Origin of the sequence: Nonomuraea maritima, from assembly GCF_900100395.1 — a bacterium.
GTDB classification, from domain to species: domain Bacteria; phylum Actinomycetota; class Actinomycetes; order Streptosporangiales; family Streptosporangiaceae; genus Nonomuraea; species Nonomuraea maritima.
The window spans coordinates 168,411-225,464 of sequence record NZ_FNFB01000004.1; the positions used below are offsets into that span (position 1 = coordinate 168,411).

48 protein-coding genes and 3 tRNA genes (2 of these 51 running past the window's edge) are annotated in these 57,054 nt (G+C 72.2%); 23 read left to right on the forward strand and 28 right to left on the reverse strand.

From position 1 onward, the window contains the following. The 4 genes from BLR04_RS09610 to BLR04_RS09625 form a co-directional block, all read right to left on the reverse strand. A protein-coding gene (locus BLR04_RS09610) for a carbohydrate ABC transporter permease (protein ID WP_090761863.1) crosses the window boundary here: on the reverse strand, positions 1 to 419 show its 5' portion. The gene continues 400 nt to the left of window position 1, outside the view; 419 of the gene's 819 nt are visible here — the first part of the coding sequence; the start codon lies at positions 417 to 419; its stop codon lies beyond the left edge, outside the window. Then, complete coding sequence (locus tag BLR04_RS09615; protein ID WP_218128796.1) at positions 419 to 1,321, reverse strand: carbohydrate ABC transporter permease; 903 nt, start codon at positions 1,319 to 1,321, stop codon at positions 419 to 421. Before BLR04_RS09615 ends, BLR04_RS09610 begins: the two co-directional genes overlap by 1 nt. Then, positions 1,318 to 2,361, reverse strand: coding sequence for a LacI family DNA-binding transcriptional regulator (locus tag BLR04_RS09620; RefSeq protein WP_218128797.1), 1,044 nt, complete (start codon positions 2,359 to 2,361; stop codon positions 1,318 to 1,320). Before BLR04_RS09620 ends, BLR04_RS09615 begins: the two co-directional genes overlap by 4 nt. Before the next feature lie 194 nt (positions 2,362 to 2,555). Then, entirely contained in the window at positions 2,556 to 3,785 is a 1,230-nt protein-coding gene (locus BLR04_RS09625; protein WP_245740135.1) for an MFS transporter, read from the reverse strand. 23 nt (positions 3,786 to 3,808) lie between these two features. Between BLR04_RS09625 and BLR04_RS09630 the strand changes: the two genes are divergently transcribed. The 3 genes from BLR04_RS09630 to mihF all read left to right on the forward strand — a co-directional run bounded on the left by BLR04_RS09630 (position 3,809) and on the right by mihF (position 5,962). Beyond that, positions 3,809 to 5,041 carry an ROK family protein gene (locus tag BLR04_RS09630; protein ID WP_090761870.1) on the forward strand — a complete coding sequence of 411 codons (1,233 nt, stop codon included), beginning with the start codon at positions 3,809 to 3,811 and terminating at the stop codon, positions 5,039 to 5,041. A gap of 107 nt (positions 5,042 to 5,148) precedes the next feature. Then, on the forward strand, positions 5,149 to 5,553 hold the full coding sequence (locus BLR04_RS09635) for a GlcG/HbpS family heme-binding protein (protein ID WP_090761872.1): 405 nt from the start codon (positions 5,149 to 5,151) through the stop codon (positions 5,551 to 5,553). A gap of 103 nt (positions 5,554 to 5,656) precedes the next feature. After that, the gene (mihF, locus tag BLR04_RS09640; RefSeq protein ID WP_090761874.1) at positions 5,657 to 5,962 is read left to right on the forward strand and encodes an integration host factor, actinobacterial type; all 306 of its coding nucleotides are present in this window, start codon (positions 5,657 to 5,659) and stop codon (positions 5,960 to 5,962) included. Positions 5,963 to 6,179: 217 nt separating this feature from the next. Here the strand turns inward: mihF and BLR04_RS09645 are convergent, their stop codons facing one another. Continuing rightward, on the reverse strand, positions 6,180 to 6,827 hold the full coding sequence (locus tag BLR04_RS09645) for a response regulator transcription factor (RefSeq protein ID WP_090761876.1): 648 nt from the start codon (positions 6,825 to 6,827) through the stop codon (positions 6,180 to 6,182). Beyond that, the gene (locus BLR04_RS09650; protein WP_090761878.1) at positions 6,818 to 8,065 is read right to left on the reverse strand and encodes a sensor histidine kinase; all 1,248 of its coding nucleotides are present in this window, start codon (positions 8,063 to 8,065) and stop codon (positions 6,818 to 6,820) included. Before BLR04_RS09650 ends, BLR04_RS09645 begins: the two co-directional genes overlap by 10 nt. A 186-nt stretch (positions 8,066 to 8,251) precedes the next feature. On the opposite strand from BLR04_RS09650, the gene BLR04_RS09655 reads away from it, so the two are divergent. From BLR04_RS09655 to BLR04_RS09670, 4 genes are all read left to right on the forward strand, one after another. After that, positions 8,252 to 9,517 (forward strand): acyltransferase family protein, encoded by a 1,266-nt coding sequence (locus BLR04_RS09655; protein ID WP_090761880.1) that lies wholly within the window; start codon positions 8,252 to 8,254, stop codon positions 9,515 to 9,517. Between the two features lie 6 nt (positions 9,518 to 9,523). Further along, positions 9,524 to 10,021 (forward strand): GNAT family N-acetyltransferase, encoded by a 498-nt coding sequence (locus BLR04_RS09660; RefSeq protein ID WP_090761882.1) that lies wholly within the window; start codon positions 9,524 to 9,526, stop codon positions 10,019 to 10,021. Positions 10,022 to 10,083: 62 nt separating this feature from the next. Next, on the forward strand, positions 10,084 to 12,591 hold the full coding sequence (locus BLR04_RS09665; protein WP_090762268.1) for a DEAD/DEAH box helicase: 2,508 nt from the start codon (positions 10,084 to 10,086) through the stop codon (positions 12,589 to 12,591). 47 nt (positions 12,592 to 12,638) lie between these two features. Further along, positions 12,639 to 13,145 carry a DUF2087 domain-containing protein gene (locus tag BLR04_RS09670; protein WP_245740136.1) on the forward strand — a complete coding sequence of 169 codons (507 nt, stop codon included), beginning with the start codon at positions 12,639 to 12,641 and terminating at the stop codon, positions 13,143 to 13,145. A 53-nt stretch (positions 13,146 to 13,198) separates the two neighbouring features. Here the strand turns inward: BLR04_RS09670 and BLR04_RS09675 are convergent, their stop codons facing one another. Next, positions 13,199 to 14,185, reverse strand: a complete 987-nt coding sequence (locus BLR04_RS09675) for an AraC family transcriptional regulator (RefSeq protein WP_218128798.1) — start codon at positions 14,183 to 14,185, stop codon at positions 13,199 to 13,201. A gap of 41 nt (positions 14,186 to 14,226) precedes the next feature. Between BLR04_RS09675 and BLR04_RS09680 the strand changes: the two genes are divergently transcribed. Continuing rightward, entirely contained in the window at positions 14,227 to 15,006 is a 780-nt protein-coding gene (locus BLR04_RS09680; RefSeq protein ID WP_090761884.1) for a phytanoyl-CoA dioxygenase family protein, read from the forward strand. 8 nt (positions 15,007 to 15,014) lie between these two features. Here the strand turns inward: BLR04_RS09680 and dusB are convergent, their stop codons facing one another. Further along, entirely contained in the window at positions 15,015 to 16,124 is a 1,110-nt protein-coding gene (gene dusB / locus BLR04_RS09685) for a tRNA dihydrouridine synthase DusB (RefSeq protein ID WP_245740137.1), read from the reverse strand. Positions 16,125 to 16,206: 82 nt separating this feature from the next. Here dusB and BLR04_RS09690 point away from each other — a divergent pair, with 82 nt between their 5' ends. The 4 genes from BLR04_RS09690 (at position 16,207) to BLR04_RS09705 (ending at position 17,186) form a co-directional block, all read left to right on the forward strand. Next, the gene (locus BLR04_RS09690) at positions 16,207 to 16,869 is read left to right on the forward strand and encodes an ACT domain-containing protein (RefSeq protein ID WP_090761888.1); all 663 of its coding nucleotides are present in this window, start codon (positions 16,207 to 16,209) and stop codon (positions 16,867 to 16,869) included. 75 nt (positions 16,870 to 16,944) lie between these two features. Further along, a tRNA-Gly gene (locus BLR04_RS09695) sits at positions 16,945 to 17,016 on the forward strand. A 20-nt stretch (positions 17,017 to 17,036) separates the two neighbouring features. Then, positions 17,037 to 17,110, forward strand: a tRNA-Cys gene (locus BLR04_RS09700). Position 17,111: 1 nt separating this feature from the next. Then, positions 17,112 to 17,186, forward strand: a tRNA-Val gene (locus BLR04_RS09705). A gap of 51 nt (positions 17,187 to 17,237) precedes the next feature. On the opposite strand, the gene BLR04_RS09710 is transcribed toward BLR04_RS09705, so the two are convergent. The 3 genes from BLR04_RS09710 to BLR04_RS09720 are packed head-to-tail and all read right to left on the reverse strand — an operon-like array spanning position 17,238 to position 20,319. After that, positions 17,238 to 18,071 (reverse strand): carbohydrate ABC transporter permease, encoded by an 834-nt coding sequence (locus BLR04_RS09710; protein ID WP_218128799.1) that lies wholly within the window; start codon positions 18,069 to 18,071, stop codon positions 17,238 to 17,240. After that, entirely contained in the window at positions 18,068 to 18,988 is a 921-nt protein-coding gene (locus BLR04_RS09715; protein WP_090761890.1) for a carbohydrate ABC transporter permease, read from the reverse strand. Before BLR04_RS09715 ends, BLR04_RS09710 begins: the two co-directional genes overlap by 4 nt. Then, positions 18,988 to 20,319, reverse strand: a complete 1,332-nt coding sequence (locus tag BLR04_RS09720; RefSeq protein ID WP_245740138.1) for an extracellular solute-binding protein — start codon at positions 20,317 to 20,319, stop codon at positions 18,988 to 18,990. The genes BLR04_RS09715 and BLR04_RS09720 overlap by 1 nt, the downstream gene beginning before the upstream one ends. A gap of 299 nt (positions 20,320 to 20,618) precedes the next feature. Between BLR04_RS09720 and arfA the strand changes: the two genes are divergently transcribed. Further along, positions 20,619 to 22,109, forward strand: a complete 1,491-nt coding sequence (arfA, locus tag BLR04_RS09725; protein ID WP_090761893.1) for an arabinosylfuranosidase ArfA — start codon at positions 20,619 to 20,621, stop codon at positions 22,107 to 22,109. Here arfA and BLR04_RS09730 read toward each other — a convergent pair. Then, complete coding sequence (locus BLR04_RS09730) at positions 22,096 to 23,106, reverse strand: LacI family DNA-binding transcriptional regulator (protein WP_090761895.1); 1,011 nt, start codon at positions 23,104 to 23,106, stop codon at positions 22,096 to 22,098. The genes arfA and BLR04_RS09730 overlap by 14 nt on opposite strands. A gap of 26 nt (positions 23,107 to 23,132) precedes the next feature. Continuing rightward, complete coding sequence (locus BLR04_RS09735; RefSeq protein ID WP_090761897.1) at positions 23,133 to 23,849, reverse strand: DUF6348 family protein; 717 nt, start codon at positions 23,847 to 23,849, stop codon at positions 23,133 to 23,135. Between the two features lie 273 nt (positions 23,850 to 24,122). Between BLR04_RS09735 and BLR04_RS09740 the strand changes: the two genes are divergently transcribed. Continuing rightward, positions 24,123 to 25,013, forward strand: a complete 891-nt coding sequence (locus tag BLR04_RS09740; protein ID WP_090761899.1) for a D-alanyl-D-alanine carboxypeptidase family protein — start codon at positions 24,123 to 24,125, stop codon at positions 25,011 to 25,013. Between the two features lie 75 nt (positions 25,014 to 25,088). Then, positions 25,089 to 26,243 (forward strand): MFS transporter, encoded by a 1,155-nt coding sequence (locus tag BLR04_RS09745; protein WP_245740140.1) that lies wholly within the window; start codon positions 25,089 to 25,091, stop codon positions 26,241 to 26,243. A 24-nt stretch (positions 26,244 to 26,267) separates the two neighbouring features. On the opposite strand, the gene BLR04_RS09750 is transcribed toward BLR04_RS09745, so the two are convergent. From BLR04_RS09750 to BLR04_RS09775, 6 genes are all read right to left on the reverse strand, one after another. Further along, positions 26,268 to 26,804 (reverse strand): CGNR zinc finger domain-containing protein, encoded by a 537-nt coding sequence (locus tag BLR04_RS09750; RefSeq protein ID WP_245740141.1) that lies wholly within the window; start codon positions 26,802 to 26,804, stop codon positions 26,268 to 26,270. Between the two features lie 36 nt (positions 26,805 to 26,840). Beyond that, positions 26,841 to 27,341 (reverse strand): SRPBCC domain-containing protein, encoded by a 501-nt coding sequence (locus BLR04_RS09755; RefSeq protein WP_090761903.1) that lies wholly within the window; start codon positions 27,339 to 27,341, stop codon positions 26,841 to 26,843. Next, positions 27,334 to 27,681 (reverse strand): ArsR/SmtB family transcription factor, encoded by a 348-nt coding sequence (locus BLR04_RS09760; RefSeq protein WP_090761905.1) that lies wholly within the window; start codon positions 27,679 to 27,681, stop codon positions 27,334 to 27,336. Before BLR04_RS09760 ends, BLR04_RS09755 begins: the two co-directional genes overlap by 8 nt. A 46-nt stretch (positions 27,682 to 27,727) precedes the next feature. After that, the gene (locus tag BLR04_RS09765) at positions 27,728 to 28,477 is read right to left on the reverse strand and encodes an SDR family NAD(P)-dependent oxidoreductase (protein WP_090761907.1); all 750 of its coding nucleotides are present in this window, start codon (positions 28,475 to 28,477) and stop codon (positions 27,728 to 27,730) included. Positions 28,478 to 28,555: 78 nt separating this feature from the next. Continuing rightward, the gene (locus BLR04_RS09770) at positions 28,556 to 28,915 is read right to left on the reverse strand and encodes a DUF2203 domain-containing protein (protein WP_090761909.1); all 360 of its coding nucleotides are present in this window, start codon (positions 28,913 to 28,915) and stop codon (positions 28,556 to 28,558) included. A gap of 9 nt (positions 28,916 to 28,924) precedes the next feature. After that, positions 28,925 to 29,608, reverse strand: a complete 684-nt coding sequence (locus tag BLR04_RS09775; protein ID WP_090761911.1) for a GntR family transcriptional regulator — start codon at positions 29,606 to 29,608, stop codon at positions 28,925 to 28,927. 90 nt (positions 29,609 to 29,698) lie between these two features. Between BLR04_RS09775 and BLR04_RS09780 the strand changes: the two genes are divergently transcribed. The 3 genes from BLR04_RS09780 to BLR04_RS09790 all read left to right on the forward strand — a co-directional run bounded on the left by BLR04_RS09780 (position 29,699) and on the right by BLR04_RS09790 (position 32,643). Beyond that, the gene (locus BLR04_RS09780) at positions 29,699 to 31,033 is read left to right on the forward strand and encodes an MFS transporter (protein WP_176903014.1); all 1,335 of its coding nucleotides are present in this window, start codon (positions 29,699 to 29,701) and stop codon (positions 31,031 to 31,033) included. 271 nt (positions 31,034 to 31,304) lie between these two features. After that, positions 31,305 to 32,012: a sirohydrochlorin chelatase gene (locus tag BLR04_RS09785; protein ID WP_245740142.1), complete on the forward strand. Its 708-nt coding sequence runs from the start codon at positions 31,305 to 31,307 to the stop codon at positions 32,010 to 32,012. A gap of 136 nt (positions 32,013 to 32,148) precedes the next feature. Continuing rightward, positions 32,149 to 32,643: a hypothetical protein gene (locus BLR04_RS09790; protein WP_090761916.1), complete on the forward strand. Its 495-nt coding sequence runs from the start codon at positions 32,149 to 32,151 to the stop codon at positions 32,641 to 32,643. 42 nt (positions 32,644 to 32,685) lie between these two features. On the opposite strand, the gene BLR04_RS09795 is transcribed toward BLR04_RS09790, so the two are convergent. Next, on the reverse strand, positions 32,686 to 39,459 hold the full coding sequence (locus tag BLR04_RS09795) for a CHAT domain-containing tetratricopeptide repeat protein (RefSeq protein ID WP_090761918.1): 6,774 nt from the start codon (positions 39,457 to 39,459) through the stop codon (positions 32,686 to 32,688). Between the two features lie 98 nt (positions 39,460 to 39,557). Between BLR04_RS09795 and BLR04_RS09800 the strand changes: the two genes are divergently transcribed. Next, entirely contained in the window at positions 39,558 to 39,962 is a 405-nt protein-coding gene (locus BLR04_RS09800) for a nitroreductase family deazaflavin-dependent oxidoreductase (protein ID WP_090762280.1), read from the forward strand. 49 nt (positions 39,963 to 40,011) lie between these two features. On the opposite strand, the gene BLR04_RS09805 is transcribed toward BLR04_RS09800, so the two are convergent. Together BLR04_RS09805 and glgA are read right to left on the reverse strand one after the other, a co-directional pair. After that, complete coding sequence (locus BLR04_RS09805; protein WP_143022000.1) at positions 40,012 to 43,341, reverse strand: S8 family serine peptidase; 3,330 nt, start codon at positions 43,339 to 43,341, stop codon at positions 40,012 to 40,014. 90 nt (positions 43,342 to 43,431) lie between these two features. Then, on the reverse strand, positions 43,432 to 44,604 hold the full coding sequence (gene glgA / locus BLR04_RS09810) for a glycogen synthase (RefSeq protein WP_090761922.1): 1,173 nt from the start codon (positions 44,602 to 44,604) through the stop codon (positions 43,432 to 43,434). 154 nt (positions 44,605 to 44,758) lie between these two features. Between glgA and glgC the strand changes: the two genes are divergently transcribed. Both glgC and BLR04_RS09820 read left to right on the forward strand, forming a co-directional pair. Beyond that, the gene (gene glgC, locus BLR04_RS09815; protein WP_090761925.1) at positions 44,759 to 45,994 is read left to right on the forward strand and encodes a glucose-1-phosphate adenylyltransferase; all 1,236 of its coding nucleotides are present in this window, start codon (positions 44,759 to 44,761) and stop codon (positions 45,992 to 45,994) included. Positions 45,995 to 46,088: 94 nt separating this feature from the next. Continuing rightward, entirely contained in the window at positions 46,089 to 47,567 is a 1,479-nt protein-coding gene (locus tag BLR04_RS09820) for an Nramp family divalent metal transporter (protein ID WP_090761927.1), read from the forward strand. Positions 47,568 to 47,642: 75 nt separating this feature from the next. Here BLR04_RS09820 and BLR04_RS09825 read toward each other — a convergent pair whose 3' ends face one another. Together BLR04_RS09825 and BLR04_RS09830 are read right to left on the reverse strand one after the other, a co-directional pair. Continuing rightward, a complete protein-coding gene (locus BLR04_RS09825) occupies positions 47,643 to 48,623 on the reverse strand; it encodes a sporulation protein (RefSeq protein WP_090761929.1) in 981 nt (326 codons plus the stop codon). Between the two features lie 122 nt (positions 48,624 to 48,745). Next, positions 48,746 to 50,128, reverse strand: coding sequence for a GH39 family glycosyl hydrolase (locus BLR04_RS09830; protein ID WP_090761931.1), 1,383 nt, complete (start codon positions 50,126 to 50,128; stop codon positions 48,746 to 48,748). A 360-nt stretch (positions 50,129 to 50,488) separates the two neighbouring features. On the opposite strand from BLR04_RS09830, the gene BLR04_RS09835 reads away from it, so the two are divergent. After that, a complete protein-coding gene (locus BLR04_RS09835; RefSeq protein ID WP_245740143.1) occupies positions 50,489 to 52,570 on the forward strand; it encodes a SpoIIE family protein phosphatase in 2,082 nt (693 codons plus the stop codon). Here the strand turns inward: BLR04_RS09835 and BLR04_RS09840 are convergent. Further along, on the reverse strand, positions 52,561 to 52,923 hold the full coding sequence (locus tag BLR04_RS09840; protein WP_090761935.1) for a hypothetical protein: 363 nt from the start codon (positions 52,921 to 52,923) through the stop codon (positions 52,561 to 52,563). The genes BLR04_RS09835 and BLR04_RS09840 overlap by 10 nt on opposite strands. A gap of 108 nt (positions 52,924 to 53,031) precedes the next feature. Between BLR04_RS09840 and BLR04_RS09845 the strand changes: the two genes are divergently transcribed. Continuing rightward, the gene (locus BLR04_RS09845; RefSeq protein WP_090761937.1) at positions 53,032 to 53,766 is read left to right on the forward strand and encodes a YqjF family protein; all 735 of its coding nucleotides are present in this window, start codon (positions 53,032 to 53,034) and stop codon (positions 53,764 to 53,766) included. On the opposite strand, the gene BLR04_RS09850 is transcribed toward BLR04_RS09845, so the two are convergent. The 3 genes from BLR04_RS09850 to secD all read right to left on the reverse strand — a co-directional run. Further along, positions 53,767 to 54,453: a response regulator transcription factor gene (locus tag BLR04_RS09850; RefSeq protein ID WP_090761939.1), complete on the reverse strand. Its 687-nt coding sequence runs from the start codon at positions 54,451 to 54,453 to the stop codon at positions 53,767 to 53,769. It lies immediately after the preceding gene. A 93-nt stretch (positions 54,454 to 54,546) separates the two neighbouring features. Further along, positions 54,547 to 54,933, reverse strand: a complete 387-nt coding sequence (locus BLR04_RS09855) for a VOC family protein (RefSeq protein WP_090761941.1) — start codon at positions 54,931 to 54,933, stop codon at positions 54,547 to 54,549. Between the two features lie 79 nt (positions 54,934 to 55,012). Then, positions 55,013 to 57,054: the 3' portion of a protein translocase subunit SecD gene (gene secD / locus BLR04_RS09860; RefSeq protein ID WP_090761942.1), read on the reverse strand. 202 nt of this gene lie beyond the right edge of the window; the window shows 2,042 of its 2,244 coding nt (coding positions 203-2,244); its start codon lies beyond the right edge, outside the window; it ends in the stop codon at positions 55,013 to 55,015.

Here is a 57,054-nt window from a genome sequence, read left to right on the forward strand (position 1 = left end):
TGCACGGCCACCAGGCCGGGCAGCGTGTTCACCAGCTCCAGGTCACGCATGATCAGGAAGAGCGGGATGACGATCAGGATGAACGGGAACACCTGGCTGACCAGCACCCACCCGACCGCGATCCGGCTCACCAGGCTGCGGTAGCGGGCCATCGCGTACGCCGCCGGCAGCGAGATCAGCACCGTGATCAGGCTGCTGGACAGCGCCACGACGAGGCTGCGCAGCGCGGCGCCCACGAGGTCCTGCTCGCCGAACGCGTCGGCGAAGTTGGCCAGCGTCGGCTCGCGGGGGATCCACGTCGGGCTCGTCAGCGCCATCTCCTGCGGCGTCTTCAGCGCCGTGGACAGCAGCCACAGCAGCGGGAACGCGAGAAAGACGACGTACGCGAACAACGCGAGGTACGGCGGGACGCGCCTCATCACCTGGCCTCCCTCATCTGGCGCCACAGGTAGAGCCCGAGCACCGCGAGCACGACGATCGCCATGGCGAGGCCGAGCATCGAGGCGTAACCGGCGGCCCGGTAGCGGAACGCCTCCTCGTAGGCGAACAGCATCGGCAGCCGCGTGCGGCCGCCGGGCCCGCCCTGCGTGAGCACGTAGACCAGGCCGAACTGGTTGAAGTTCCACACGAAGTCGAGTGAGGTGATCGCCACGATCACCGGGCGCAGCTGCGGCAGCGTGATGTTCCAGAACCGCCGCCAGCGGCCCGCGCCGTCGACCTCGACCGCCTCGTACAGCTCCTTCGGGACGTTCTGCAGGCCGGCGAGCAGCACCACCGTGGTCTGCGGCATGCCGGTCCAGACGCCCACGACGATGATGGCGGGCAGCGCGAGCGAGAAGTCGGCGAGCCAGTTCACGTCGGTGCCGAGCAGGTCGTTCAGGATGCCGGCGTCGGGGTGGTAGACGAGCTTCCACATCAGGCCGATGACCACCGGAGGCATCGCCCACGGCACCACGGCCAGCACCCGCGCCACGCTCCTGAAGCGCAGGTTCATGTTGAGCAGCAGCGCGAGGCCGAGCGCGGCCAGGAACTGCAGCGCGGTCACGGTGACCGACCAGATCGCGCCGATCTGGAACGACGACCAGAACTGCTCGTCGGCGAGCATCCTGGTGAAGTTCTCCAGGCCGACGAAGCTCGTCTGGTGGACGCGGGTGTTGCGGGCGTCGGTGAACGCCAGGCCGATGCCGTACAGCAGCGGCCCCACGCTGAACAGCAGCACCGGCACCATGGCCGGAAGCATCAGCAGCCACATCTCGCGCCGCTGTCGCGACGTCTCACGCCGGCTCGCGCGCGGCGCCGGTTGTGTCACGGTCGCCGTCACACCCCGCCCTCCTTCCTGTCGTACGGGCCGTCCGCCCGGTTCCCCGCCGTGGAGGCCCGCACCACGAGCCGGGGCGGGACGGTGACCAGCCGGGGCGCGCTGTCGTCGCCCCGCAGCCGCTGCAGGAGCAGCTCCGCGGCGGCCTTGCCGCGTTCGGCCGACCCCAGCGAGACGCTGGTCAGCGACGGCCACGAGGCGGCCGCGAGGTCGGTGTCGTCCATGCCGACCACCGCCACGTCGTCGGGCACCCGGCGGCCGGACGCGCGCAGCACGTCGAGCGCGCCGAGGGCGATCAGGTCGTTGGCGCACATGAGCGCGTCCACGTCGGGCACCCGGGCGAGCAGCTCGGCCACCGCTCTGGCGCCCTCCGCCCGGTAGAAGTCGCCGATCTGGACGAGGTCGTCGTCGTAGGGCAGGCCCAGCTCCTCCAGAGCCTCCCGGTAGGCCGCACCACGGGCCGCGCCCGGCACGGTGTCGAGGGGGCCGTTGACCATGGCGATGCGGCGCCGGCCGAGCGCGTGGAGGTGGTCGACCGCGAGCCGGACGCCCGTGCGGGAGTCGGCGCGGACGTTGTCGGCCCTGGTGCCCTCGGGGACCGAGCCGATGACGACGACGGGGGTTCTGGCGGCGGCCAGCGACTCCAGGTGGGCGTCGGTGACCCGCAGCGGGCTCATGATCAGCCCGTCCACGTAGCGCTCGCCGAGGCTGTGCAGGACGTCGATCTCGTCGGCGACGACGGCGTCGGTCGAGTGCAGGACGAGCCGGTACCCGGCCGCCTTCAGTACCGGCTGGATCTCGCGCAGCATGGCCAGGTAGGCGGGGTTGCCGATGTCGGCCATGGCGAAGGCGACCTGGTGGGTGCGGCGCGACTTGAGCGAGCGCGCCACGGCGTTGCGCACGTAGCCGAGCTCCTCCGCCGCCGCCAGCACCTTGCGCTCGGTCTCCCGTCGGGTCGGCAGGCCGTTCAGCACCCGCGAGACCGAGGCGATCGAGACGCCGGCGCGCTCGGCGATCGTGTTGATCGTGGGTCCGTCGCCCAAGGGGGTCCCTTCCATCGCTGCTGTAAACGTTTACAGGCAAGCCGTCTGTAAACGTTTACGGGTTTACGGGTTGCGGCTATGAAACCTGCACGTAACCTGCCGGTCAAGTCACGATCGCGTAACGCGCGCTCGAAGGTCGGTGCCACCGGGGCTCGGACTCGGGTGTGCCCACAGCCGGAGCCCCGGGGCGCGGGTCAGTCCCTGGCGGGTTCCGGCTCGGGGGTGGGGGCCGTGCCGGTGGCATGGTGGTGGAGGGCGCGGACGGCCGGCACCCCGGTGAGGGCGACCACGGCGGCGAGGATCCCGGGAATGACGAGCGCGACCGGCAGCGACCACGACTCGGCCACGTAGCCGAGGACGGCGGGCCCGAGGAGCAGGCCGCTGTAGCCGAAGGCGGTCACCATGGCGAGCGCCCGCCCCACCGGGCCGCCCGCCGCGCCGACCGCGCTGAACAGGACCGGGATCACCGTGGCCAGCCCCACCCCGGCCAGCCCCCACCCGGTCCACGCGCACGCGACCCGCAGCGGCTCCCCCACCAGCGGCGACACCAGCACGAGGACGTACCCGGCGGTGGCCAGCGCCCCGGCCAGCCCGATCGTGCGCACGGAGCCGAGCCGCGCCCTGATCGTGTCGCCGAGCAGCCGGATGATCGTCATGGCCGCCGAGAAGATCGTGTACGCGAGCGGCGCGAGAGCCGGCCCGGTCTCCAGCACCCAGCGGGCGTGCAGCGCGGACCAGTCGATGGCCGCCCCCTCACTCAGGTGCCCCGCGAACGCCGCCACCCCGAGCAGCGCGATCAGCCCCCAGCGCAGCGACCCGCCGGACGCCGTCCCCGAACCGTCCGACGCGTGCCGCGGCGGGTCCGGCAGCAGCAGCCGCGCCGCGGGCACGTACAGGAACGGCACCACGACGGCAGCCGTGACCAGCAGCATCTGGGCGTCGAGGCCGGCGTGCAGGGCCGCGGAGGTGAGCCCGCCGCCGACCGCCCCGCCGAGGCTCCACGTGCCGTGGAAGGCGGAGATGATCGGACGGCCGTAGCGGCGCTCGACCTCGACGGAGTGGGCGTTCATGGCGACCTCGGTGACGCCGAGCCCGAGCCCGAACAGCACCGCGAGCGCCACGAGGGCGCCGTACGAGGGCGCGAGCGCGGGGCCGAGCAGCACGAGGCCGGAGAAAGGCCCGCCGATCCAGCAGACCCGGCGGCTGGAGTACCGGTCGACCAGCGGCCCGGCCACGAGCATCGACACCAGCGCGCCGCCCGAGATCAGCAGCAGGACGCCGCTGAGCCGCGCGGGGCCGAGGTGGAGCCGTTCGTCCAGCGACGGCAGCCCCGCCGCCCACAGTCCCATGACGAATCCGGCGAGGAAGAAGAACCCGAAGACCGCGACACGGGCGCGCCTGGCTTCGGCGAGGCTTTTGTTCACACCGAGAGCATAAACTGTGACCCATGACGGGAGCTACCACGAGCGTCGAATTGCGGGCGCACAACCGGGTCAGGCTGCTGCGGGCGGTCCACGACTGCGGGGCGGGGCGTACGAGGTCGCAGCTCACCCGCGACCTGGGCCTCGCCCGCGGCACCGCGTCGGTGCTGGTCGCGGGGCTGGCCGAGGACGAGCTGCTGCACGAGGAGCCCGCCGCGGGCCGCGCGCGCGGACGTCCCACGCAGATCCCTGGTCCGCATCCGCGCGGCCCGGTGGCGCTCGCCGTGGACGTGCGGGAGGACGCCTGGGAGCTCGCCGAGTGCGAGCTGGGCGGCCGGACCACGGTGCTGGAGGTGGGTCCGCACGACGGGACTCCCGAGGGCGCGCTCGCGCCGCTGGGCGAGGCCGTTGCCGCGCACCGGCGCCGGCTCGGCCACCGGGTCGCCGGGGTGGGAGTGGCGCTGGCCGGTCCCGTCCGGCCAGGCGGCCTGGTGGACATCGGCCACCTCGGCTGGCGCTCGGTGGACGTCCCCCTGCTGCTCGGCCTGGGCCCGGGGACGCCGATCGCGGTGGGCAACGACACGGCGTTCGCGGCGCTGGCCGAGGCGCGGCGCGGCCGGTTGCGCGGCGTACGCGTCGGGCTGCACCTGCACGTGGACTTCGACGTCGGCGGCGTGCTGGTCGTGGACGGCCGACCGCTCCAGGGAGCGGGCGGCATGGGGGCCGAGTTCGGCCACATGCCGCTCGGCGGCGGCGACCGTCCGTGCGCGTGCGGCGCGGTGGGCTGCTGGGGGATGGACGTCGGCGCGAACGCCCTGCTGCGCCATGTCGGGCTCGCGTACGGCGGCGGCAGGGGCCGCGCGCAGGCCGAGCACGTGCTGGCGACCAGCGAGGAGGCGGTGGCCGCAGGGGCGCGGGCGCTCGGACGCGGCGTCGCGGCGCTGGTGAACGCGCACGATCCCGAGGTCGTGACGCTGTCTGGGCTCGGCGCGGAGCTGCGCGAGCGGGCCGGCGAGGCGCTCGTGGCGGCCTGCGAGCCGGGGCTCATGAGCATCCGCCGCGACCGTCCGCCCCTGATCGAGAGCTCGGCGCTGGGCTGGCGGGGGGCGCTGCTCGGCGCCATGGAGTCGGTCTTCGACGCCTTCCTCACGATCGAGGGACTCGAACTCTGGCGCAGGAACCGCGGTGACGGAGGCCCCGACACGCCCGAACGGCAAAATGTGACGAATTCCACCTTTGCGGAAGATAACTCGATATAACGCCATTGGTGCGGCGGGTCCGATCCGCGACCTCGGCCGGCCTTCCGGGGACCGTACGCAGGGAAGGGTGCCATGCTCGAAACGATCTTCAGCCGGGGGCGTGCCGGGTGAATCTGGAACTCGCGCTCCGCATGACGGAGGCGGCCGTGAAGCAGGCGTACCGGGAGGGCGCGACGATCTCCGTGGCGGTCGTCGACGAAGGCGGAAATCTGGTGTCTTTCCAGCGTATGGAGGGTGCGGCGATCTCCGGACCGGTGCTCGCGCCGGGCAAGGCGTACACCGCGGTCGCCCTGCGCCTGGCCACGTCTGAGCTGGCCGGGCTGGCCGTTCCAGGAGGGGAGCTGGCCGGTCTGCCGGGCGGGCGGTACGTGTGTCTCGGCGGTGGCGTTCCGCTGTGGTCCGGTGACGGTGCGCGAGAACGCGTGGTCGGCGGCGTGGGGGTCAGCGGCGGGACGATCGACCAGGACGTGGCGTGTGCCGAGGCGGCCGAGTCGGTCTGGCACACCCGCTGAGGCACGGCTTTCCGCAACAAGAACCACTGGTATCCGTCATGATTAGCCACTGCACCACGGGTAACAGAACCCGAACGTAAAAATCCCCGAGGAGAGAACAGAGATGGCACTTCCCACTCTCACCCCCGAGCAGCGTCAGGCTGCGCTGGCCAAGGCGGCCGAGGCCCGCGCGGCGCGCACGGCCCTGCTCGCCAAGGTCAAGTCTGGCGAGGTGACGTTCGCGCAGTTGCTCGAGCGCGACGACGACATCGCGAAGAAGATCAAGGTCTCGCAGGCGCTGCGCGCCCTCAAGGGCGTCGGGCCGGCCAAGGCCACCGCGCTGATGGAGGAGGCGGGCGTCGACGAGAAGCGCCGCCTCGGCGGCCTGGGCGCCCAGCAGCGCAAGAAGCTGGTCGACGCGCTCGCCTGACCCCGGGCGGCCAGGTCCGCGCGCCGTGCGCGCGGACCGGCCAGTAGACCCCCAGCGGCCAGGAGGGACCGGCGAGCGGAACCCCCCGCTTCCCGGCGGGCCGTGCTGAGGGTCGCGTGAACGCAGGACAAAGCCGCGGCGACCGCCCAAGGGGCCGGGCCGGCCGAACCAGCCGGACACGGGCAGCTCGCCGCGAGCCCCCCACCCCGGAAGGCGGTCAGGAGCGTAGGTAGGCCAGGACCGCGCGTACGCGGCGGTGTTGGTCGCCGTCGTCGGCGTAGAGGCCGAGCTTGCTGAAGATGCTCCTGATGTGCTTCTCCACGGCCCCGTCGCTGATGACGAGCTGCCGCCCGATCGCCGGGTTCGACCTGCCCTCGGCCATCAGCCCCAGCACCTCGCGCTCGCGCGGCGTGAGCTGCGCCAGCGGGTCGTCCCTGCGCCTGCGCACCATCAGCTGGGACACCACCTGCGGGTCGAACACCGTGCCGCCCGCGGCCACCCGCCGCAGGCCCTCCAGGAACTCGTCGACGTCGACGACGCGGTCCTTCAGCAGGTAACCCACCGCGCCCCGCGCGTCGGCGAGCAGGTCGTCGGCGTACGACACCTCGACGTACTGCGACAGGATCAGCACGGGCGCCCCCGGCACCCGCCGTCGCACCTCGACGGCCGCCCTGAGCCCTTCGTCCGTGAAGGACGGCGGCATGCGCACGTCGACCACCGACACGTCGGGCCGGTGCTCGACGACCGCGCCGACGAGGGCGTCGCCGTCGCCGACCGTCGCCACCACCTCGCAGCCGAACTCCTCGAGCAGCCTGACCAGGCCCTCCCTGATCAGCACCGCGTCATCAGCCACGACTACCCGCACGGCACCTCCGCCACGACCAGTGTGGGCCCGCCGTCGGGTGAGCGTACGGTCAGCTCCCCGTCGACGGCGCGAAGCCGGTCGGTCAGCCCGGCGAGCCCGTGTCCCTTGGCGACATGGGCGCCGCCGACCCCATCATCGCCGATCGTCAGCATGAGGACGCCACCCACCTGGTCGAGCTGGACGGTACACGACGTGGCCCTGCTGTGTTTGGCCACGTTGGTGAGGGTCTCGGCGCAGGCGTAGTAGATCGCGTTCTCGACCGCCGCCTGGTAGCGCAGGACGGTCCGCACGTCGAGCTCGACCGGCACGGTGCACCGTCCGGCCAGGGCGGCGAGCGCGGGCGCGAGACCGCGGTCGGACAGGATGGGCGGCGCGATGCCGCGCGAGAGCGCCCGCAGCTCGTCGAGCGTCTCGCGGGTCGCGGTGATCGCCGAGCCGATCGTGGCGCGCGCGGCCTCGGGGTCCTTGCCGAGCTGCCGCTGCGCCCGCGACAGCTCCATGGCGAGCGAGACCAGGCGCTGCTGCGGCCCGTCGTGGATGTCGCGCTCCAGCTTGCGCAGTGCGTTCGCCTCGGCGGACACGGCGGCCGCGCGCCCCTGGGCCAGGTCGTCGATGCGCTCGTGAAGCTCGGCCACCCCGGTCAGGAGCGCCCGGCCGAGCCCCGCGCGCATCAGCGCCGCACCGCGCACCACGAACGGCGCGAGCACGGCGAACGCGAGGCCGACCGACACGTAGAAGATCGCGTTGACCAGGTAGCCGTCGCCGAGCCCGAGCAGCTCGGGCAGCTCGACGTTGCCGGGGATGCGCGAGGTGACGAGGCCGTAGAGCGGCCAGGCGAGCCCGCTGATCGGGATCACCCAGAACACCACGGTGAGCACGAACGCGAGGATCGCGAACGGCAGGTTGACGACGCCGTGCAGCAGGTCGAGCCACGACTGCCCGCTCGTCAGCGGGTTGACCAGCCGCCGGAACCAGCCCGCGCCGGGCGGGGCCGGCTTGTAGCGGGGCCGTACCGGCGGGCGCTTCAGCACGTCGGACAGCCAGCCGCGCTCGGCGTCGGCGAAGCCACGCGCCACCATGAGGGTGCCGACGAGCAGCGGGACGCCGAGCCAGATCACGGCGGTGCCGAGGCCCACGCAGAACCCCGTGACCATGAGCACGAAGCCGATGAGCGCCGTCGGGAAGCCGACCAGGGTGTAGCGGGTGTCCAGGAGGAGACGCCTCAGGAGGGAGCGCATGGCCCCACGCTATGACGGCGCGGTCCCCGGCACGAGCGGGTGCACCGGCGTCCTGAGGTAGGGCTGTCCCTACCCCGGGCGGTGGTGTGACCTCGACCGCGAGACGGTGGCGGGCGTCAGTGTGCGGCGGCGTCCAGGAGAGGAGCGTTGGGGCATCCGCTCCCCTGGTGAATCGAGGCCCCCCACATGACCGTCCTCGTGGACCGTCCCCTCGCCGCGAAGCCCCGCCGTCCGGCCCGGGACCCGTTCCTCGACCTGCTGCGCGTGGCCGGCATGGCGCTCGTCGTGCTGCAGCACTGGACGATGCCGGTGCTCGCCTTCGACGGCGTCCGGCTGACCACGGCCAACGCGCTGTCCACGCCGGGCGTGTGGGTGGTGACGTGGATCAGCCAGGTGATGCCGCTGGTGTTCTTCGCGGGCGGCGCGGCGAACGCGCTCGGTTTCGGCCGCTCGGACGCGTCCCCGCAGGCGTGGCTCGCGGTGCGGCTGCGGCGGCTGGCCTGGCCGCTGCTGCCGCTGGCGGCGGTGTGGATCCCGCTGCCCCACGTGCTGCTCACGCTGGGCGTGCCGGAGCAGCCGCTGGAAGTGGGCGCCCGGCTGACCGGCCAGCTGCTGTGGTTCCTCGCGGTGTACCTGCTCGCCGTCACGGCCACCCCGTACGCGCTGCGTCTGCACGAGCGGTACGGCTGGCGCGTCCCCGCGACGCTCGCGGCCGGTGCGGTGCTGACGGACGTGGCGCGCTTCTCGACCGGTTTCGAGCCGGTCGGCTACCTGAACATCGTGTTCGTCTGGCTGGCCGTGCACCAGCTCGGCTTCTTCTACGCGCAGGGACGGCTGCGCCGCCCGTGGGCGCTCGCGGCGGGCGGCTTCGCGGCGGCGGCCCTGCTGGTGTCACAGGGGCCCTATCCGGGCAGCATGATCGGCCTGCCGGGCGCCGAGGTGTCGAACATGGCCCCGCCCACGCTCGCCGTCCTGGCGGTCGGCCTCGGGCAGGTCGGCCTGGCCGTGCTGCTGCGTCCGTGGCTGCTCAAGCTGTCCTCAGGACGCGTGCTGGCCTGGGCGGGCCCGCGCATCATGACGGCGTACCTGTGGCACATGCCCGCCCTGTTCGCGGTCACCGGCGTGGTCGTGGTCCTGCTGGGCGTGGACACCCCGGCGCCGGGCAGCGCCGGCTGGTTCGCCGGGTGGCCGGTGTGGCTCGGACTGCTGTGCCTCGTGATGTGGCCGCTGCTGAAGTGCTTCGCGCGGTTCGAGACGCCGCCCGCGCTGCCGTACGGGACCGCGGGGGTGGGCGGCACGCTCGCGGCGGCCGGGCTGGTCGGCGGCGGGGTGCTGACGCTGACCGTGGGCGGTTTCGCGCCCGGCACGGGGCCGTTCCTCGCGGTGCTCGCGCTGGTCGGCGGCCTGCTGCTGACGGCGCCCAGGGCGATGAGGCCCGCCCCGGCACAATGACGTCTCATGACGACCATTCGCCCGCTCGCCGACCCCGACCTGCCCGCCGTCGCGACGATCTACGCCCACTACGTGACCGACAGCCTCGCCACGTTCGACCTGACACCGCCGAGCCTGGACGAGTGGCGGGCCAAGGCCGCCGGCCTCGCCGCCGCCGGGATGCCGTTCCTCGTGGCCGAGGTGGACGGCCAGGTCGCCGGGTACGCCTACCTCGCGCAGTACCGTCCGAAGCCCGGCTACCGGCACACGGCCGAGGACACCGTCTACATCGCCCCCGGGCACACCGGGCAGGGGCTCGGCCGGTCGCTGCTCGGCGCGCTGCTCGACCTGGCGCGCGCGACCCACGCCCGACGCGTGGTGGCGGTGATCGCCGACTACGGCGAGCCTGCCTCGGCGCGACTGCACGAGGCGTTCGGGTTCGAGGAGGCGGGACGTCTGAAGGGGGTGGGTTTCAAGCACGGACGCTGGATCGACACCGTGCTCTTCCAGCTCCACCTGGGCTGAGGGCCCCGAACCCCCACCCGGCTCGGCGGGACCGGTTCGACCACGCGGCAAACTTCGGCAGGATAGATGTCGTGAGCCTTCTCGTAGACCGCCTGCCCGAAGAGATCGACGCCGATCCGGACGCCATCTTCGACGCCTTCGTCGCGTGGAACACCGAGCGGGGGCTCACCCTCTATCCAGCTCAGGAGGAGGCCCTCATCGAGGTGGTCTCCGGCAACAACCTGATCCTGGCCACCCCGACGGGCTCCGGCAAGTCGCTGGTGGCGGCCGGCGCCCACTTCGCCGCGCTGACCCGTGACGTGCGCACGTTCTACACCGCGCCGATCAAGGCGCTCGTGTCGGAGAAGTTCTTCGACCTGTGCGCGATCTTCGGTACCGAGAACGTCGGCATGATGACCGGCGACGCGAGCGTCAACCCCGGCGCCCCGATCATCTGCTGCACGGCCGAGATCCTCGCCAACGTGGCGCTGCGCGACGGCGCGACGGCCGACATCGGCCAGGTCGTGATGGACGAGTTCCACTTCTACGCCGAGCCCGACCGCGGCTGGGCGTGGCAGGTGCCGCTGCTGGAGCTGCCCCACGTGCAGTTCATCCTGATGTCGGCGACGCTCGGCGACGTGTCGATGTTCGAGCGCGACCTGACCCGCCGCACCGGCCGGGATACGGCCGTGGTCAAGAACGCCGAGCGCCCCGTCCCGCTGATCTACTCCTACCGGATGACGCCGCTGCACGAGACGCTGGAGGAGATGCTCAGCACCGGCCAGGCGCCGGTCTACGTCGTGCATTTCACCCAGGCCGCGGCGATGGAACGGGCCCAGGCGCTGATGTCGATCAACATGGCGACCAAGGCCGAGAAAGAGGCCATCGCCACCATGATCGGCGGGTTCCGCTTCACCACCCGGTTCGGCCGGGCGCTGTCGCGGCTCGTCCGGCACGGCATCGGCGTCCACCATGCCGGCATGCTGCCGAAATACCGCCGCCTGGTCGAACGGCTGGCCCAGGCGGGGCTGCTCAAGGTCATCTGCGGCACCGACACGCTCGGCGTCGGCGTCAACGTCCCGATCCGCACGGTCCTGTTCACCGCGCTGTCGAAGTACGACGGCACCAAGGTGCGGCGGCTGCGCGCCCGCGAGTTCCACCAGATCGCCGGGCGCGCGGGCCGGGCCGGGTTCGACACCATCGGCTACGTCGCCTGCCAGGCCCCCGAGCACGACATCGAGAACGCCCGCGCCCTCGCCAAGATCGGCGACGACCCGAAGCGGCGGCGCGGCTACGCCCGCAAGAAGCCGCCGGAGGGCTTCGTGGGCTGGAGCGAGGAGACGTTCCAGAAGCTCCAGCAGGCCGAGCCCGAGCCGCTCAACTCGCGGTTCAAGGTCAGCAACGCCATGCTGCTCGCGGTCATCAACCGTCCCGGCGACTGCTTCCAGGCGATGAAGCACCTGCTGACCGACAACCACGAAGACCGCAAGTGGCAGCGGCGGCACATCAGCCAGGCCATCGCGATCTACCGTTCGCTGCTGGCCGGCGGCATCGTCGAGCAGTTCGCCGAGCCCGACGAGCAGGGCCGGCGGGCGCGGCTGACGATCGACCTGCAGGAAGACTTCGCGCTCAACCAGGCGCTGTCGACGTTCGCGCTGGCGGCGTTCGAACTGCTCGACCGCGAGTCGCCGTCGTACGCGCTCGACATGGTCTCGATCGTCGAGTCGATCCTCGACGACCCGCGCCAGATCCTGTCCGCCCAGCTGAAGAAGGCCAGGGGCGAGGCGGTCGCGCAGATGAAGGCCGACGGCATCGAGTACGAAGAGCGCATGGAGCAGCTGGCCGAGGTCATGTACCCGATGCCGCTGGACGACCTGCTGCTCGGGGCGTACGAGACCTACCGGCGCGGCCATCCCTGGGTCGGCGACTACACGGTGAGCCCGAAGGCCGTCGTACGCGACATGTACGAGCGGGCCATGACCTTCAGCGAGTACATCCAGTTCTACGAGCTGACCCGCTCCGAGGGCACGGTGCTGCGCTACCTCGCCGACGCCTACCGCACCCTGTCGCGCACGGTCCCCGAGCACCTGAAGACCGAAGACCTGATCGATCTCATCGAGTGGCTCGGCGAGCTGGTCCGCCAGGTCGACTCCTCGCTGATCGACGAGTGGGAGAAGCTCGCCAACCCGGCGACGGCGCTGGAGGAGCATCAGCAGCTGGAGACGCGCGTGCGGCCGGTCACCGGCAACCCGCGCGCCTTCAGGGTGCTGGTGCGCAACGCGATGTTCCGCCTGGTGGAGCTGTGCGCCATCGAGAAGGAGGACGAGCTGGAGGAGCTCGCCCCCGACGTCGACTGGGGCGCGGCGCTCGACGCGTACTACGACGAGCACGAGGAGATCTTCACCGACGCCGACGCCCGCGGGCCCGCGCTGCTGCGCATCGAGGAGGAGAGCGGGCTCTGGAAGGTACGCCAGACGATCAAGGACCCGGCGGGCGACGGCGACTGGGGCATCGACGCCCAGGTCGACCTGGCCGCCTCCGACGAGGAGGGCCGCGCGGTGCTGCACGTGCTGGGGCTAAATCGTTTCTGAGGCCACGGGCGGCGATGCTAGGGTTTCGCCGTCTTTGATCAGGAAGGGTGCTGCAGCAGGTGAACGACGAGGAGATCCGACGCGTCCTGGGGCTGCTCTACCAGGACGAAACGGCGCGCGCCTACGCCCGGCTGGTGCTCGGCATGACCGACGGCCTGTCCCCCAAGACGCTGCACAAGCTCGCGGCGGGCGGGCTCGCCGCACGCGACGAGGACGGCACGTGGCGGGCCACGCCGGAGCGCTTCCGCGACCTGCTCCGCGCGACCGCCGAGCCCGCGCCTGAGCTGAGCTTCGAGGAGCGCGTCCTGCGCACGTTCCTCGTCGACGGACGCCTGACGACCACGACGATGCGGCGTGACAAGCGGCTCGTCCTGCTGCGCTACATCTCGCGGGTCTTCGAGCCCGGCGTGCGCTACCCGGAGAAGGACGTCAACGTCGCGCTGCGCGCCTTCCACGACGACTACGCCGCGCTGCGCCGCTACCTCGTGGACGAGGACCTCCTGTCCCGCGAGGGCAACGTCTACTGGCGCAGCGGCGGCCCCGTCGACGTCTGACCGTCCGAGGCGGCCCGCGCGCGAGCACGATACCGACGGGGCGGCCACGCCGCTCATGCCCTGTCCAGGGTGGCCCGCACGCGGGCGCGGTACTCACGGGGCGGCACGCCGTACTCCCTGGCGAAGGCGCGGCTGAAGTGGAACGGGCTGACGAAGCCGCACGCCGCGGCCACCTGACCGACGTTCATGTCGGTGATCTCCAACAGGCTCGCGGCATGGCGGACGCGCGCCTGGCGGACGGCCCGCATGGGCGTGCGGCCGGTCTCCCCGGCGAACAGGTGGGCGAACCGGGAGGGCGAGAGGGCGACCGCGCGGGCGAGGGACGCGACGGAGTGCGGCGCGGCCGGGTCCGCGGCGATGAGGGCGAGCGCGCGTCCGACCCGCTCGTCCCCCTCCTGTGAGGTGTCCTTCCGGGGCTTGGCCGAGGCGGTGGCCAGCACCACCACCTCCTCCACGGCCCCCATCACCAACTCCCGCGCAACGCCACTTTCCACCACAACCGGCACCCACCCCTCACCCGGACCGTCGCCGAAGGGCACGGGCTGCGAGGAGGGTGTCGCCCAACCGCCCCCAGAGGGCGCAGGCCGTGGAGGCGGCCCGGAATGCTGAGAGCTACCGAGGCTCTGAGCAACGGTCCAGTGGGCGTCGTGGTGGGCTCGGGTGAATGCGGCGGTGATGCGGGCGTGTACCGGCTCAGGCACGTCGCTGACCACGTGGCAGCCGCCTCCGCGGGCGTACGGCGCCAGCCATGCCGCCCAGCTCGCCCGGGGCTGGAAGTGCACCCACCAGAACCGCCACCGCCGCGCTGCGGGCGCCACCCGGTAGCGCTGGGCGGTCCCCGACGCCAGCACCGCCAGGTCCCCCGCCCCCACCTCGAACGACACCCCGCCCTGGACGATCCTGCCGGCGCCCGCCTCCGTCCACGTCAGCAGCCAGCTGGGCGACCCGTACGCCCGCCGCGTGGCATAGCCGGCCGGCTTGTCGTAGTGCCCGAGGATCATCACCTCGGCAGCAGGAACAGACAGGTCCTCAGCGGTCATGGGCATACCGTCGCACGGACCGGCCGCCTAGCGTGAGCCTCATGAGGTTGGACGACTTCCACGAGCACGGGTACGTGCTGGCGCCCGGTCTGCTCGGTCATGACGAGGTGGCCGAGCTGCGCGACACGTTCATGGCGATCCACGCGGCCGGCCCCGTCCCCGGCCACTTCACGCCGGAGCCGCAGACACCGGGCGGCCCGTACGACGCGCTGCGCGAGTATCCGCGGATCATGCACCCCCACCAGATCAGCGACGTGGCCCTGCGCTACCTGCTGGACACGCGGATCGCCGCGGTCCTGCGCACCCTGCTGGGCGAGGAGCCGATAGCAGCCCAGAGCATGTTCTACTTCAAGCCGCCGGGTGCGAGGGGCCAGGCGCTGCACCAGGACAACTTCTACCTCCGGGTCGAACCGGGCACGTGCGTGGCCGCCTGGGTGGCGCTCGACCGGGTCGACCGCGCCAACGGCGGCCTGGAGGTGGTGCCGGGCACGCACCGAATGGACCTGTTCTGTCCGGAGGAGGCCGACCAGCAGGTGTCGTTCACCCGTGAGTACGTGCCCCCGCCGCCCGGCCTCGACCGCGTCCCCGTGGACATGGACCCCGGCGACGTGCTGTTCTTCAACGGCAGCCTGGTGCACGGCTCGGAGCCGAACACCACGCCCGACCGCTTCCGCCGCAGCTTCATCTGCCACTACGCGGGCCGCTCGGCCGAACGCATCGCGGAGTACTACCCGACGCTCACGATGACCGGCGAACCCGTACGGCTGGAGCCGGCGGTCGGCGGCGGCCCGTGCGGCACCGAGATCACCGGCCCGCACTAGCAGGCAGGTCAGCCGCCGGAGACGTCCGACTCGGCGTCCTCGGGCACGTCGAAGTCCCACGCGTCGTCGAGCCAGCCGTCGGGCAGCAGCACCTTGGTGCGCTCGCCCGACTTGCCGCGCGGGGTGTCGGTGTTCGGCGGCCAGGGCTGGTCGCGGTCGAGCTTGGCCAGCCCGGCCCGCAGTCCGTCGAGCGAGTCGGCGGTGGCGAGCTCGCGCCGCACCTCGCTGCCGACCGTGAAGCCCTTCAGGTACCAGCCGACGTGCTTGCGGAAGTCGGAGATGGCCGACTTCTCGGCGTCGAAGCAGCCGGTCAGGCCCTCGGCGTGCCGTTCCATCACGTCGGCCACCTCGCCGAGCGTCGGACGGACCCGTTCCGAGCTGCCGTTGAAGGCGTTCTCGAGGTCGCGGAACAGCCACGGCCGCCCCAGGCAGCCGCGCCCGACCACCACGCCGTCGCACCCGGTGCGCCGCACCATCCGTACGGCGTCGTCGGCGCTCCAGATGTCGCCGTTGCCCAGCACCGGGATCTCCTGCACGGCGTCCTTCAGCCGGGCGATCGACTCCCAGTCGGCCACGCCGCCGTAGTGCTGGCGGGCTGTGCGGGCGTGCAGCGCGACGGCGGCGACGCCCTCCTCGACCGCGATCCGCCCGGCGTCGAGGTAGGTCAGGTGGTCGTCGTCGATGCCCTTGCGCATCTTGATGGTCACGGGCAGCGGCCCGGCGTTGGACACCGCCGCCCGCAGGATGCGCCGCAGCAGATTGCGCTTGTACGGCAGCGCGGATCCGCCGCCGCGCCGCGTCACCTTGGGCACCGGGCAGCCGAAGTTGAGGTCGATGTGGTCGGCGAGGTCCTCCTCGACGATCATCTTGACCGCGCGCCCGACGATCTCGGGGTCGACGCCGTACAGCTGGATGCTGCGGGGCCGCTCCGACTCGTCGAACCTGATCATGCGCATGGTCTTGGGGTTGCGCTCGACGAGGGCGCGCGTCGTGATCATCTCGCACACGAACAACCCGCCGCCCTGCTCGCGGCAGAGCACCCGGAACGGCGGGTTGGTGATGCCCGCCATGGGCGCCAGCACCACCGGCGGCCACACCTCAATCGGCCCAATCTTCACACGCCCAGTTGTAGCGCAGGTCGGCCGGCAACCGGTATTTCGCAGATAGGCTGGGAAGCGGCATCTCCACAGGAGGACATGGATGCTTCTTCGCGTTCGCGTGACGCTGCCCGACAGACCCGGGTCGCTGGCCCAGGTCACGAGCGTCCTCGGGGCGGCCGGGGCCGACATCACCCAGGTGACCGTCCTCGACCGCGGTGACGGCAGGGCGACCGACGACATCACGGTCTTCTGCCCCGAGAGCACGCCGCGCGAGGCCCTCGTCAAGAGCCTGGAAAGCGTCGAGGACATCTCGGTCGCAGCCGTCTGGACCACCCGCGAGGCGCCCGGCACCTACCCGGAGCTGGAGATACTCAAGTACATCACCACGGCAGGCGACCGGGCTCTGACCACGCTCGTCGACTCGCTGCCCGTCCTGTTCAGCGCCGACTGGGCCGCCACCACGACCGAGACCCGCACCGACGACGGCGGCGTCGAGAGCCGGGTCGTGTACGCGAGCTGGCGGGCCCCCGAGCACATCACGGTTCCCGCCGACACCCCTCACCGCCCGGTCGCCCTGACGCTCGACGACGGCCTGCACGTGATCCACGCGCCGCTGCCGCCGCTCGCCCTGTCGCTGCTGCTGGCCCGCTCGGAGGGGCCGGCGTTCCACCGCATCGAGGTCCACCGCCTCACCAGGATTCTCGAGATCTTCCTGACCCTCCCCGCGACCGAGCGCAGCGTGGCCCGCCAGCTGCGCAAGTAGGGCGCTCGTCACCCCGGCGTCGCCCAGCGGTGAGCAAGTGGTCGGAAAACCCGCTAGAGTAGGGGACGCAACAGCGCGGAAGTGGCTCAGGGGTAGAGCATCACCTTGCCAAGGTGAGGGTCGCGGGTTCGAATCCCGTCTTCCGCTCGGAGTGGGATACGACACTCGGTGGCGTGGCCGAGAGGCGAGGCAGCGGCCTGCAAAGCCGTCCACACGGGTTCAAATCCCGTCGCCACCTCCATGGACGATTAGCTCAGCGGGAGAGCGCTTCCCTGACACGGAAGAGGTCACTGGTTCAATCCCAGTATCGTCCACCAGCACGAGAGCCCCGGACTCATCGGAGTCCGGGGCTTTCGTCGTTCCCGGCATCACTGACCGGCGAGGCCGGTGTGCGCGACACCTCTGACGATCTGGCGCTGGAACAGCACGAACACCACCAGCAGCGGCAGGCCGGCCAGCACCACCGAGGCCATGATCTGCGCATAGCGCAGGCCGAACGTGCCCTGGACGACGTTCGCCAGGCCCACCGGCAGGGTCATCGTGTTCGGGTCGGTGGAGACGAGGAACGGCCACAGGAAGTTGTTCCAGGTGTTGATGAACGTGAAGATCGACACCGCCGCCAGCACCGGCCGCGACAGCGGCAGCACAATGGTGAAGAACACCCGCCACCGGCCGGCGCCGTCGACGAACGCCGCCTGCTCCAGCTCGGGCGGCACGTCCTGGAAGAACTTGAACAGGATGTAGACGATGAGCGGCGCGGCCACCTGCGGCAGGATGATCGCCCACCAGGTGTCGACCAGGCCGAACGCCACCATCTCGGCGAACAGCGGCGCCATCAGCACCTGCGGCGGCACCATGATCCCGGCCAGGATCAGGCCGAGCAGCACCCGCTGTCCCTTGAACTGCGTCCGGGCGAACCCGTACGCGGCCATCGCCGAGAACAGGACGGTCATGAACGTCACGATGACCGCGGTGACGGTCGAGTTGACCGCCCATTTGACGATGCCGCCGGTGCCGAGGACCAGCGCGTACGACTCGAAGGTGATCGTGCTGCCGAACCACTCCAGCGGGATCTTCGTCGTCTCCGACTCCGGCTTGAGCGACGTCGCCACGGCCCACGCGAGGGGTGCGAGCCACATGATCGCCAGCGCCAGCGTCACCACGAGCAGGACGACCTGGCTGATGCTGAACCGTTTGGTCACGACGTGACCTCCTCGCGCTTGCGGAACAGCCTGAGCTGCGCCAGGGAGACGATGACGATCAGGGCGAACAGGATGTACGACACCGCGGAGGCGTATCCGATGCGGTAGCCGGTGAAGCCGACGTCGTAGGCGTACTCGATGATCGGGCGGGTGGAGTCCTGCGGGCCGCCGCCGGTCATCAGGTAGATCTGGTCGAACACCTTCAGCGAGGCGACGAGCTGCAGCACCACGATGAGCAGGGTGGTACGGCGGAGCAGCGGCAGGGTGATCGAGCGCAGTTTGTCCCAGCCGCTGGCGCCGTCGATGGCGGCGGCCTCGTACAGGTGCGCGGGGATCGACTGCAGGGCGGCGAGGTAGAGCAGGAAGTTGAACCCGACCGTCCACCACACGGTGGTGAGGACCACCGACCACATGGCCACCGCGGGGTCGCCCAGCCACAGGACGTCGGTGCCGAGCGTGCCGTTGAGCAGGCCGTAGTCGGGCGGGTAGATCATCTGCAGCCAGAGGATCGAGATGACCGCCGACGGCAGCAGGAACGGCCCGAAGAACGACAGCCGCCACAGCCACTGCATGAACCGCAGATTGTGCACCAGCAGGGCGAGCACGAGGCCGAGGAGCACCAGCGGGATCGTGCTCATGATCGTGAAGAGCACCGTGTTCCCGAGCGAGCGCCACATGCGCGGGTCGGTGAAGGCCTCGGCGTAGTTGTCGAACCCGACGAAGCGGTCATTGCCGCCGGCGATGTTGACGCTGGAGAAGCTCATCTGGAGGCCGAGCAGGGTCGGCCAGATGAGGAAGACCACGTAGATCAGCAGGAACGGCGCCACGAACAGCAGGCCGTGCTGGGTCCAGGCGTGCCGGACCTTGGGCTTGGCGACGGGGGCGGCGGCAGCGGGGGCCGCGACGGTGGTGGCCATCAGCGCTCCTCGTCGGGGAAGGGGTTCGGGGCGGACATCAGCCGGGCGAGCGACGCCTTGGCGGCGGCCAGCCCTTCCTCAGGCGTGCGCTGGCCGCTGATGACCGGCGAGAACGCCTGGCCGAACTCGATCCACAGCCGCGAGGCCGACCCGGCGAACCACACCTGCGGGTCGAGCGCGACCTCGGTGATGACCGAGCGGTACTCCGACTGCGGCTGCAGCGCCAGGTAGTCGGGCTCCTCCAGGGCCGGCAGGTACGCGGGCACGTGCCCGGCCACGGCCCAGTCGGCGCTGTTGCGCACGAGGTGGGCGATGAAGCGGTACGTCGCCCGTTCGACCTCGGGGTCGCGTTCTCGCTGATGCGGCAGGACGAACGCGTGGCAGTCGGCCTGGGCCTGCCAGCCGCCGAAGACGCTGGGGAAGCGGGTCATGCTGAACGGCGTCCCGCGTTCCTTCAGCCCGGTGGTCTCCCAGTCGCCGTTCCAGAGGAAGGCGGCGTCGCCGTTGGTGAAGTTGGCGACGGAGGCGCCGTAGTCGGTGCGCCAGTCGCAGAGCCCTTCCTGCCCGAGCCGGGCCATCAACCGCAGCGCCTCCAGCGCCTTGGCGTCGTCGATGGTGACCTGGGTGCCGTCCTGCGACAGGAGGGTGCCGCCGTTCTGCGGGTAGAGCGAGTACCACACGCGCCACGGGCCGACGGTGCCGAGGCCGAGCGCGTCGAAGGCGAGCGGCGGCTTGCCGCCCATCACCTCCTTGGCCTTGGTGAGCTGGGCGATCAGCTCGTCGACGCCCTTGGTGGGGACGAGCTTGCCGTCGGGGCCGAGCAGCCCGGCCCTGCCGCAGATGTCGGTGTTGTAGTACTGCACCATCGGGTGGGCGTCGAACGGGATCGCGTACAGCTGCCCGTCGATGTGGGCGCGTTCCCAGATGGGCGGGCTGAAGTCGGCGGCGCGCAGGCCGACCTCCTCCAGGAGCCGCACGTTGAAGGGGTCGAGGATGGCCCCGGCGCCGATCCCGGCGAGGCGGGCCAGGTGGAAGGTGGCGAGGTCGGGCGAGCGCCCCCCGGAGCCCGCCATCGCGACCTTCGTGTAGTACGGCTCGCCCCAGGCGAGCACGTTCTCCTCGACGAAGATGTCGGGGGTGCTCGCGGCGAACGCCTTGACCATCTGGTTCATGATGATGCCGTCGCTCGCGCCCAGGAAGTGCCAGTACTGGACGCGGGTCTGCGAGGAGCCGAGCCCCACGGGGATGGCGCAGCCCGTGGCGGCGACGCCGAGGAGTGCGAGGCTGCCGCCGAGGAGGTGCCGGCGGGAGATGTCGGGGGGACCGTGCACGGTGGCCTCTTCCTTCACCGAACTATCGCTTGGTCAACTTTTCTCGCTGAGGGTGTCGGGATGGTCGGATTCGGGTTCGTACGCCTCGACGTGAACGCCTACCGGGGGCGGGGCCGGATCACGGACTCGCCGCGCGCAACGCCGGTGCCACGTCGGAGTTACCCGAGTGTTAGCGGTCACACACCGCGTGTCAAGGGCCTGCAAGCATCCGCTTTCCAAGCCTCACACCCTTGACCCGCATGGGTGATAACGCTAACAATCTGGATCATCGCCACGTCCGCAAGACCAGGAGTCCCCCCGTGCACCAGGCCAAGCTCACGCTCGATCCCGCCTTCACGATCGCCCCGGTACGCCGGCGGACGTTCGGCGCATTCGTGGAGCATCTGGGGCGCTGCGTCTACACGGGCATCTACGAGCCAGGACACCCCACGGCCGACGACGACGGCTTCCGCCGTGACGTGCTCGACCTCACCCGCGAGCTGGGCGTCTCCACCATCCGCTACCCGGGCGGCAACTTCGTCTCCGGCTACCGGTGGGAGGACGGCATCGGGCCGGTCGCCGAGCGGCCCCGCCGGCTCGACCTCGCCTGGCAGAGCACCGAGACGAACGAGGTCGGCGTCGACGAGTTCGTCCGCTGGTGCCGCAAGGCGGGTGTCGAGCCCATGATGGCACTCAACCTCGGCACGCGCGGCATCGCCGAGGCGCTCGACCTGCTGGAGTACTGCAACCACCCGTCCGGCACCACGCTGTCCGACCTGCGCGTCGTGAACGGCTCCAAGGAGCCGCACGGCATCCGCATGTGGTGCCTGGGCAACGAGATGGACGGCCCCTGGCAGACCGGGCACAAGACCGCCCACGAGTACGGCCGGCTGGCCGCCGAGACCGCCCGTGCCATGCGCATGGTCGACCCGACGCTGGAACTGGTCGCGTGCGGCAGCTCCGGCTCCAGCATGCCGACCTTCGGCGCGTGGGAGGCCACGGTGCTGGAGGAGACGTACGACGTGGTCGACTACATCTCCTGCCACGCCTACTACGAGGAGCACGACGGCGACCTCGGCAGTTTCCTGGCCTGCTCGACCGACATGGAGTACTTCATCCGGTCGGTGGTGGCCACCGCCGACCACGTGGGCGCCCGGCTGAAGTCGCGCAAGAAGATCGACATCTCCTTCGACGAGTGGAACATCTGGTACCTGTCGCGCCACCAGGCCGCCGAGCGCCGTACCGACTGGCCGATCGCGCCGCCGCTGCTCGAGGACCGCTACCACCTGGCCGACGCGGTCGCCTTCGGCGGCCTGCTCATCACGCTGCTGCGCAACAGCGACCGGGTGACCGCCGCGAGCCTCGCCCAGCTGGTGAACGTGATCGCGCCGATCATGACGGAGACCGGCGGGCGGGCGTGGCGGCAGACCACCTTCCACCCGTTCGCGCAGGCGTCCCGGCTCGCCGCCGGCGAGGTGCTGCGCGTCGAGCCGACCGCGCCGACGTACGAGACGAAGGCCTACGGCGAGGTGCCGGTGATCGACGCGGTGGCCACGCACGGCGAGGACGGCACCACGCTGTTCGTGGTCAACCGCTCGGCCGACCAGCCCGTGTCGCTGGACATCGACACCCGGGCGCTCGGCGGCGCGCGTCTCGTCGAGGCGACCACGCTCACCGACCCCGACGTCTACGCCCGCAACACGGCCGACGACCCCGACCGGATCGCGCCGCGGCCGAACCCCGACGTCGAGCACGACCCGCTGCGCGTCCTGCTGCCGCCGGTCTCGTGGAACGTGATCAGGCTCGCCTGACCGGGCCGGTGCTCTCGCGGACGACGAGCTCGGGCGCGACCAGGACGCGGACGCCCGGGTCGCCGCCCGCCATCCGGTCGAGCAGCATCCGGAGCGCGAGCCTGCCCACCTCGCCGAAGTCCTGCCGTACGGTCGTGAGCGGCGGCCAGAAGTAGCCCGACTCTGGGATGTCGTCGAACCCGGCCACGCTCACGTCCTCCGGCACCCGCCGGCCGGCCTCGCGCAGCGCGCGCAGCACGCCGAGCGCCATCTGGTCGTTGGCCACGAACACGGCCGTGACCGCGTGGCCGAGGCCGCGGCCGAGCTCGTAGCCGGAGTTCGGGCTCCAGTCGCCGCGCAGCACCTCGGGCACCGGGCGGCCGGCGTCCTCCAGGACGTCGCGCCAGCCCTCGATGCGGTCGTCGGCGTCGAGCCAGTCGGCCGGGCCCGCGACGTGCGCGACCGTCTCGTGGCCGAGGCCGAGCAGGTGCCGGGTCACGTGGGCGGCGCCCGCCCGCTGGTCGACCTTGACCACGGGCACCGGGATGTCGTCCCCTGCGTCGACGGCGACGACCGGCATCTCGGGCGGCAGGTGCCGCAGCCCGTCGGCGGCCGACTCGTGCGGCGCGACGATGATCACCCCGTCGGCCGCCTGGGTGCGCAGCCGCTGCACGCCCTCCTCCACCGACCGGCGCTTCAGCGAGCTGAGGCTGGCGACGCTGATGCTGTAGCCGGCGCGCCGGGCGGCCTGCTCGATGCAGTAGAGCGTGGTCGCCGGGCCGTACAGGGTGGTGTCGACGCCGACCACGCCGAGCGTGCCGGAGCGGCCGGTGACCAGCTGGCGGGCGGCCTGGTTGGGCCGGTAGTCGAGCTCGCGCACGGCGTCGAGGACGCGGGCCCTGGTCTCGGCGCGGACGAGGTCGGGCGCGTTGAGCGCCCGGGAGACCGTCATGGTGGAGACTCCGGCCCGCGCGGCGACGTCCGTGAGCACCGCGGGCCGTCTGGGTTTCGCTTTCACCGCGAGCTCACCCCCTCCTTGCCACGCTAACAGGACGGGGGGTCAGGGGGCCCCGCATCGTCGGGCCGGACGAGCAGGACGAACGTGCGGGCGTAGGACACTCCCGCGCCGGGGCGGGGCCAGTCGAGGGCGGCCAGCGCGCGTGAGGCCCCCGCGTGGTGGACGCCGCCGACCCGTACCTCGGCGACCTCGCCGCCCTCTCCCCCGCCGAAGAACGCCTTGACGCCCACCAGGGGCTCGTGCCCGACCGCGCCCTTCAGCGCCGGGGCAAGGTAAGGGAGCAGCGCGTGCCGGACCGCCCACCGCTGCACGGCCTCGTGGTCGTCGCCGGTGCCCCAGCCCGCGATGCCGCCGTGGACGGCGTGCCGGCCGGGGAAGCCGTCGGGGTCGTCGGGGGCGAGGTGGGCGGCGCGCGTGCCGTCCTGGAGGAGGAGTTCGAGCACGGCGGCGGCGGTGGTGTCGAGCCACGTACGGACGGCGCGTTCGGCGGCCTGTTCGGTGGTGTCGCCGTAGCCGGCCGTACGGTCGGTGATCGTGGTCTCGTCCGGGCGCTCGACGTCGAGCACGAAGTGGAGGTCGAGGTGGTCCTCGCGGCCGGTGCGGTCGGGGCCGAGCAGCACGGCGAGCGAGCCAGGCCCCTTGGCCATGCCGTCGCGGACCTCCCACGGCCGGCCCATGGCCGCGCTCAGGTGGGCGGCGACCAGGCCCAGCACCGTGTCGTCCGCGAGCCGCTGACCCTCCATGCACACCCCTTGATCGGATCCGTCTGCAGTGCAGATTAGCCGACCTTGATCATCATCGCCGGGAGATCACAGGCGGCGGTGCTCGCGCGGGACGGGCGTGGAGATTGGTACGCGGGAGGCGCTCGAGAACCGGCGGCCCGCTGTGCGGCAATATTCCGCCAAAAAATTTACCTACTCGGAATCTCCCATCTCATGGGCGTTTCAGGGGCTTAAGTCATGGCTTACCGTTTATAAACCCAACATCATCTCAAAATAGGCGGCATTCTGGGGGGCATGCGTTATCCGAAAGCTTTTCTGACCGCCACGGCAGGCGCTCTTGCCCTGGTCACGGGGCTCACGGCACCCGCGCATGCTCAGGCGACCACTACGGCCCCCGCCTCCGCTGCCGGTGCGTCCACTTACGACGCCCCCTCCGTTTACGGCAGAGCCGCATATTTGATGGACGCCTCCACCGGAAACGTTCTCTTCGACAAGGCCGGCAACAAGCGGATGCCGATCGCCAGCCTCACCAAGACCATGACGGCGTACGTCGTCCTGAAGTACGCCAAGCCCACCGACGTCGTGCACATCAAGCGCCAGGACGAGACGTACGCCGAGGACGGCGGCGGCACCACCGCCGACCTGAACCCCGGCGACACCATCACCGTCGGCCAGCTCCTGTACGGCCTCCTGCTGCCCTCCGGCGCGGACGCCGCCCACGCGCTCGCGCGGACGTACGGCCCCGGCGTGCCCGGCTTCGTCGCCAAGATGAACGCCACCGCCCGTGAGCTCGGCATGACCGACACCCACTACGTCAACGCCGACGGACTGCCCACGCCGGACGGCGACGGCTACTCCACCGCGCGCGACCAGGCCGTGCTGGCCGCCAAGGCCCTGCAGGTGCCGCTGATCAAGCAGGTCGTCGGCACGCGGACCCACCACCTGGCGGCGGGCGACGGGCACGGCTCCTACACCTGGCGCAACACCAACCGGCTGCTCGGCACGCCCGGCGTGCTCGGGATGAAGACCGGGTTCACCCGGGCGGCGGGCTACTGCCTGGCGTTCGCGGGCGAGAAGCACGGCCGGACGATGGTCGGCATCCTGCTCGACGAGTCCGTCTCCAGCCGGCGCTTCTCGACGGCCGAGAACCTGCTGTCCTGGGGCGCCCAGCGCGACTCCGCCTAGGACTCGCGGGACGCCCGGCCGCACCCCTCTCCTTCCGCAGGACAGCGAGCCGTATCGGGATGTAACGTCCTATGGGTGTTATCCCGTTACATGTTGGGCGCCCTGACCGCCCGCACCGGGGACGAGATGTCCGGCCCGGCGCTCCTCGTCACCGGGCTGGCCATCACGGGGTCCCCCGTCCTCGCGTCGTGGCTGCTGGCCGGGCTGACCGTCTCGTCCGCCGCCGGAGGCCCGCTGCTCGGCGTCCTGCTCGACCGGGCCCGCCGTCCCGGGCGGCTGCTGGCGTACTGCCTGGCCGGGTACGCGGCGGGGCTCCTGCTGCTGCTCGCCGGGCTCGGCAGGGTGCCGGACGCGGCTCTCATCGGTCTCGCCGTCGCCGTCGGCCTGCTCGGCCCGGCGGGCGGCGGCGGCTGGACCGCGCAACTGCCTCTCGTCGCCGATCCGCCCCGACTGGCCAGGTTCACGGCGCTCGACTCCATGTGCTACAACGCCGCCGCTCTGGCGGGCCCCGCCCTGGTCGGCGCGGCAGCGGCGGCGGGCGCCGGCGCGGCGGTGCTCCCGCTGTGCGCCTTCCTTCTGCTGGCCGCGCTCCCCGCCGCCTGGTCCCTCCCCTCCCGCACCGGCGGCGGACCCGTCGCGGGAACCGTGCGCGGCCTCGCGGGCGACGTACGCGAAGGGGTCGGCGTCATCGCAGGGAACTTAGCGCTGCGGCGGGCGACGGCCGGGTCCATGGTCTCGTGCGCGGGGCTGGCCATGTGGACGGTCACCGCGCCCGTCCTCGGTGACCGGCTGGCCGGCGACAGCGGTCTCGGTGCGCTGCTGCTGGCCGTCACCGCCGCGTGCGGGCTGGCGACCAACGGCGTCCTGGCCGCGTACGGTCGCGGGACCCGGCGCTGGGAGGCGTTCCTGGCGGGCGGGACCGCCGTGCTCGGCGCCGGGACGGCACTCGCGGCGGTCGCGGACGCGTTCTGGCTGGCCGTGGTCGCCGCCGCGGTCGCGGGCGTGGGCGAGGGCCCGCAGCTGACCGCCCTGTTCGCCGTACGCCACCGCGAGGCTCCCGCCCGCCTGCGCGGTCAGGTGTTCACCACCGGGGCGAGCCTCAAGATCACCTCGTACGCGCTGGGCTCCGCGCTGGCCGGGCCGCTGGCGGCGTACTCGACGGGCGCGGCACTGACGGTCGGCGCGGCCCTGCAGGCAGCGGCGCTCGCGATCCTCCTCCCCCGCCGTTGAGTGACGGCCAGGTGTCGGCGCCGGTCAGCGGGTGGGGGTGCGGGAGCGGTGGGCGGCGACGCGTTCGCGGGTGGCGCAGCGGGCACTGCAGTAGCGGCGCGGGCTGCCGCCGCCGAGGTCGAGGTACGGCCGCCGGCAGCTCGCTGACGCGCACAGCCCGCCCGGCACCCGCTGGTGGTCGGCCAGCAGCACCGCGAACGCCATCGCCGACGAGGCGAGGAACCATTCCTCCCATGGTGCGTCGTCGTGGGAGTCGACGTGGACGTGCCAGGTGGCCGTGCCCCCGTGACTGGTCAGCCGGGGCGGGTGGGCCGCTTCTGCGAGCAGCCCGTTGAGCAGTTCGGCCGCCTTGCCGGCGTCGGGAGCGGCCAGCACGTCGCGCAGCCGCTCCGCCGCGGCGCGCATCCGCGCCACGTCGCCCTCCCGCAGGACGAGGTCACCGCTCTCACCGTGCTCGTGCAGGACCCGCGTCACCGACGCGACCGACGGCTCCTCGTGCAGCAGCGCCACGCACAGATCGACGGCTCTCGCGGCCATCGCCTTGGTCGAGTGAACCTCCACGCCGAGAAGCGTATGCCGGGACGCCGGGCAGCGCCGTCACTCCGCGATCCCGGCATCGCACGGCGGTCGGCGGTCGGCGAGGAGCACGGCCAGGCGATCCATGGCCTCCGTGCCGCCCCGAGCCGCGTCACCGCGGACGACGGCGTCGCGGGCCTCCACCGACTGGTGCACGGACTGGGCGGTGTACCGGGTTCCTCCGCCGGCCGCCGCCAGGGTGACGGTCGCGAGGGCGACCTCGCCCGGCATGCCCTCGAACGCCCACGTCCGTACGAACCGCTCGGGCGCCACGACGTCGTGGTAGACGCCGCAGAACCCGTACTCCCGGCCGTGGGCGTCGATGTTCACGAAGCGCCAGCGGCCGCCGGGCCTGACCTCCATCCGGTCGACGCGGGTGGCGAGGACGTGCGGCCCCCACCAGCGCGGGACCAGCTCGGGGTCGGTGACGACCCGGAACACGACGTCGGGCGGCGCGTCGAAATGCCGGATCATGACGATGTCCTGCCGTCCCGGTTCGATGACGAACGCGGTCTCAGCCATGCTCAAGCCCTTCCTTGCCGGGGTGGACCCGCCGGATCTCCCGCTCCAGGCGGTCGAACCGGTCGTTCCAGCGCTCGCGGTAACGGTCGATCCAGTGCGAGACCGCGTCGAGCGGGGCGGTCTCCAGGCGGCAGGGCCGCCACTGCGCGTCGCGGCCCCGGCTGATCAGGCCCGCACGTTCCAGCACCTTGAGGTGCTTGGAGATCGCCTGCAGGCTGATGTCGAACGGCTCGGCCAGCTCGTTGACCGTCGCCTCCCCTTCGGACAGCCGCGCGAGGATGGCCCGCCGCGTGGGGTCGGCCAGGGCGGCGAAGGTGCGGCTGAGCTCGTCGTCGGGCATGCGGGCGGTCTTCCTGTCGGGTACGCGCGATCACACTAGTGGGCGCTCAGTGGTCGACGATCGCGCCGCACGAGATGTTGAGTGTCGCCGAGGTCATGGTCCTGGCCAGGTCGGAGGCGGCGAACGCGGCGACGCCGCCGACGTCTTCGAGCGTGGCGCCGCGCCCGAGCAGGGACGTCTCGGCGATCGAGGCCGCGATCCGCTCGCGCAGCGGCTCGTCGGCGGTCATGCTCGCGGGGACGCCGCCGGTCACCAGGGTGACGACCCGGACGCCGTACGGGCCGGCCTCGCACGCCCACTGGCGGCGCATGCTCTCCATGGCGTCGAGCGCGACCTTGAACCCGCCGATGCCCGGCACCGTCTGCGGGCCGCCCCCGCCGAACAGCAGGATCACGCCCGAGCGCCGGGGGATCATGTGCCGGACGGCCGCCCTGGTGGTGAGGAACTGCGTGCGCGTGGCGATCTCGATCGGGCGCAGGAACTCGGCGGCGGTGATCTCGGTGAGCGGCTTCTGCACGTCCTGGACGCCGATGACGTTCATCGAGATGTCGATGCCGCCGCCCCGCTCGGCCACGTCGTCGGCGAACGCGTCGACCGCGGCCTCGTCGAGCGCGTCGACGACGGCGGTCTCGGCCGTGCCGCCGGCCGCGCGGATGTCGTCGGCGACCTCGTCCAGGGTCTTGAGCGTCCGGCCGGCCAGGTGGACGCGGGCTCCCGCACGGGCGAAGGCGCGGGCCACCGCGCCGCCGATCGCGCCACCGGCGCCGTACACGACAGCGATCTTGCCATGGAGCATCGTATTCAACCTTTCGGTTAATCAACGGATAGGTTGAATAGAGCACGGCTCGACGTCCGGCGTCAAGAGTGGCTCGCCTCAGAGCGGGCGGCGGCCCGCGAAGCCGAGTTCGGTGCGGTGGTACCAGCCGAGCTCGCGTTCGCCCTCGATCCAGCACAGCCGGACGGACACGCCGTCGAGCACGGCGGGGAAGTCGACGAGGACCGGCGCGATGCCCTTCACCTCGATGCCCTGGTCGCTCCACCCGCTGAGGATCTCCTCGATGCGGGCCTGCAGCCCCTTGATCTCGGGCAGGCCGCCCAGCCCGGACGGGACTCCCGAGCGCCGCGCGAAGTCGATCTCCGCCAGGTCGGCCCGCGCGGCGATCAGCTCGCGGGCCTCCCGGACGACGGCGGGGAGCAGCGCACGGGCCTCGTCGAGGGTGAAGGTCCGGTCCATGCGCTCACGTTAGCGGCTGGGCTCGTACGCGACGATCAGAAGCCGCTCGGCATGGCCGAGGTAGTCGTCGAGATAGGCGGCGGCCTCGTCGTGCTGCTCGGACTCGATCAGGGCGAGCAGGGCGCGGTTGCGGTCGACGAACGGCTCGTGGAAGGCCCGCGGGTTCTCCATGACGTGGAAGACGAGCCGCAGCTCGGCAAGGAGCTGACGCATCGCCTCGTCGATCCTCGGACTCCCGTTGAGCGACACCAGCGCCTGGTGGAACCGGATGTTGGCGGTGCCGACGCCCTGCCAGTCGTCCTGCGCGGCGGCGCGTTCTGCGTCGAGCACCGCCTCGGCGATCAGGTCGAGCGCCTCCTTGGACGGCGTGCGCCGCACGGCCGCGCCCTCCAGCACGCGCCGCACCCGGTAGAGGTCGGAGACGTCCTCGACGGAAGGCAGCCGGACGAACACTCCCCGGTTGAGCCGGTGTTCGAGCAGGCGCTCGTGACCGAGCAGCCGGAAGGACTCGCGCAACGTGTTGCGGGAGACGCCGAGCGCCTCGGAGATAAACTCTTCCGACAGTCGCTGGCCCGGCTGGAAGAATCCCTCACTGATACGTTCGCGCAGAATGTCGGCCACCCGTTCGGCCGTGCTGCTGCGACCCAGGCGGGGGCGGTCCTGGGCAAGATCAGCGACCACGTTGTCCACCATGCAAGACAATCATGGGGCAAACCTCTTGTCGAATTGTTCAACGATCCTTACGTTGAAGGCATCCCCCCTACACCTTCAAGGAGCGATCGCATGGCAGGCTCCACAGCACAGACCCGGCGGGTGATCCTCGCCAGCCTCGTCGGCACGTCGCTGGAGTGGTACGACTTCTTCCTCTACACCACGGCCGCGACCCTGGTCTTCCCCCAGCTGTTCTTCCCGTCGCTCGACCCGGTCACCGGCACGCTCGCCTCGTTGACCACCAACGCCGTGGCGTTCGTCGCCCGCCCGCTCGGCGGCATCGTGTTCGGCCACTTCGGCGACCGCACGGGCCGCAAGACCGTGCTGGTCGTGACGCTCCTCGTCATGGGCGTCTCGACGTTCCTCATCGGCGCGCTGCCCGGCTACGCGAGCATCGGGATCGTGGCGCCGATCCTGCTCGCGCTGCTGCGGTTCGCCCAGGGCCTCGGGCTCGGCGGCGAGTGGGGCGGCGCGGTGATCATGTCCATCGAGCACGGCGACGGCCGCCGCCGCGGTTTCAACGCGAGCTGGCCGCAGGTCGGCGTGCCCGCGGGCTACGTGCTCGCCACCGGCCTGCTGACCGTCCTGTCGTTCACGCTCTCGGACGCGGCGTTCCTGAGCTGGGGCTGGCGGGTGCCGTTCCTGCTGTCGGGCGCGCTGGTGTTCGTGGGCCTGTGGGTGCGGCTCAAGATCACCGAGTCGCCGCTGTTCGCCGAGGTGGAGCAGAAGGGCGCCAAGGCGCGGATGCCGCTCGTCGAGGTGCTGCGCACGCACCCGCGCGCCCTGCTGTCGGCCTTCACCGCCCGGATCGGGACGGACGTCGCCTTCTACACCTTCACCTCGTACATCATCGTCTACATCACCCAGCAGCTGGAGCTGCCGCGGTCGTACGCGCTCAACGCCGTGCTCATCGCCTCGGCGCTGCAGCTCGCGCTGATCCCGCTGGCGGGCGCCCTGTCCGACCGGTACGGCCGGCGTCCGGTCTACCTCGCCGGCGTGGTGGGCGCGGCGGTGTGGGTGTTCGCGTTCTTCCCGCTGCTGGACACCAGGTCGTTCCCGCTCATCGCGCTGGCGGCGATCGTCGCTCTGGTGACGCATGCCGCCATGTACGGGCCGCAGGCGGCGTTCATCGCCGAGCTGTTCAGCACCCGCCTGCGCTACAGCGGCGCCTCCATGGGCTACCAGGTGGCCGGCATCGTGGGCGGCGCCCTGGCCCCGATCATCGCACTCCAGCTGTTCGAGGCGTTCCGGTCGACGGTGGCGGTGTCGCTCTACGTGGTCGCCGCCCTGGTGGTCACGTCCGTGGGCCTGGCCATCGCCCCCGAGACCCGCGACCTGGACATCTCCGCCACGCCGGCCGGCGCGCCCGAGGCGGAGCTGCCGGGCCGCACGGGACCGTTCGCCTAGGGCCGCGCTCCGAGCCTCACAGGGATGCCGCGAACCAGCGGGCGGCGGCTGCCACCGCCGCCCGCGTGGCGTCCGTGGGTTGAGGATTTGCGGTGATAAGTCGACATTTTCCAGCACAGGCCGGTGATCTAAGTCACACCAGTACCGTTGTAACGCAATCGCCGCCGATTCACCGAACAACCGTCCCGTAATAGGCATAAACTGCGCGCCTGTGAGCCTGCCTGTACGTGAACGTTCCCCCCGGCCGGGCGGCGGCCGACACCGCCGTCCCGTGCCCACGTCCCTGCCCTCAGACGCGCCCGTACTCGTGCTCGCCAGTCCGGGCGGCGCCACCGGGGCGGCCGAGGAGATCGCCGCTGTCGTGCGCGTCGACAACCCGCAGATCGAGGTGCTGCTGACGGGCGTCGACGACCTGGCCGACTCCCTGCCCTCCGGTCGCGAGGCCGTCGTCGTGCCCCTGCTCACCTGGGACGACCCCGTCGTCCTGGCGGAGATCGGCAAGGCCGTCGCCGCCAGCGGTTCTGGAGCCGTCGTGACGGAGGCGCTCGGGCCGCACCCGCTGCTGGCCGAGGTCCTGCACATCAGGCTGGCCGAGCGCGGTCTGGCGCGCGCCGACCGCGTACGCCTGCTGAACGTCTCCAGCCCGGTCGACGCCGTCATCCTCGCGACCGCGGGCGGCGAGCGGGCGGTGCACGCCGTGCAGGCGACCGCCGTGCTCCTGGCCTCCCGGCTCACGCTGCCCGTGGTGGCCGCCTCCCTCGACAGCGAGCCCGGCGTCGCCATGGCGGCCGAGCGGCTGCGCGCCGCCGGCGCCGAGCGGCTGGCCGTCTCCCCCTGCCTGATCGGTTACGAGGCGCCGGCCGACGTCGTCGAGCAGGCGGCCGCGTCGATCAACGCCGGGCACGCCGAGCCGCTCGGCTCGCACAGCGCCCTCGCCGAGCTCGTCGCGCGCGCCTACGGCAGTCAGCTCGCCAGCTGACGTCTGAGCGACCCGGCTTCCGTGACGTCACGGGGGCCGGCTCCCGAATCGGGACGAAGCGGGGACGTGAGTGGCGCGAGCCCGGAATTGTCGGTCGCCCGCCCTACGATGAGCCTCCTCACGGAGGGATACTCACATGCTCGACTCGCTGATCGTGCCCTTGTTCGTCACCACGGACCTGCCGCCCGACGCCGAGCTGGCCGAGTTCGGTGAGCTGCTCGCCGGCACGGCGCGGGCGCTCGGCCCCGACGATCCCGGCTACGAGGCGTGCCTGGCGGGCAGCGTGTTCTGGCTCGACCGTCCGGTGCTGGCGGGGCAGCGTCCGGCGGCGCGGAGCGAGCTGCGCTTCGCGGGCATGCTGGGTTACCTGGCGGCGTCCGGTTCCGGCCACACCTCCCGTGCGGTGGTCGGCGACGTCCGCCGGGCGATCGGGCGCGCCGTGGCCGGGCGCTACGGCGACGCGGGCGCGCCACCGGCCGTGTTCGCGATCCGCGACCACGACGTGCGCGAGCGCACCCCCGACTCCGCCCTCTACGTCGACACACCCGACGCGTCGGCAGAGCTCACGACCGCCGCCCGGTCCTACCTCCAGCTCCCCCGCGCGGCAGTGGCCGCCGCAGGCGGCCGGTGACGCTGCACCCCGAGCACGTACGGGCCCGGAGCCGCCGACCTTTCAGTGCGGTAGGCCGACGAGCACGTACGGGGCCCAGAGCCCTGGTTCGGCGGGGCCGTAGAGTTCCCGCAGTCCCAGTGCGGCGGCGCGGACCGCCTCGGCCGGGCCGGTGCCATCCCGCAGCCGGGTGTGCAGGTCGAGCGCGAACGCCTGCGCGACCTCGGCCGAGACCGGCCAGAGCGGCAGGACGACGGCCCTCGCTCCGGCGTGCAGCAACGCCTGCCCCAGCGCCGCCACGCCGCCCACGGCCCGGTGCGGGCCCACTCCCCCGGGCACCGACGCCTCCGGGCGGACGGGCTCGCGGGTGGTGAGCACGACGAGACGGGCGTCCACGCTCATGGTCATGATGTCGCGCGCGGTGAGCAGCCCGTCGGCGAGCCGGACACCCGAGCCGAACGGGTCCTCCTCCGGGCATTCGATCGGGCACGCCAGGTGCACCACGTTCCAGGAGCCGTTGAGGAGGTCCGCGGTGGCGTCCTCGGCGAGGTGCGGGTGGACGCCGTGGAGCGCGGCCACGTCGCGGGCCTCGCGCGGGGCCGCGGATGAGCCCAGCACCAGGCAGCCCGTCCCCTCGGCGGGCGGCCGGCGGATCAACCGGGCCAGCGTCGCGGCCGAGGGCCCGTACGTCACCGGGAACCGTTCGATCAGCTGCCCGCCGTCCGGCGCCAGGGCGTGCAGGGGGACGTCGCGCAACCCGGCGTACGGCACGAGAACGAGTCGGTCGAGGTCGTCACCGAGGGCCCGGAGCGGGTCGGCGAGCAGCATCGCGGCCGTGCGCTGCCACGTCTCGGCACGGTGACGGCGGCCCGCGATGTCGAGGTGCCCATGGCTGCGTCCGTCCGCGGTCGCGAGGAAGTCGGCGAGCAACGACCGAGTGACGGACGTGACAAAACCCCGCGGCCCCGCCCAACCACTCCGATAAGCCAACACGGTCACCACACCATCTCCCGGCCCCTGCGCGGTGAGCGCGCCGCCGCCCGAACCGTCCACGGCGGCCCCGTGACCGTGCCCGCCGAACGCACGCTCCCCTTGGCTGTGCACGACGGACGTCCCCTCCCCCTGGCCGCGGCCGGCGGACGTGCCTTCCCCTTGGCCCTCCGCCCGGGCCGTGCCTCGGATCTGGCCGTGCGGGGGGAACGCGATCTTTTCCTGGCCGTCGACGTGGAATGCCAGGAGGCCTGTTGCCTGGCCGTCCGGGTGGGCGACGAGGGCTTCCAGGGTGGGCAGGTCGAGCGGTGTGCCTCGGCGCAGGGCGACGTGCTCAGGGGCCAGGGGCTCCATGCGTCGCCACAGGGCCTCCAGGTCGGCCTCGGCCGCGCGGGCTGACCGGACGAGCCGTGCTGCGCTTCCCGGGTCGCGGGTGAGGCGGGCCGCTGACAGCAGCGACCGCACGGTTTCCGCCGCCCGCTGCTCCGCCTCCGCGAGTCCTGCCGGGACGCTGCGGAGAGTGAGCCGTCCCTCCTCTGGCACGCTCCGCAGTGTGCTCCTGCCCCGGCCGTGGGCTGTGTCCTCGTGGAGGGCGGGCGGTTGGGTCGGTCTCGTGGTCACGACGTGGAGGACGGGCGGACGCTGGGTGCCGGACGCCTCGGGGCCGTTCCGCAGAGCACCGTGGGGTCCCTCCCGCCCGTCACCCCGCCGGTCGGCATGCCCGTCACCGCGCCCGTCGGCGTGCCGGTCAGCGTGCTCGTCGGCGTGCCCGTCGGCGTGCCGGTCGCTGTGCCGCTCGCTGTGCGCCGTGGACGACGGGGCGTGTGTGGCGGAGATGGGGGCGTGTGTGGTGGACAGGAGGGTGTGCGTGCCGGGCTGGGCGTCGTGGGCGGCGGAGAGGGCGTCGTGGGCGGCGGCGTCGGCGTGGGTCCAGGCGGTCATGGGCCGGTCGAGGCGTACCGCCAGACGGACGACTCGCCGCCGGGCGGGCGGGTGGCCGAGCGCGGCGGCGCGTTCGGCATCTGCCAGGGCGTCTCCCAGGTCGCCGTGCTGTTCGGCGCCGATCGAGCGGTGGTGGAACGCGGCGGCCAACTCCAGGTCGTACCCGAGCTCTGTGAGGATGTCGATCGCCATGGTGAGCTGGAGGCGGGCATGGGGGGCGGCGGGGTCGAGCGCGGCGAGGTGGCGCAGCGCGAGGGCCTCCCCCGCCCGGAACCCGCTCTCCCGAGCCAGCACAAGCGCCTCCTCCAGCCACTCCACCACCCGCCCGACGCCCGCCCCCTCCTCCGCACGACCCACGCCCGGCCGCTCCACCACGTGCCCGACGTCCGCACCCTCCTCCGCACGACCCACGCCGGGCCACTCCACCACGTGCCCGACGCCCGCCCGCTCCACCGCCCCCTCCACCGCACGACCCACGCTCAGCCGCTCCGGGTGGTCCGCGCCCGGTGGGCGCTTCGACGGGTCCGGGTTCGGCCGGCGTTCCGGGCCGGCGGCCTGCGATGTCCGCGGGTGGGGTGGTGACGCGAGGCGGGCCAGGGTGAGGAGGGCCAGGACTGTGTCGGGGCGGGTGCGGGCGAGGGTGAGAGCTCGGGTGGCGTAGGGGACGGCTCCCGCCGGGTCGCCGCGTACCTCGTGGATCAGGGCCAGGTCGGCGTACGCGTCGGAGAGAGGGGCCGGGTCGCCCAGTTCCTCGCCCACTGTGACCGCCTCCAGGAAGGCGGCCTCGGCGGCGTCCAGCTCGCCCAGCCTGAGGTGGAGGGTGGCACGGCCGGCCAGCAGCGGGGCCCGCAGCGCACGCCAGACGGGGGCTCGGGTGAGGGCGAGGCCCTCCTCGTACGCCTGCGCGGCCTCTTCCCAGCGGGCCAGGTCGGTGAGGGCGCGGCCGAGCAGCCCGAGCGACCGCACGAGCTGGACGGGCAGCGCGGACGCCGTCTCCCTGGCCACGGACACCGCCTCGGTGAGGTGTTCTGCGGCCTCGTCGGTCCGGTTGAGGGCGGCGGCGACCGCGCCGAGGTTGCTCAAGTGCTCGGCCAGGCGCTCGTCGTGCCGTTCGCAGCCGCGCGCCGCGTACTCGTAGGCGGCGGGCAGGTCGCCGAGGGCGCGGCAGAACGACGACAGCTTGGCCAGCAGGTACGACCGGTCGTCCGGTTCGGCGGCCGGCAGGCGTGTCACGCCGCGTCCGCCGGCGTCGCGCAAATGGCGGACGCCGCGGGCCGGCGGGTGCGGCCTGAAGGCCGTGAGCGCCTGTTCGGCCAGCGCGCGGGCCCGCTCAAGGTCGCCGCTCGCCTCGGCCTCCTCCATCCGCAGACGGATCTCCAGACGTTCGGCCGCCCCGCGGTCGCCGCCGCCACCGGCCCGCAGCGCCGCCAGCGCCTGCGTGAGCGTGGCCCTCCCGTCTACCGGCGACCCCAGCGTGAGCTGCATGGCGGCCAGCCGCGCCAGAACCTCCGCCTCCGGCCCACCCGCCATCGCCACGACCAGCTCGAACGGCATACCGTCCGCCACCTGCCGGCCACCCACCGCCGACCGGCCGCCGGCGGGTGACGCGCCGTCCCGTACCCCGGCACGGCCGACCTGCGGCGGCTCACCGTCCCGCGACCCCGCGCGGTCGTCCCCTGAGGGCTCGTGGTCCTGGAGTTCGGTGAGGGCGGTTTCCAGCACTGTTCTGGCTCGGGTGAAGTTGCCGCAGACCTCCAGCGCGAAGCCGAGCCTGATCGAGGTGAGGGCCGCCTCGCGAGGTTGCCCGCAGGCGCGGAAGAGGGTGGCGGCTCGTTCCAGTTCTGTCGCGTACGAGGCCGCGTCGCCGACGAGGGCGGCGTGTGCGGCGAGGCGTTCGTGGACGACGGCCTCCTTCAGCGGGTCCGCGCCCGCGAGTCCGAGTGCCGCGTGCAGCCGCTCCCCCGCCTCGCGCAGCTCGCCGCGCCGCGCGTCGAGCGTGGCGCGGCCGAGGGTGGCGGTGAACAGCGTCTCCAGGTCGCCCTCTGCGGCGGCCAGCTCCAGCGCCCGGTCCACGTCGGCCACGGCGTCGTCGGTGCGGCCGACCCTCGCCAGGCAGGCCGCGCGCATGGTGAGCGCCGCCGCCTCCTTGGCAGGAGCGCGGAGCCTCGCGTACGTCTGCGCCGCCGTCCCGAAGTCGGCGAGGGCGTGCCGGGCGTCGCCCTCCGCGTACGCCAGCGCGCCCAGGTTGTAGCTCACCGCGCCGACGCCGTCGTCGTGGCCGATGTGCTCGTACTCGCCCAAGGCCTGCTCGAAGGCGAGCCGGGCGGCGGCGGTGTCGCCCTGGAGGCGGCGGCGCTGCGCGACGCGGTACCACTCGTCGGCCGGCTCCCTGCGCGCGCCCCTGCGCCGTACGATCTCCACCAGCCTGGCCTCGGCGGCGGCTGCCCGCGCGCGGTGGCCGCGCCCGGCGAGCAGGACGGCGTACGCGTCGAGCGCCCGGCAGGCGTCCTCCCAGGCGCCGGCGGCCTCCAGCTCCATGGCGCAGGCGGCCATCCGCTCCCCGGCCGCGGTGAGGTCGTCCTCCTCCACGGCGGCCCTGGCGGCGACGGCGAGCTGCAGGGCGGCCGCCTCCCGGTCGCCGAGCTCCAGGTACAGGTCGCGTGCGCGGACCGCGCACGCCACCGCGCCCGCCGGGTCGCCCGCGGCCACGTACGCCTCGGCGGCACTGCCCTGGTGGGTGGCCTCCTCGGCGGCGAACCCGGCGTCGCGGCACAGCTCGACGGCGCGCAGGTGGGCCTCGACGGCCCGGACGGGGTCGCCGGCGCGCAGGTGGACGACGCCCATGTTGCCGAGCTGGATCGCCTCGGAGCGCGGGTCGCCGAGGTGCCGGTAGGCGGCTGCCGAGCGCGCGTAGGCCTCCAGCGCGGCGGCGAACTCGCCGAGGTCCTCGTGCCCGGCGGCCTGGCGGGCCAGGGCGTGGGCCGCCTGCGCGTGCCGCTCGGCCGCGCCGAACGCGCGCGCCGCGCACTCCAGCACGCGTGTGGCGATGTGCGAGTGTCCCGACTCGGCCAGCCGCAGTCCGGCGCCGAGGAGGTGTTCGCCGCGTTCGTCCGGTGTGCCGCGTTCGGACAGGCGCAACAGCTTGACCGCCAGCTCGACGGCGCCGTGGCAGCGCAGCGCCAGCTCGGTGGCGGCCCTGGCCAGCTGCTCGTCCACCGGCGGCGGGTCGTCGAGCGCCGTGTCGAGCTCGGCGAACAGCTCGCCGGGTGCATCGGTGAGGTCGCGGGCGAGGGTGAGGGCCTCGGCGAGGTCGCCGGGGTCGTGCCGTACGGCGCAGCGGGCCACGAGCGCGCGGCACAGCTCCGCCCGGGCGGGCACGGGGTCGCTGCCCGCCTTGGCCGCCAGGTCAGCGCCCTGGCGGGCGGAGCGTACGGCCTCGTCCAGGTCCTCCTCGCGGCTCGGGAGGCCGGTCCTGGTGGCGCGCCAGCGCAGCACCTCCGAGACCAGCCCGTACGCCTCGGCCCGCACGGCCACCCGTTCGCCCATGGCGAGCGCCTCGCGCAGGGCGGCGACGGCCTCGTCGGCGGTCTCCTCGGTGAGGTCGAGGGTGAGCGCCCGGCCGAGCAGCAGCAGCGTCTCGGCCCTGCCCGGGTCGCGCGCGCCGAGCGCGACCCGGGCGGCGGCGCGCGCGGCGGCGATCGGCTCCGCGGGGTCGCCTCCGGTGGCCGAGACGCGGGTGAGCAGCGCGCCGGCCAGGCGGGCGAGCAGCCCGGCGCGGCGCGGGTGCGTGCTGGGGGCGTGCGTGACCGCCTCGCGCAGGGCGTCGACGGCGGTGTCGAGGTCGGCGACGTCGCCGGTGATCTCGTGGCGGCGCAGCCGGCGCTCGCCGAGCAGGGCGAGCCGGACGACGGGGTCGGTCCCGAGCCCGTGCACGGTCTCGCCCGGCTTGACGTGCAGGGCTTCGAGCATCTCGGTGCCGGCTTCGAGCGAGCGCTCGTCGCCGGTGACGACGAACCAGTCGAGCAGCCCGGCCGCGTACGGGGCCAGCACGCCAGGATGCGCCCATTCCTCGTGCCAGAAGTCGAGCGCGCACTGTCCGGCCCTGATGAAGGCCAGCAGGTCGCGGTCGGCGTACGAGGCGGCCGATCGCGCCTGGGTGAGGTCGACCAGGGCGAGCAGCGCCTGGGACCGGTCCTGGCTGCGGGCGGGGGTGTCGGCCGCGGCCAGGTAGGTCCTGACCAGTTCCGCGTCGCCGGGCGCGGCGAGGGCGAGCGCGGCGGCCAGCTCGCCGGAGCGCGCGGCCGGGGTGTGCCCGCCGAGTGCCGTCCGGAGCAGCACGTGCACCGCGTCGTCGAGGACGTCGCGTTCGCCGGTGCGCTCGTACAGGCGCAGGAGTCCTGAGCCGAGAGGCGCGAGCGCGCCGGCCACCCAGGGGGCGGCCGTGCGGGCGGACTCCGGTAACAGGAGTTCGGCGAGGCGGTCGGCGGTCTCGCGGTCGGGCTCGTCCAGCGCCCGTTGGACGAGTGCCTGGACCAGCAGCCCGACGTGCGGGTACGCGCCGGGGTCGACGTGCCCCAGCACCTCCTCCGCGAGCCCGGCCCAGGTGCCCGGTTCACGGTTGCCGCGCAGTTTGTCCGGCAGCCGGTCGGGGTCGGCCAGCGCGACGGCGGCGAAGAAGGCGCCGGCCACGTCGGCGTCCTGGCCGGCGCGCCGGTCGAGGCGGTGACGGGCCAGGTGCAGCACGCCGATCAGCCGCCACGTGGCCGCGTCGGAACGGTCGCCCGCGCACGCCCGCATCGCCTGCTCGGCCTCGGCGAGCGCTGCCGGGTCCCAGATGAGCTCCGGATCCGCGGTCTGCTCGAAGCGCTCGATACGGGCGGCCAGTGCCCCCGCCGGATCGGTCATGGGCAAAGGCTCTCATCGGCGTGCGCCCGCGTACAGATGTGGCGCAGGAAGCCGGGACCACCGGTGAGAAGCGCCCTGTGAGGGGCACGAGTGTCTACATGCTCTACGGCAAGGAACATGTCCAGCGTTATCAGGAGACTGATGGCGAAGAAGGACACGACTGGAATAACACGACGACGCTACTCCTGACCACTAAAGGCCGTAAGTCAGGAAAAAGTTATACGACGCCGCTCATCTACCAGCGTTTCGGGGACGACTACCTCGTCGTGGCCTCGAAGGGCGGCGCTCCCGAGCATCCGCAGTGGTACCAGAACCTGGTGGCCGACCCCGAGGTCGAGGTGCAGGTCAGGGGCGACAGGTTCACGGCACGGGCCCGTACGGCGGCTTCCGAGGAGCGGCCCGGGATGTGGCGGGTGATGGCCGCCACGTGGCCGCCCTACGACGAGTACCAGCAGAAGACCGACCGCGAGATCCCCGTGGTCGTGCTCGAACGCGTGACATGAGAATGTCCGCCCCACCCGGTGACCAGGCGGGGCGGACAGCTCGATCCAGTTACTTGATCCGGTACGCGCGGGTCACGGTCTCGCTGAACCCGTTGCCACCGGCGTCGGCGGCCTTGAGACGGAGCGAGACGAAAGCGCCCTTCTTGTTGCCGGGGTGCGTGACCTCGGCAGTCCAGGCGTTGTTCTTCTCCGCCCGCACCTTGGCCGGCTGCCAGGTGCGCCCGTCGTCGTAGGAGACCTCCAGGGTCATGGTGGTCACCTTGTGGTCGGGCGTGCCGGCCGGGCGCTGCAGGGTCAGCGGGATGCGCAGGTGCCCCCGCTTGGCCTGGTTGCGGTCGTCCAGCTCAGGCGCGATCCTGACGGCCATCAGCGGCAGCGGTTCACGCTTGCCCTGCGCGGGCGTCTTCGACCGGAACCGCCACTCGGCGCTCACCTTCGTCGACACCTGGCTCGCGGCCGGGTCGCGGGTGGCCGACAGGGAGACCCGGTACTCGCTCTCCTTCGCGTCGGCGGGCACGTCGACGGTGGGGATCAGGTAGTCGGCCGCGAAGACCTCCTTGCCGTCACGGAGGACCGTCGTGCTCGCCTCGGCCGTGCTGGTCAGGGAGTACCTCTCGGTCACCGGGTCGTCGAACAGCCCGACGCCGAACTGCATGACGTCGCCCTCGCGCCAGCTGAGGTCGCCGGGCGCGGACACGGCCGGGGCGAACACCCCGGTGTTCCAGCTCTGCTCCAGCTTCTGCCCGGCGCGGAACTCGGTGGTCCTGCCGAAGAAGAACTGGTCCAGGTTGTCCCACGGGTCCGGCTTGTACTGGACGAACGACGGGTACCAGCCGGTGTCGCCCGGCGTGTAGTACTCGGTCCTGTGGAACGGCAGCGCGAACTTGGCCAGGCCGCCGTACGGCATCCACGCCAGCTCCTTGCCGTACAGCGCCGGCAGGGCGAAGTGCTCGCCGTACTTGCCGTCCTGCTGGGCGCCGTACGTCGCGTTGAGCTGCGCGAGGTCGCGGCGCTTCGGACGGTAGCCAGGGTCGGCGGGGATGCGCGGCTCGGCCTTCATCAGGTGGTAGATGTACGGGCTGTCGTCGAAGGTGCCGTCACTCTTCTGCTCGGCCCACTGCGTCCACCGGTAGAAGCCGAACGACCTGTCGGCCTCGCCCTTGACCGGGCTGTTCGGGATGGCCTTGACGCCTTCGACGCGGTCACCGCCGCGCGGCAGGTCGATGTCCACGCCGAGCGGCTGCACGTTCTTGGCGAGCTGGAGCATGCCGACCATGCCGAAGGCGATCCGCGCGGAGGGCTCCTCGACCCGTACGTCGACCGGCTCGGCCTTGCGGGCGTCGGCGGTCACGGTGCGGTCGTCGGTGAGGGTGAAGACCGGGTCGGCGGCCATCACGGTCGAGCCGTCGTCGTCGAGCATGAGGCTGACGACGGTGTAGCGGCGGTCCTTCGGCAGCCGGAGGTCCAGCTTGCCGTCGAAGATGTCGTAGTTGACCTGTTCCTCGGTCTCGAGGTCGATGACCCCGGCGAAGGCGGCCACGGGGGCCTGGCCGTCCGTGGTCCTGAAGGCCAGCTTGAGCGCCTGCTTCTGGGGCTCCACCCGCATGCCGATGCCGGTGCGCACGGAGACGCCGTCGCCCTGGGCGATGACCGTCCCGCTGTACGTGCCGAGCGCGCCCGCCTCCGCGGTCACCTCGACCTGCGCGGTGCCGTGCGCGGGCACCTCCACCGAGCCGGCGCCGAGCGTGAACGGCGTCACCGTCTCGCCGTGGCCGTCCTTGGCGACCACGCTCAGGTCCAGCCGGACGGCGGCGTCGCCGTCGTTGCGGTAGGTGAGCGTGCGCTTCGCCGACGAGCGGGGCAGCTCGACCTCGCCCAGGCTGAGCGCGGCGGGCTCGGTCGTGATCTGCTGGCCGACGGCGCGGGCGACGTCCACGCGGCCGGAGCCCTGGACGTACGCGCCCAACTCCTCGCCGGGCGCCGTGGAGGCCATGAGCGCGGCCTTGACCTGCTGACCCGTCCAGTCGGGGTGGGCGCTCGCGACGATCGCCGCCGCCCCCGCCACGTGCGGGGTGGCCATGGACGTGCCGTCACTCGCGGTGTACCACTCGTCGACCGGGGCGCCCATCCACGTGTCGGCGGCCCGGGCGGCCACGATGCCGACGCCGGGCGCGACCAGGTCGGGCTTGACCGCCGCGTCGCCCTGACGCGGGCCCGTGCCGCTGAAGGGGGCGACCACGTCGACCTCGCGGTTGGAGGCGCCGACCGTGAGAGCGTGGTCGGCGCTGCCCGGCGAGCTGAGCGCCCCCGGGCCGTCGTTGCCGGACGCGATCACGAACAGCGTCCCGTACTGGTCGGACAGGTTCTCGACGGCCTGCTCCAGCGGGTCCAGGCCGGGAGCGTCGGGGCCGCCGAGGCTGAGGTTGGCGACGTCGGCGCCGTTCTGCGCCGCCCAGGTCATGCCCTCGATGATGGCGGAGTCGGGGCAGCTGCCGTCCTGCTGGCAGACCTTGCCGACCATCAGCTTGGCGCCGGGGGCGACGCCCTTGTAGCGCCCGCCGGAGGCGGCGCCGGATCCGGCGATCGTGGACGCCACGTGCGTGCCGTGCCCGTTGAGGTCGCGGATGTCGGGGTCGGCGGTGAAGTTCTGCTCCTTGACCACCAGGCCCTTGAGGTCGGGGTGGCCGGGGTCGTAACCGCCGTCGAGCACCGCGACGGTGACGCCCTCACCGGTGTGCCCCGCCGACCAGGCGGTGCGCGCGCCGATGTGCGGGACGCTGACGTCGAGGGACAGCTTGGCCTTGCCGTCCAGCCAGATCTTCGCGGGAGCGGCGGCCGCCCGCGCGGAGGGGTCGGTGAGGGACTTCCAGAGCGTCCCTGCCTGCGAACGCGGCTCGCTCGCCGCGACGCCGTGCACGGCGGGAAGCGGACGTCCGCCCGCGACGCGCATCGCGGCCACGTCGACCTGCTGGGGGTACGTCGTGATCAACGGCAGGGCCGGGCTGGTCGCGTCGTCGTAACCGAGTTCGACGAGCCGGGTGACGTTGAACAGCCGGGGGTCGAGCCGGTCCTGGGCCAGCAGGGGCAGCGCGTCCATGGGGACGACGGTGAGCCCGTCCTCGCCGCGGCGCTGCATGAATTGCACGTTCTCCCGGCCGGGGCCGGGCTTGACGTCGACCTGCGTCCGCCGGTCGGGCAGGACGCGAAGGGTGATCGTGTCCCCGGTGATCAGGGTGACCGTCTTGGGGGATTGTGCGGCCGCTGCCCCCGCGGGGGCTGCGGCCGTAGGGCTGGGGGTGGGCGCTGCCTGCGCCGGTGTCGCCACGGCCGCGAGGAGGGCCGATAACACGCCGGTGAGGAGCGCGGATTTCTGAAGCACAACCGGCTTTGTATAGTTGCGTGACTTTTTCTGACAAGAGAACCTTGTGGCCTATATCGGCAAAATCCGGAACTGGCCACCTGGCGAGGCCTAGCCGCGCAGGCTCGCGTACAGCTCCGCCGTGCGGTGGGCGATGCGCTCCCAGGAGAAGTGCTCGACGGCGCGCACCCGGCCCGCCCGGCCCATCGCCTCGGCCCTGGCCCGATCGCCGAGCAGCGCGTTGACCCGCTCGGCGAGGTCGGCGGCGAACCGTTCCTGGTCGTGCGGCGTGCCGTCGGGGCCCTGGTCGATCGGCACCAGCAGGCCGGTCTCGCCGTCGGCCACCACCTCGGGGATGCCACCGGTCGCCGTGGCCACCACGGCCGTCTCGCAGGCCATCGCCTCCAGGTTGACGATGCCCATCGGCTCGTAGACCGACGGGCAGACGAACACCGTGGCGTGCGTGAGCAGCTGGATGACCTCCGGCTTGGGCAGCATCTCGCGGATCCAGAACACGCCGTCGCGGCCGAGACCGCGCACCAGCTCGGTGACCTCCGCCGCGATCTCCGGCGTGTCCGGAGCGCCCGCGCAGAGCACGAGCTGCGCCCCGGGGTCGAACGACCGCGCCGCGTGCAGCAGGTGGACGAGCCCCTTCTGCCGAGTGATCCGGCCGACGAAGACGACGTACGGCCGGCCGGGGTCGACGCCGTGCTTCTTCAGCACGTCGGTGGCCGGGTCGGGGGCGTACTCGGCGGTGTCGATGCCGTTGTGGATCACGCTGACCCGGTCGGGCGCGATCTCGGGGTAGGCGGCCAGGACGTCGCGCCGCATGCCCTCCGACACCGCGATCACCGTGTCGGCGGCCAGCAGTGCGGTGCGCTCGGCCCACGAAGAGATCGCGTAACCGCCGCCGAGCTGCTCGGCCTTCCACGGGCGCAGCGGTTCGAGGCTGTGCGTGGTGATCACGTGCGGGACGCCGTGGAGCAGTTTGGCGACGTGCCCGGCGAAGTTCGCGTACCAGGTGTGGGAGTGGACGACGTCGGCGCCCTCGCAGGCGGCGGCCATCTCGAGGTCGACCCCGAGCACCTGCAGCGCGGCGTTGGCGCCCTCCAGGCCCCCGGGCACCCGGTACGCCGAGACGCCCGGCTCGGTGCGGGCCGCCCCGAAGCAGCGCACCCGTACGTCGGCCAGCTTCCGCAGCTCCCTGGCCAGGTACTCCATGTGGACCCCGGCCCCGCCGTACACCTCGGGCGGATATTCCCGGCTGAGCAGATCAACGCGCATGGCATCGACTTTATGGCGGCGTCCGGGCGGCGGACCACCTCCGAGATCGGGTGTCGCCCTCGTCCTGGCCTGGATTCACAAAACGGGACACGAACGGAGGTCACGGTGCAGAGTTACATCGATAGAGCGGCCATTTGGGGGTAGCGTCCAGGACATGAAGTCCCGGAGGGTGCTTGCGGTCGTACTGGCAGGTGGCGAGGGTAAGAGGCTCATGCCGCTCACGGCGGATCGGGCCAAACCGGCGGTGCCGTTCGGGGGGATGTATCGCCTCGTCGACTTCGTGCTGTCGAATCTCGCGAACGGTGGGTTCCTGAAGATCGTCGTACTGACGCAATACAAGAACCACAGCCTCGACCGGCACGTCTCCCGCACCTGGCGGCTCTCGGCGATGCTCGGCAACTACGTCACCCCCGTGCCGGCCCAGCAGCGGCTCGGGCCACGCTGGTTCTCGGGCTCGGCCGACGCCCTGTTCCAGAACCTCAACCTGATCTACGACGAGATGCCCGAGCATGTGATCGTCTTCGGGGCCGACCACATCTACCGCATGGACCCGCGGCAGATGGTCGAGCAGCACGAGGACTCCGGCGCGGACGTGACCGTGGCGGCCATCCGGCAGCCGCTGTCGCTGGCCGACCAGTTCGGCGTGATCGAGACCGACCCCCAGGGCCGGCGCATCGTGGCGTTCCGGGAGAAGCCAAAAGACGCGGTAGGGCTGGCCGACTCGCCGGACGAGGTGTTCGCCTCGATGGGCAACTACGTGTTCAGGACGCAGTCGATGATCGACGCGCTGCGCGAGGACGCCCTCGACCCGACGAGCAAGCACGACCTGGGCGGCAACATCATCCCCATGCTCGTCAAGTCGGGCGGCGCCGACGTCTACGACTTCGCCCACAACGCCGTGCCCGGCTCCAGCGAGCGCGACCGCGGCTACTGGCGCGACGTGGGAACCCTCGACGCCTACTACGAGGCCCACATGGACCTCATCTCGGCGCACCCGGTGTTCAACCTCTACAACGACAAGTGGCCGATCTTCACCGGCCACGACCCGCTGCCGCCCGCCAAGTTCGTCCACAACGACGGCGACCGGGTCGGACGGGCGATCGACTCGCTGGTCTCCCCCGGCGTGATCGTCTCCGGCGGCACGGCCATCAGGTCGATCCTGTCGCCCAGGGTCGTGCTCCACTCCCACTCGCTGGTGGAGGACTCCGTACTGATGGAGAACGTCAAGGTGGGCCGGGGCGCGATCATCCGCAGGGCGATCATCGACAAGAACGTCGTGATCCCCGACGGCGCCCGGATCGGCTTCGACCTCGACTACGACCGCACCCGCTTCGCGCTGACGCGCGGCGGCGTCGTGGTCATCGGCAAGAACGAGATCGTCGACCGCTGACCGGCGGCTGCCTCCTGAGCGCGGTTCCCGCGCGGCAATTGGGTCTTGTAGCGCCCGTTGCCGGGGATCACGCTGAAGGCCAGGAGGCAGTGACATGTCGCATCCCCTCGGAGTCAGCCGCCCGGATCTCGAAGTCACCGATCTGCCCACGCCGGAGGAGGTCTTCAAGGTCTCCAGAATCGGCCCCAAGGAACTCTTCAAACACGCCGTCGGACCGAGCCTGATCGCCCTCGGCATCTCGATCGGCAGCGGCGAGTGGCTGCTCGGCCCGCTCAGCGTGGGCCAGTACGGATTCATCGGCGTCGGCTGGGTCATCCTGGTCTCGGCGCTGCTCCAGACGTTCTACAACGTCGAGTGCTCCAGGTACGTCATCGCGACCGGCGAGACCCCCGTGGTGGGCTGGGGACGGGTGCCGCCGGGCTGGCCGCTGTGGGTGCCGCTGTCGGTGCTCATCGTCATCTTCTCGTTCATCGCGGGCGGCTGGGCCGCGTCCGCGGGACAGGGAGTGTTCGCGCTCGTCCACGGTGAGGCGCCGCCCGCCGACGCGGCCGAGCCGCGCTGGTACGCCGTCGCCCTGCTCGCGGTGGTCTTCGTCATCACCGCGAGCGCCCGGCGCATCAGCCGGGCGCTGGAGCTGGCCAACTGGGTGATGGTGAGCGCGATCCTGATCGCGCTGCTGGTCACGTGCGTGCTGGTGGTGCCGCTCAGCCAGTGGTGGGAGGGCATCAGCGGCTTCGTCACCCCGGCGGCGCCGCCGGAGGGCATCACCGCGACCCAGCTCGGCGGGCTGGCCGGGTTCACCGCGCTCGCGTCCGGCCTGAACTGGTACGTCATGGGCCACTACCGCGACAAGGGCTACGGCATGGGCCACCGCGTCGGCTACATCTCGGGTCTGCGCGGCGACGGGAGCACGGTGCGGGCCAGCGGCGTCACGTTCCCCGACGACGAGCGCAACCGCGGCCTGTGGCGCCGGTGGTACCGGCTGCTGATGGTCGACATGTGGGGCGTGTTCTTCGTCGGCGCCATCCTCGGCATGCTGCTGCCCACGATCCTCATGTCACACGCGGTCGAGATGGCGGGTGAGCAGCCCACCCGGGCCAACGTGCCGACGTTCGTGGCGAGCGTCCTCGGCGCGGAGTACGGCCCCGTGGTGTTCTACATCGGGCTCGTGCTGGGGGTGCTGGTGCTGTTCTCGACGCAGCTCGGCATCTTCGAGGCGATGGTGCGGGTGACGACCGACGCGGCGAACGCGACGAGCCCACGCCTGCGCAGGCTGATCGAGGGCGACCCGCGGCGCTTCTACTACCCGTTCATGATCGTGCTGCTGGTGCTCATCTCGATCATCATCTTCCAGTCGCTGCCGGTCGGACTGGTCGAGTGGTCGGCCAACATGTCGAACCTCGGGGCGCTGATCTACCCGTTCCTGCTCATGTACCTGAACAGCAAGCTGCCGCGCCCGGCCCGGCCGAGGCCGTGGCACTACGTGATCCTCGTGCTCAACTTCCTGTTCTTCGGGTTCTTCTTCGTCAACTTCATCGCCGACTTCATCGGGGACCCGCTGGTGACGTTCTAGCGTTGCGCCGGTCATGAGCCCGCGCCCGGCCGTCTGCGAGAAGCTCGCGGCCGGGCGCGTCATGTCAGCGGCGCGTCACCACTCGCCGCCGTCGTCCTCGTCGCCCTCGAAGATCTCCTCGACGATCTCGCCGGCCACGTACCCGCCGACCACGCCCGCGGCGACACCCGCGGCCACCCCGGCCATCCCGCCGCCGTGGTGACCGCCGTGGTGCCCGCCGTGATGCCCGTGGTGGCCGCCGTGGTGGTCGCCGTGGTACTCGCCGCCGTAGTGGCCGCCCGGGTGGCCGTACTGGGCCAGGCTGTCCAGCCAGCGGCCGAGTTCGGCGGTCCAGTCGGTACGCAGGGCGTCGTCGTGGCTGACGTGGAAGCGGCCGATGGCGTCGCTGGAGGAGAAGCGACCGGCGCGCTTGTCGGCCTCCAGGACGACCGCGAGCCCCGCGGGGTCGGCCACGAACGTCACCTCGACCTCGCCGACCTGCCCGGCGTACGGGCCGGTCGGGTAGAACTCGATCTCCTGGTAGAACGGCAGCGACTGCTCGACCCCGTAGAGCCGTCCGGCCTCGAGCTCGGCCGACTTGAAGCCGAACCCGAGCCCCAGCAGGCCCTCGAGGATGCGCAGTTGCGACGGCAGCGGCTCGACCGCCACCATGTCGAGGTCGCCCTTGTCGATCGCCTTGGCGATGGCGAGCTCGGTGCGCACGCCCACCGCCATGCCCCGCAGCGGCCCGCCGCCGATCTCGCTGATCGGCGTCTCCCACGGCACGGCCATGCGGAACGGGATCGTGCGCTCCTCGCCCTTGCGCAGCGTGAAGGAGCCGGAGACCTGGACGCGGAAGAACTCGCTGACACCGGCGTGCTCGCCGTCGCCGTGCTCGACCTCGACCCTGGCCACCAGACCGAGCGTGACGTGCTCGATCTCGGCGTCGAAGTCGCCGCCCTTGAGGCGCACCTCGCCGTCCAGCGCGCCGCCCGGCTGCGTGCGCGGAGTGGACAGGACGGTGTCGACCGAGGGTGCGCCGACACCGAACGCGCCCAGCATCCGTTTGAAGACCACGGCTCTGCTCTCCCTTTACAAGATCGATTGGTGTGACGACCGCCTCAACGATCCGCCGGCGGGCGGAGTTCCGGCACCCGCCCAGCTTGGCATCGACGGCCGCCGCTCGCCGGGTTATCGCCTCAGCGGTCGCTCCACCTGATCTCGTACGGCTTGAGCGTGACCTCCTCGTCGCCGACAACCGTGGTGACGTCGGCGTCGCTGGTGTTGACCAGCAGCAGTTGCTCGGGCTGGGCCAGCACACGCACCTTCCGGTCGGACGAGCTCACCTGATCGAGGCGCACCCCGGCGGGGAACCACCTGGTGAAGCCGGCGATGAGCTGCCCGGTCGGCGTCTCGGCCCCGGTCCGCGGGTCCCACATGCAGCCCTGGCAGGGGCCGTCCTTCTCCTGCGGGTTCCAGTAGAGCGCGGTGGCGGCGCCGCTGCGGGCGAACTCCATCATGGACGCGGCCTGCACGGCGAGCCGCCTCGGCTCGTCCCACTCGGTGCCGTCCTCGGGCTGGAAGTACCACTCCGACCACCAGATCGGCAGGTCGCCGGTCTTCTTCCGCAGCCACGCGGTGACGTCGGTGAACTTGCTCAGCGCGCCGAACTCGTCCGGCAGCAGCTCGTGGGCGTCGGTGGGCGAGGCGCCGTCGACCACGACGAAGTCGGCGCCCTTCTTGTGCTCGTACCAGTAGTCGAAGGCGTCGATGACGTTCTGGTTGACGACCCCCCAGTCGCCGCGCAGCTCGCCCTCGCCGTCGCGGTTGCTGTCGAAGCCGAGGTACGGCCCGCCGATCCGCGCGTCCGGACGGGCCTTCTTCACCGCGTCGTACACCTTGTTGTAGAGCTGGGTGTAGCCCTTGTAGTCGGCCGGCTTGGAGTGGTCGGGCCAGAAGCCCTTGAACTCGTTCCAGACCATGAAGTACTGGACGTCGTCGTAGCGCTTGGCGACCTCGGCGGCGAGGCGGGCGAAGTCGTCGAAATGCTGGCGGTACGGGGCGTCCTCGAGGTGCTCGGCCCAGGCCGACTCCTCCGTGGGGCCCTGGGGGCCGCCCTTCATCCAGTCAGGGGCGCAGCACAGCGTGATGACCGGCGTGGCGCCCGACTCCTTGATGAGGTTGAGCCGGCTGTCGAGGTCCTCCCAGTAGAACCGCCCCGGGTACGGCTCGGGGTTGAGCGCGCCGAATCCCATGATGTGCTGGTTCTGCACCATCGGCGTACGGGCCAGCGACCCGGCCACGACCTGCTCGAACTCCTCCGTGACGTTGTTGGCGCTGACCCCCGTGTGGGTGAACCCCCAGCGCGGCCAGCCGTCCTCGACCTTCGGCGGGGCCGCGACCTTTCCTGCGTCGCGTGCCTTGGGCGCGGCGGAGGCCTCTTTCACTCCCGGAGCCTCGGGCCCGGCCTGACCTGCGGGCGCGCAGCCGGCCACGACCAGCGCGGCCGCGGTCGTGGCCGCCGCCACGGCGGTCAGCCGGCCGAGCCGCCGCCAGATCGATCCCGCGCTCCTTGATGACACCCGTGTCTCCCCCTTAGCGTGTTCATGCAGCACGTAGCGTTCCACGGGGACACGAACACCAGCACATCGGCGGCCTGGTTTCACAGCCAATCGTTATCGATCCGCAGGACGTTACCAGTGGGTCAGGACCACCACCCCAGCCGATGCCACCCGCCTCTCCCGCCCTCAGCCTCATCTCTCCGTCGCCCCCTATGGGCGCTCGTGAGCGCGTCCTGACCCGTAGATGACGGACTGTGAACAGAATGTTGCAGTGATGCGTGTATTCTTCCCAATATGACCGGACATGGGCGAATTGTCGGCCCACCTGTCTCGATGGATGCGTGCTGACCCGTGCGGGAAGGCGTTCCACCCCTTGGCGCCGTGAGCAGCTCGTCACAGCTCGACGAGCTGCTGATCGCGGCTGTCACCGAGGCCGGGGCGCACATCGGCGGCATCTACCTGCTCGACGAGGGCGGCGAGGTCCTGCGGCTGGAGAACGCCTTCGGCATGCCCGCACCGCTCGCCCACGCCTGGGCGCAGATCAGGACGAAGGACCCGCTCCCGATCGCCGACGCCGTACGCGAGCAGCGGCTCCTGTGGATCGGCGGCCGCGAACAGCTGGCCCGCGACTACCCGGGAACGGCGGTCGCGCTGCCGTACCACTTCTCGTGCGTGCTGATCCCCGTCTGCGTGGGCAACTCGGCATGGGGCGGATTCATGCTCATGTGGCCGGTCGGGCACTTCTCCGAACCTCCGGCCCGGCAGCTCGACGCCCTCGGCAAGTACTGCGCCCAGATCGGCGAGGTGCTGCGGTGCGCGGCCGAGAACGGGCAGCCCGTCAGGCCCGCGCACCGGCCCCGCCTCCTGACCTCGTCCAGCACGATCGCCCTCGACTCGCACGCCCACATGGTGGCGCTGGAAGCGCTCAACCGGCTGCCGGAGGGCTACTGCTCCCTCGACGTGGAAGGCCGGGTGGCCCTCATCAGCGCGCCCGCCGCCGACCTGCTCGGCAACCCGCCCGACCTGGTGGGCCAACGGCTGTGCGACGCGCTGCCCTGGCTGTCGGACCCGGCGTACGAGGACCGCTACCGCGCCGCCGTCGTGAGCCGGCGGGTCACCCACTTCGTCGCCCGTGACCCCGACGGCAGGCACCTGTCGTTCTGGCTGTATCCCGGACTGACGGGCATCACGATACGCATCGCCCCCGGCACGGTGACGCGCGACCCCGCGGGCCGCCTCGCCCCGCCCGAGAACCAGCCGCCCGGGATGATCGCGGTGCACGAGACCCTGCACCTCGCCACCACCCTCGCGCGGGCGGTGACCGCCCAGGACGTCGTGGACCTGGCGGCCGACTTCGTCATGCCCGTGTACGACGTCCAGGCCCTGGCCCTCATCACCGTCGAGGGTGGCCGGCTGCTCGTGAGCGCCACGCGCGGCTTCAGCAAGGCCGTCATCGACGACCTGGAGTACCAGCACCCGGCCCCGCCCGTCTCGTCGGAGCTGATCCGCACCGGCACGGCCGCGTTCTTCTCCGACTGGGACGAGTTGCGGCGCGCCTACCCGGACGCCATCCGCGGCGACATGCGGGCGTGGGCGTTCCTGCCGCTGATCACGTCGGGGCGGCCCTTCGGCATCTGCGTGCTCGCCTACGACCGCCCCCACGCGTTCAGCACCGAGGAACGCGCCTCACTCACGGCGCTCGCCGGGCTCATCGCCCAGGCGTTCGAGCGCGCCCGGCTCTACGACGCCAAGCACTCGCTGGCCACGTGCCTGCAGTCGAACCTGCTGCCGCACACGCTGCCCAGCGTGCCCGGCCTGGAGGTGGCCGCGCGGTACGTGCCCGCCACCCCGGGCATGGACATCGGCGGCGACTTCTACGACCTCATCCGGCTCGACGACAGCCTGGTCGCGGCGGTCATCGGCGACGTACAGGGCCATGACATGTCCGCCGCCGCCCTCATGGGGCAGGTGCGCACCGCCGTCCGCGCGCACGCGGCCGCCGACGCGCGCCCGGGCGAGGTGCTCGCGCACACCAACCAGCTGCTCAGCGGCCTTGCCCGCGACCGCTTCACGAGCTGCCTGTACGTCCTGCTCAACCTGCGCCGGCACACCGCGTGCCTGGCCAGCGCGGGACACCTGCCGCCGATGCTCGGCGTGCCCGGCGAGCCGACCCGCGTCATCGAGACCACGCCGGGGCTGCTGCTCGGCATCGAACCCACCGCCGAGTACGTCACGACGACCGTGCCGCTGCCGCCCGACTCCGTGCTCGCCCTCTACACCGACGGGCTGATCGAGGTGCCCGGCGTCCAGCTGGACGAGTCGATCGGCCGCCTGACCCGGCGGTTCGCGCCCACGCCCGACGGGCCGCTGCCCGAGCTGGCCGACTCGCTGATCGAACCGGCCGTGCTGGACAAACGCATGGACGACATCGCGCTGCTGCTGCTGCGCGACACCTACTGCTGATCTTTCTTGGGCGTCAGGACGAGCACCGCCTTGTTCTGCGACAGATCGGTGACCCGTACACCGATGCCGTTGACCGCTCCCGACGCGCCCTTGCGGATCTGGGCCTGGGAGCGCACGCCCTCGCCCGTACCGGTCACCTTGACGGTGTCGGCGGTGAAGGCGATGTGCAGCCGCGTGATGCCGAACTGGGGGCTGACCGGGAACGCCGTCGCGCGGCCGAGGGCGAGCGTGCACTTGCCGTCGAAGCAGTCGCGCACGTTCGAGGGATACGGCCGGTGCGCCGCCGCGGCGCTCACCGGCGTCGCCATCAGCGTCGTGGCCAGGAGGAGGGCGGTCGCGATCGTGGGGGGCATGATGCTCCTTGTCCGTAGGGGGTGCCACCGGGTGCAGTCTGCCCCTGCGGGCCGGCGTGTTAACGTTCCGCGGTCGATTACATCCGCTCGGTGATAATTCCGTCGCGCATGCCGCGCGTCCGGGTGGGCAGCTGTGGCGGCGTGCGTTCGCCGTCGTTCCCGCGCGTCGCCCGTCCGGTGATGTATCACCACTGGTCGGACGTCACCTTCCTGCACTGGCGCTACCAGAAGGACGTCGTGCAGGAGCTCGTGCCGAGGTCCCTCACCGTCGAGACGTTCGACGGGACGGCGTGGGTGGGGCTCACCCCGTTCGTCATGGAGGGGGTGCGCCTGCCGGGGCTGCCCGTGCTGCCGTGGCTGTCGGGATTCCCCGAGACGAACGTGCGGACGTACGTCAGGGACGACCACGGGCGCGGCGGCGTCTGGTTCCTGTCGCTGGACGCCGGGCGGCTGGTCCCCGCGCTCGGCGGGCGGGCCGGGTTCCGGTTGCCGTACTTCTGGTCCGCCATGTCGGTCGATGTACGGGGATCGCGCGTCCGCTACGCCTGCCGGCGGCACTTCGCGCGGGCGCGCTGCGTCGCGGAGGTGGAGACCGGGCCGCCGGCGGACGTGGCGGAGCCCGCGCACTTCCTGACCGCCCGCTACCGGCTGTTCACCGTGGTGGCGGGGCGGGTGGCGCGGGCCCGCGTGGAGCACCGGCCGTGGCCGTTCCGCGAGGTCGAGCTGGTCCGTCTGGAACAGGACCTGCTGCAGGCCGCGGGGCTGCCCGCGCCGCACGGCCCGCCCCTCGTGCACGCCTCGACCGGCGTCCCCGTACGGGTCGGCATGTGGACCTGGTGGTGATCACGGGCGCGGCTCGCGGAGCTCGAACCCGGCCCCGCGGACGGTGTGCAGCATCCGGGCCCGGCCGCCTGCCTCCAGCTCGCGGCGCAGGTAGCCGACGAACGCGTCGACGGAGTCCTCGGCGATCTCGAAGTCGTAGCCCCAGACGCGTTCCAGCAGCAACGGCCGGGGCATCACGATGCCGGCGTTGCGCGCCAGCTCCTCCAGCAGGCGGAACCCGCGCCCGGCCAGCCGGACCTCCCGTCCGTCCAGGGTGACCCGATGGGCGGCGGGCTCGACGGTGAGCGGCCCCACGGTGAGCGCGGGCCCGGAGGCGTACCCGTTGCGGCGCAGCAGGGCGCGCAGGCGGCGGGCCAGCTCGTACACGTCGAACGGCCTGACCACGCAGTCGTCGGCGCCCGCGGCGGGACCGGCGACCCGTTCGTCCACCTCGTCCCGGTCGGACAGCAGGAGCACCGGCGCCCGCGCTCCGGCCGCGCGTAACCGGCGGCACACCTCCACGCCCGACATGCCGGGCATGGAGGCGTCCAGGACGATCGCGTCCGGACGCACCTCGTCGAAGAGCTCCAGGGCGAGGGGGCCGGTCGCGGCGGTCTCCACGACGAAGCCCTCCATGCGCAGCCCCCGGTACAGCGCGAGCCGGCCCATCTGGTCGTCGTCCACAACGATGAGCCGGTACGCGGTCATGGCGGGCTCCTCAGGCGGGGAGCGGCGGGCGACTCCCCTACTAAGTCCGGACTTAGTAGGGATTGTAGGACGGAAGGCGATCTTCGTCCCGGCTCAGCGGGTGTCGCGGCGCAGGGGATGGTCGGACGGGATCTCGACCAGGACGATGCGGTGTCCGTCCGGATCGGCGATCCACAGCTCGACGAGCCCCCACGGCTCGGTCCTGGCCTCCCGCAGCACGGTGACCCCCGCCTTCCTGAGCCGCTCCTCCTCCACGGCGACGTCGCGCACCTGCAGCCACAACGCCACCGCCGCCCCTGACCCGTCGTCGCAGCTCCCGGACAGCTCCAGGAACCCCTGGCCGAGGAAGAAGACCACGCCGGGATGCTCGGGCGGGCCGAACTCCCGGTAGACCGCGAGACCCAGCGTCTCGGCGTAGAAACGGCGGCTGCGCGCCGGGTCCCGGGGACGCAGCAGCACCCGGCTGCTCAGCACTTCCATGCCGGACCTGTTCCCCGGCCGCCGGGCGGGGAACGCCTGCGAGGCGGTCACCCGGGTCAGGGGTGACCGCCTCGCGGGCTCACACCACCGCTCCCGTACCGCTGACCTGCCTGGCGGCGCGCGGACGGGCGGGCTCGGGCGGCGGACGGCGGTCGAAGCGGGCGAGGACGACCGCCAGCGGCCCGGCCACGAACGCCGACGACAGCGTGCCCACGACGATGCCCGCGACCAGCGCGATCGCGAAGTCACGCAGCGAGTCGCCACCGAACACCATGAGCGACAGCAGGATGAACAGCGCGCCCAGGCCGGTGTTCACGGTACGCGGCATGGTCTGCAGGATCGCGCCGTTCACCGACCGCGCGAACGGCTCCTTGCGGCGGGCCGCCCACAGCTCCCTGACCCGGTCGAACACCACCACCTTGTCGTTGACCGAGTAGCCGACGACGGTGAGCATCGCGGCCAGGAACACGCCGTCGACGGGCTTGGCCAGCCAGGCGAACAGGCCCACCACCAGCGTCACGTCCACGACGAGCGCCAGCACGGCCGCCGCGCCGAACGTCCACCGGAAGCGGACGGCCAGGTAGAGCAGCTGCATCACGACCGCGACGCCGAGCGCGATGAGCGCGTTGCGGCGCAGCTCGTCGCCGAGGCTCGGGCCGATGAACTCCTCGCGGAGTTTCGTCACCTCGCCCGCGTGCCGTTCGAGCTCCTGCTCGATCCTGGCCACCTCCTCCAGCCCGATGCCGGCCGCGCGGACCATGACGCTCTCGCCGGTGGGCTGGACGACCGCGGACTGCACCCCGGCCCGCGCCACCGCCTCGCTCGCGACCCCGGCGGTCACGGGCCGGGAGGTGGTGAACTCCACGAGCCGTCCGCCGGTGAACTCGACGCCGATGTTCAGCCCGCGGGTGACCAGGCCGGCCAGGGCCACCACGGCCAGGCCTCCTGCGATGGCCAGCCACACCTTCCCGAGCCGCATGAGCTGCGGGTTCCTGCGCGACAACCACGTCCTGACCCCGCCGATCGAGCCGAGGCCGGACACGCGCGGGTTCACCCGTCCGAGGACGGCGTGCGTGAGGACCCGGGTGATCAGCATGGCCGACACGAGCGAGGCGAGCACGCCGACGGCGAGCGTCACGCCGAAGCCCTTGACCGGGCCCGACGCCAGCCAGAACAGCAGGCCCGCGGCGATCAGCGTGGTGATGTTGGAGTCGGCGACGGCGCTCCACGCCTTCTTGAAGCCCTGGCCGAGCGCCGCCTGCAGGCCGCGCCGAGGCGCCGCCCCGTACTCTTCCTTGGTACGTTCGAAGACGAGGACGTTGGCGTCGATCGCCATGCCGATGGCCAGCACGAACCCGGCCAGTCCCGGCAGCGTGAACGTCGCGCCCATGGCCACCAGGGCCCCGTACGAGATGACGCCGTAGCAGACGAGGGCGACCACCGACAGCAGCCCGGCCAGGCGGTAGACGGCGATGATGAACACGGCGGTCAGGATGAGTCCCGCGACCGCCGCCTTGGCGCTGGCCTCGATGGCGTCCGCGCCGAGGGTCGGGCCGACCGTACGCTGCGAGACCAGCTCGAGCGGCACCGGCAGCGCACCACCCTTGATCAGCACCGCGAGGTCACGGGCCTCCTCATGGGTGAACGAACCGGTGATGTCGGAGTTGCCGCCCGGGATGCCGCCGCCGCACGGCACGGACGGGTCCACCGGCGGCGAGGAGATGACCTCCTTGTCGAGGACGATCGCGATGCGGCGGCGCGGGTCGCCCTGCGGGTGGCAGGCGGCCTCGCCGGTGAGCCGCTGCCAGGGCCCGGCCTCACGGAAGGCGAGGCTGACCCACCAGCCGGGCCCGCGCTGGGGGTCGCTGCGCTCGACGGCGTCGCTGACGCCGTCGCCGGTGATGGCGGCCGGCCCGAGTTCCAGCAGCTCGCCGGTCTCGGTGCGGACCGCGTCCGCGTCCCCTTCCGCTCCGGCGCCGAGCACGGAGTGGAACGCGAGCTGCGCGGTACGGCCGATGACCTCGGCCGCCTGGCGCGGGTCCATCACGCCGGGCAGCTCGACGATGATCCGCCGCTCGCCGGAGCGGACCAGGGTGGGGTCGACCACGCCGAGCGCGTCCG

What these genes read in the sequence shown, in the direction of transcription:
- BLR04_RS09630 (WP_090761870.1), top strand. Translation starts at nt 3,809, where the DNA reads ATGACGGGAGCTACCACGAGCGTCGAATTGCGGGCGCACAACCGGGTC.
- mihF (WP_090761874.1), top strand. Translation starts at nt 5,657, where the DNA reads ATGGCACTTCCCACTCTCACCCCCGAGCAGCGTCAGGCTGCGCTGGCC.
- BLR04_RS09650 (WP_090761878.1), bottom strand. Translation starts at nt 8,065, where the DNA reads ATGCGCTCCCTCCTGAGGCGTCTCCTCCTGGACACCCGCTACACCCTG.
- BLR04_RS09655 (WP_090761880.1), top strand. Translation starts at nt 8,252, where the DNA reads ATGACCGTCCTCGTGGACCGTCCCCTCGCCGCGAAGCCCCGCCGTCCG.
- BLR04_RS09660 (WP_090761882.1), top strand. Translation starts at nt 9,524, where the DNA reads ATGACGACCATTCGCCCGCTCGCCGACCCCGACCTGCCCGCCGTCGCG.
- BLR04_RS09675 (WP_218128798.1), bottom strand. Translation starts at nt 14,185, where the DNA reads ATGACCGCTGAGGACCTGTCTGTTCCTGCTGCCGAGGTGATGATCCTC.
- BLR04_RS09680 (WP_090761884.1), top strand. Translation starts at nt 14,227, where the DNA reads ATGAGGTTGGACGACTTCCACGAGCACGGGTACGTGCTGGCGCCCGGT.
- BLR04_RS09690 (WP_090761888.1), top strand. Translation starts at nt 16,207, where the DNA reads ATGCTTCTTCGCGTTCGCGTGACGCTGCCCGACAGACCCGGGTCGCTG.
- BLR04_RS09715 (WP_090761890.1), bottom strand. Translation starts at nt 18,988, where the DNA reads ATGGCCACCACCGTCGCGGCCCCCGCTGCCGCCGCCCCCGTCGCCAAG.
- BLR04_RS09735 (WP_090761897.1), bottom strand. Translation starts at nt 23,849, where the DNA reads ATGGAGGGTCAGCGGCTCGCGGACGACACGGTGCTGGGCCTGGTCGCC.
- BLR04_RS09740 (WP_090761899.1), top strand. Translation starts at nt 24,123, where the DNA reads ATGCGTTATCCGAAAGCTTTTCTGACCGCCACGGCAGGCGCTCTTGCC.
- BLR04_RS09755 (WP_090761903.1), bottom strand. Translation starts at nt 27,341, where the DNA reads ATGGCTGAGACCGCGTTCGTCATCGAACCGGGACGGCAGGACATCGTC.
- BLR04_RS09760 (WP_090761905.1), bottom strand. Translation starts at nt 27,681, where the DNA reads ATGCCCGACGACGAGCTCAGCCGCACCTTCGCCGCCCTGGCCGACCCC.
- BLR04_RS09765 (WP_090761907.1), bottom strand. Translation starts at nt 28,477, where the DNA reads ATGCTCCATGGCAAGATCGCTGTCGTGTACGGCGCCGGTGGCGCGATC.
- BLR04_RS09770 (WP_090761909.1), bottom strand. Translation starts at nt 28,915, where the DNA reads ATGGACCGGACCTTCACCCTCGACGAGGCCCGTGCGCTGCTCCCCGCC.
- BLR04_RS09775 (WP_090761911.1), bottom strand. Translation starts at nt 29,608, where the DNA reads ATGGTGGACAACGTGGTCGCTGATCTTGCCCAGGACCGCCCCCGCCTG.
- BLR04_RS09780 (WP_176903014.1), top strand. Translation starts at nt 29,699, where the DNA reads ATGGCAGGCTCCACAGCACAGACCCGGCGGGTGATCCTCGCCAGCCTC.
- BLR04_RS09790 (WP_090761916.1), top strand. Translation starts at nt 32,149, where the DNA reads ATGCTCGACTCGCTGATCGTGCCCTTGTTCGTCACCACGGACCTGCCG.
- BLR04_RS09795 (WP_090761918.1), bottom strand. Translation starts at nt 39,459, where the DNA reads ATGACCGATCCGGCGGGGGCACTGGCCGCCCGTATCGAGCGCTTCGAG.
- BLR04_RS09800 (WP_090762280.1), top strand. Translation starts at nt 39,558, where the DNA reads ATGCTCTACGGCAAGGAACATGTCCAGCGTTATCAGGAGACTGATGGC.
- glgA (WP_090761922.1), bottom strand. Translation starts at nt 44,604, where the DNA reads ATGCGCGTTGATCTGCTCAGCCGGGAATATCCGCCCGAGGTGTACGGC.
- glgC (WP_090761925.1), top strand. Translation starts at nt 44,759, where the DNA reads ATGAAGTCCCGGAGGGTGCTTGCGGTCGTACTGGCAGGTGGCGAGGGT.
- BLR04_RS09820 (WP_090761927.1), top strand. Translation starts at nt 46,089, where the DNA reads ATGTCGCATCCCCTCGGAGTCAGCCGCCCGGATCTCGAAGTCACCGAT.
- BLR04_RS09840 (WP_090761935.1), bottom strand. Translation starts at nt 52,923, where the DNA reads ATGCCCCCCACGATCGCGACCGCCCTCCTCCTGGCCACGACGCTGATG.
- BLR04_RS09845 (WP_090761937.1), top strand. Translation starts at nt 53,032, where the DNA reads ATGCCGCGCGTCCGGGTGGGCAGCTGTGGCGGCGTGCGTTCGCCGTCG.
- BLR04_RS09850 (WP_090761939.1), bottom strand. Translation starts at nt 54,453, where the DNA reads ATGACCGCGTACCGGCTCATCGTTGTGGACGACGACCAGATGGGCCGG.
- BLR04_RS09855 (WP_090761941.1), bottom strand. Translation starts at nt 54,933, where the DNA reads ATGGAAGTGCTGAGCAGCCGGGTGCTGCTGCGTCCCCGGGACCCGGCG.